The following is a 57,671-nucleotide window of genomic DNA, read 5'->3' as shown; positions in this document are numbered from 1 at the left end:
ACTACCTTCACGCTGCCAAAGGCAATGAATGAACAGACCTTCACGCTCAATGTGCTGAATGACAAAAGTTATCAACTGGTGAGTGACGGGGGTTTTAGCGTTCGGGGGCAAGTCGGCAAGGTGTTGGAACACGATGGCGTGACGATGCTGGTTGAGGCGATTCATGCCAGCCCGGAGAGCCAATTTACCGTCCGTAAATTCTCCACGCTGGGCATGATAAACACCCTGCAAAATAATCTGATGGTGGCGGAAACAGGCAAAGATACCGGTGTATTGAGCCTGACTTTTACCGGTGAAGACCGCGAGCAAATCCGCGAGATCCTCGACAGTATTACCCGTAACTATCTGCAACAAAACGTGGAACGTAAATCCGAAGAGGCCGCCAAAAGTCTGGCGTTTCTGGCCAAGCAGTTGCCCGAAGTGCGTAACCACCTGGATGTTGCTGAAAACAAGCTGAACGCCTTCCGTCAGGATAAAGACTCCGTGGATTTGCCGCTGGAAGCCAAAGCGGTGCTGGATTCGATGGTGAATATCGACGCGCAGCTGAATGAACTGACCTTTAAAGAAGCGGAGATTTCCAAGCTGTTCACCAAAGCGCACCCGGCGTACCGCACGCTGCTGGAAAAACGCCAGGCGCTGGAAGATGAGAAAAGTAAGCTGAACGGGCGTGTAACGGCGATGCCGAAAACACAGCAGGAAATTGTTCGCCTGACGCGTGATGTGGAGTCCGGTCAGCAGGTCTATATGCAGTTGCTAAACAAGCAACAGGAACTGAAGATTACCGAGGCCAGTACGGTCGGTGATGTGCGCATTGTCGATCCCGCGATTGCCCAGCCTGGCGTGCTGAAGCCGAAAACGGCGCTGATTATTCTCGGCAGTATCATTCTCGGTTTAATGCTTTCCGTGGTGGGCGTACTGCTGCGTTCTCTGTTTAATCGCGGTATTGAAAGCCCCCAGGCGCTGGAAGAGCATGGTATCAGCGTGTATGCCAGTATTCCGCTGTCTGAATGGCAAAAAGCGCGTGATAACGTTCAGACCATTAAAGGTTTGAAACGCTACAAGCAAAGCCAACTGCTGGCCGTGGGGAATCCAACGGATCTCGCCATAGAAGCGGTCCGTAGCCTGCGTACCAGCCTGCACTTTGCCATGATGCAGGCGCGTAACAACGTATTGATGCTGACCGGCGTCAGTCCGTCGATTGGGAAAACATTTGTCTGCGCTAACCTGGCGGCAGTTATTAGCCAGACTAACAAACGCGTGCTATTGATCGACTGCGACATGCGCAAAGGCTATACCCACGAACTGCTGGGGACCAATAATGTTAACGGCCTGTCTGAGATCCTCATTGGCAAAGGGGATATTTCATCCAGCGCTAAACCGACATCGATTCCGCATTTTGATCTGATCCCTCGCGGTCAAATTCCTCCCAATCCTTCCGAACTGTTGATGAGCGAGCGCTTCGGCGAACTGATTGCCTGGGCCAGTTCGCACTATGACCTGGTGTTGATTGACACCCCACCAATTCTGGCGGTGACCGATGCGGCTATCGTAGGGCGCCACGTCGGAACCACGCTGATGGTAGCGCGTTATGCGGTCAACACGCTGAAAGAGGTGGAAACCAGCCTGGGCCGCTTCGAGCAAAATGGCATTCAGGTGAAAGGGGTGATCCTCAACTCGATCTTCCGCCGCGCGAGCGGGTATCAGGATTACGGCTACTACGAATACGAATACACGTCGGATTCGAAATAACTAACAGCAACGCATATCGAATATAGGCCTGATAAGCGTAGTGCCATCAGGCAACTTTTTTTGGAAACGAAAATGACCACAGAAAACCCGCTAATTTCAATTTACATGCCAACCTGGAACCGCCAGCAGCTGGCCATTCGGGCGATTAAATCGGTGTTGCGCCAGGACTATCCTCACTGGGAGATGATCATTGTGGATGATTGCTCTTCCTCATATGAGCAGTTGCAGCAGTTTGTTGAGGAACTCAACGATCCGCGCGTGTCGTATACGCATAATTCCGCCAACTCCGGGGCCTGCGCGGTGCGTAATCAGGCCATTATGCAGGCCAACGGACAATACATTACGGGGATTGATGATGATGATGAATGGACGCCGAACCGACTGAGTGTATTTCTCAACTATCGCCATCATTTGGTCACGCGGGCGTTTCTGTATGCCAATGACTATGTCTGTGAGGGCGAAGTGTATTCGCAGCCGACCAGTCTGCCGCTCTATCCTAAGTCCGTTTATTCACGCCGCAGGTTTTATAAGCGCAACATCATTGGTAACCAGGTATTTACCTGGGCATGGCGGTTTAAAGCATGTCTGTTCGATACCACGCTGAAAGCGGCGCAGGATTACGACATCTTCCTGCGCATGGTGGTGGCGTATGGCAAACCGTGGAAGGTCAAAGAGGCGACGCAGATCCTGCATGTAAATCACGGTGAGATGCGCATTACCTCATCGCCGAATAAATTCTCCGGCTACTTTCAGTTTTACCGCAAGCACAAAGGCAAATTTGACCGGGCCAGCAAGAAGTATCAGTTGTTTACCCTCTATCAGATCCGCAACAAACGGATGAACTGGCGCACGCTGCTGACGCTGCTTTCTGTTCGCAACAGTAAGCGTCTGGCCGACGGACTGCGAGGACGCTAATTATGCTGGAAGATTTACGCGTGAACGGCTGGAGTCTGCGCCCCTGCTGCATGGTGGTGGCCTATCGGATTGCCCATTTTTGCTCCGTCTGGCGTAAAAAAAACATCTTAAACAACCTGTGGGCCGCACCGGTACTGGTGATGTACCGCCTTATCACCGAATGCCTGTTTGGCTATGAAATTCAGGCCGCTGCATCAATCGGTCGTCGTTTCACCATCCATCATGGCTATGGGGTGGTTATCAATAAACACGTGGTTGTGGGGGATGATTTTACCCTACGTCACGGCGTCACCATCGGCAATCTTGGCACCAACGATTTGTCCTGCCCGGTAATCGGTAACAGCGTTGAGCTGGGGGCCAATGTCACTCTGCTTGGCGACGTTGCTATTGGCGATAACGTGACGATTGGTGCCGGGAGCGTCGTGGTGGATAGCGTTCCGGACAATGCGCTGGTCGTGGGCGAGAAGGCACGGGTGAAGGTAATAAAATGAAGATATTACAATTTAATGTGCGACTCGCAGAAGGTGGGGCGGCAGGCGTGGCGTTAGATTTGCATCTGAGGTCGCTGGAAAAAGGGCTGTCGTCGCGTTTTGTCTATGGCTATGGCAAAGGCGGTAAAAAAAGCGCCAGCCATGCGAAATACCCGCAGGTTATCAAATATACGCCGCGCCTGACGTCGGCGGCGAACATTGCGCTGTTTCGTTTCGTGAACCGCGACATGTTCGGCAATCTCGACAAGCTATATCGTACGGTTACCCGCACTAACGGCCCGCTGGTACTGCATTTTCATGTGTTGCACAGCTACTGGTTGAACCTGGAAGAGGTAGTCTCCTTTTGCCAAAAAGTGAAAGCGCATAAACCGGATATCACCTTCGTCTGGACGCTGCACGATCACTGGAGTGTGACTGGGCGCTGTGCCTTTACCGATGGCTGCGAAGGCTGGAAAACGGGCTGTCTGCAATGCCCAACGCTGAGCAACTATCCGCCGGTAAAAATCGATAAAGCCCATCAGCAGTTGCCCGTTAAGCGGCAGATGTTTCGTGCGATGCTGGCGCTGGGTTGCCAGTTTATCTCGCCCAGTCAGCATGTGGCCGACGCGTTCAACAGCCTGTATGGCGCGGGACGTTGCCGCATTATCAATAATGGCATTGATGTGGCAACTGAAGCCATTCTTGCCGAACTACCCGCGATGCATGAGAAGAGCGGTCGGCCGAAAATTGCCGTGGTGGCTCATGACCTGCGCTATGACGGCAAAACCAGTCAGCAACTGGTGCGAGCGATTACCGCGCTCGGAGACAAAATTGAGTTGCATACCTTCGGCAAATTTTCGCCATTTGCGGGAGATAACGTCATCAATCACGGTTTTGAGAGCGATAAGCGCACGTTGATGAGTGCGCTTAATCAGATGGATGGACTGGTGTTCAGCTCCCGTGTCGATAACTACCCGCTGATTCTGTGCGAAGCGCTGTCCATCGGCGTACCGGTAATAGCCACGCACAGCGATGCCGCGCAGGAAGTGCTGGCTAAATCAGGCGGAAAAACGTTCAGCGAAGCTGAAGTGTTGCAACTGGTGCAGCTGAAAAAATCAGACATTGCGCAGGCGGTTTTTGACACGTCGCTTGCCGCATTTAGCCAGCGCAGCCGATTGGCATACAGTGGACAACAGATGCTGGAGGAATATGTCTCGTTCTATCAGAATCTGTAGCTATCTGGTGCTACCGCTGCTTTATCTGCTGGTAAACGTCAAACTCGCCCAGCTTGGCGAGAGCTTCCCGATCACTATCGTTACCTTTTTACCCGTTCTGCTGTTGCTGTTTATCGAACGCATCAATATCAAAAAATTAATGATCGCGCTGGGCGTAGGGGGCGGACTGACGGCATTTAACTATCTGTTCGGTCAGTCACTGGATGCCAGCAAGTACGTGACGTCCGCCATGTTGTTTATCTATACCGTGGTGATTATTGGCATGGTATGGAGTATTCGCTTCAAAACCATTTCATCGCATAACTACATTAAAATCTTGTGCTTTTTCTGGCTGGTTGTGGGACTGGTGGTGGGGTTAGCTGCAGCTGAAATGGCGCAGATAATTCTCAGCGGCGGCAGCAGTTTAATGGAAGTTATTTCGAAATATCTTATTTACAGTAACAGCTATGTTCTGAACTTTATTAAGTTTGGTGGAAAACGAACCACGGCGCTCTATTTCGAACCGGCATTCTTCGCTCTGGCATTAATCTCAATTTGGCTCAGTATCAAACAGTTTGGTATCAAAACACCTAAGTCCGATGCTATGATTCTGGTAGGGATAATATTATCGGGATCGTTTTCAGGAGTAATGACGTTTATTTTGTTTTACCTCCTGGAATGGGCGTTTCAGTACCTAAATAAGGATGCGATAAAAAAGAAGCTACCTCTGGCGATAATCTCATTGAGCGTGTTTTTAGTTGGTGTGATATTTGCTTTTCCGTACATCGCAACGCGGCTTGGTGATTTAGGAACTGAAGGTTCGTCATCGTATTATCGTATCGTAGGGCCATTAGTGATGGTCGGTTATTCGTTACTGAACGTTGATGGCGTAGTGAGATTTGGCTCACTTTATGAATACGTCGCGTCATTCGGAATTTTTAACGGTGCAGATGTCGGTAAAACAATAGACAATGGCTTGTATCTGCTGATTATTTATTTTTCATGGTTCGCGGTGATATTAGCCCTATGGTACATGGGGAAGGTCATGAAAATGATGATCAATGCGTTTGGCGATAATCAGAATTATCGGGTGCAGCTTTATCTTTTTACACCATTGTCACTGTTTTTTACAGGTTCAGTATTTAGTCCGGAATACGCATTTTTAATTGTGTGTCCGTTTATTTTGCGCAAGGCGCTGAATATCGCGAGGTAACTTACATGCTGCTCAGTATCATTACCGTCGCCTTTCGCAATCTGGAAGGGATCGTCAAAACTCACGCGTCGCTGGCACATCTGGCGCAAGCGGGTGATATCAGTTTTGAGTGGATTGTTGTTGATGGCGGCTCCTTGGATGGTACGTCGGCGTTTCTTGAAGGACTCAGTGGAGAACACCGGTTACGGTTTGTCAGCGAGCCGGATAACGGCATCTATGATGCGATGAACAAAGGCATCGCCATGGCGCGCGGGCGGTTTGCACTGTTCCTCAACTCCGGGGATATTCTGCATGCGAATGCGGCTTGTTTTATCCGCCAGCTAAAAATGCAGAGTGACCAAACTATGGTCATTGGCGATGCGTTGCTGGATTTCGGCAATGGCAACAAAATTAAGCGTCGGGCAAAACCGGGTTGGTATATTTATCACAGCCTGCCCGCCAGCCATCAGGCAATATTTTTTCCGCTCTCAGGACTGAATGTCTGGCATTATGATTTGCAATATAAAATATCGTCAGATTACGCGTTGGCAGCCAAATTATACAAGTCCGGTTACGCTTTTAAAAAGCTGCGCGGGCTGGTGTCGGAATTTTCTATGGGCGGAGTGTCAACGACGAATAATCTGGAATTGTGCCGGGATGCCAAAAAAGTACAGCGCCAGATATTACACATGCCAGTTTTTTGGACCGGTTTGTCAGAATATTTACGTCTGCGCACAACCGATAAAACAAAAGCCTTATATGGAAAAACGTAAGGGCACAATATGCAAGACTTAAGCGGATTTAAAGTGCCTGGCGGTTTTCGCGGCGGCGGCGCTATTAAAGTGCAATTATGGTGGGCGGTGCAAGCAACATTATTTCGCTGGTCTCCACAGGTTATGTATCGCTGGCGTGCATTTTTATTACGGATGTTTGGCGCAAAAATAGGAAAAAACGTAGTCATTCGGCCTTCAGTAAAAATTACTTATCCGTGGAAACTAACTCTGGGAGATTATGCCTGGGTGGGTGATGACGCGGTTTTATATACGTTAGGTGATATTACGATTGGGGCCCACGCAGTTATTTCGCAAAAAAGTTATTTATGCACCGGGAGTCATGATTATGCCAGCCAACATTTTGATATTAACGCCACACCGATAGTGGTTGGCGATAAATGCTGGCTGGCGACAGATGTCTTTGTCGCGCCTGGCGTGACGATTGGCGATGGCACCGTCGTCGGAGCACGAAGCAGCGTATTTAAATCGCTGCCAGCAAATGTCATTTGTCGGGGAAATCCCGCAGTAGTCACGCGCGAACGCGTCGAGAAAGTTACTCCCTGAGGGGATCACTGAAGAGGTTATAACATGTCAAAAGTCGCTCTCATTACTGGCGTAACCGGGCAGGATGGTTCTTACCTGGCAGAACTCCTGCTGGAAAAAGGGTACGAAGTACACGGTATTAAGCGTCGCGCTTCATCATTCAACACCGAACGTGTGGACCACATCTACCAGGATCCGCATTCAGGCAATCCCAAATTTCATCTGCACTATGGCGATTTGACGGACTCCTCCAATCTGACCCGTATTTTACAGGAAGTCCAACCGGATGAAGTCTATAACCTGGGTGCCATGAGCCACGTTGCGGTGTCGTTTGATTCACCGGAATACACCGCAGACGTTGATGCGATCGGCACCTTGCGCTTGCTGGAGGCGATCCGCTTCCTTGGTCTGGAAAAAAAGACCCGTTTTTATCAGGCGTCCACCTCTGAGCTGTACGGTCTGGTTCAGGAAATCCCGCAGAAAGAGAGCACGCCGTTCTATCCGCGTTCACCGTATGCCGTTGCTAAGCTGTATGCCTACTGGATAACCGTCAACTACCGTGAGTCTTACGGGATGTATGCCTGTAACGGCATTCTGTTTAACCACGAGTCTCCGCGCCGCGGCGAAACCTTTGTCACTCGCAAAATTACCCGGGCGATCGCCAACATCGCTCAGGGGCTGGAGTCTTGCCTGTACCTGGGCAACATGGATTCACTGCGCGACTGGGGGCATGCCAAAGATTACGTCAGGATGCAGTGGATGATGCTGCAGCAGGATAAGCCGGAAGATTTCGTGATTGCCACCGGCGTGCAGTATTCCGTGCGCCAGTTTGTAGAAATGGCGGCAGCTCAACTGGGGATTAAATTGCGCTTTGAAGGTGAGGGCGTGAATGAAAAAGGCATCGTGGTTTCCGTGACCGGACATGATGCGCCGGGCGTGAAGCCAGGCGATGTCATGATTGCCGTTGACCCGCGCTACTTCCGTCCGGCTGAGGTGGAAACGCTGCTGGGCGATCCGGCCAAAGCACATGAAAAACTGGGCTGGAAACCGGAAATCACGCTGCGCCAGATGATCTCGGAAATGGTTGCTAACGATCTTGATGCGGCGAAGAAACATTCCCTGCTCAAGTCGCACGGTTACGAGGTTGCCATCGCGCTGGAGTACTGAGGATGAAGACACAACGTATTTTTGTGGCGGGCCATCGCGGGATGGTGGGGTCCGCCATCGTCAGACAATTGTCGCAGCGAAATAATGTGGAGCTGGTGCTGCGTACCCGCGACCAGCTTAATCTGCTGGACGCCAGTGCGGTGCAGGCGTTTTTTGCCGCTGAACGTATTGACCAGGTTTATCTGGCGGCGGCAAAAGTAGGAGGGATTGTGGCAAACAATACTTATCCTGCTGATTTTATTTATGAAAACATGATGATTGAGAGCAACATTATTCATGCTGCACATCTGCATAACGTGAATAAACTGTTGTTTCTCGGGTCATCCTGTATTTATCCCAAGCAAGCTACCCAGCCAATCGCCGAGAGTGAACTGTTGCAGGGGACACTTGAACCGACCAATGAGCCGTATGCGATTGCCAAAATTGCCGGTATCAAGCTGTGTGAATCGTATAACCGACAGTATGGCCGTGATTATCGCTCGGTGATGCCGACCAATCTGTATGGGCCGCATGACAACTTTCATCCGAGTAATTCGCATGTGATCCCGGCGCTGCTGCGCCGCTTTCATGAAGCTCGCGGGCAAAATGCGCCGGATGTGGTGGTATGGGGCAGCGGGACGCCAATGCGTGAATTTCTGCATGTCGACGATATGGCGGCGGCCAGTATCCACGTGATGGAGTTGGCTCAGAAAGTGTTGCAGGAATATACCCAGCCGATGCTGTCGCATATCAACGTGGGTACCGGCGTGGACTGCACCATCCGTGAACTGGCGCAGACTATTGCGGAGGTCGTGGGTTACAAGGGGCGCGTGGTGTTTGACGCCAGTAAACCGGACGGCACGCCGCGCAAATTGCTTGACGTTACGCGTCTGCATCAGTTGGGCTGGTATCACGAGATATCTCTGCAAGCGGGACTTGCCAGTACATATCAGTGGTTTCTTGAAAACCAGCAGCGTTACCGGGGGTAAGCATGTTTTTACGTCATGAGGATTTTGCCACCGTTGTACGTTCAACTCCGCTGATTTCCATCGATTTGATCGTGGAAAACGCCCACGGTGAATTTCTGCTTGGCAAGCGCCTCAATCGTCCTGCGCAGGGGTACTGGTTTGTGCCCGGCGGTCGGGTGCAAAAAGATGAACCGTTGCACGCGGCCTTTGAGCGGCTTACTGAAGCTGAGCTGGGGTTACGTTTACTGCTGTCCGCTGCGCAGTTTTACGGTGTCTGGCAGCACTTCTATGACGACAACTTTTCCGGGGAAGATTTCTCAACGCATTACATCGTGCTGGGATTTCGTCTGCGGGTGTCGGAAAACGACCTGCAACTGCCTGACCTTCAACATGACGCGTACTGCTGGCTGGCAATTGAAGAGATTCTGGCCACTGACCGCGTGCACGACAACAGCCGGGCTTACTTCTGTGAGAAGAGTCAGGCCGGAGCACCCGGGCTATGAAGATCCTTGTGTATGGCATCAACTATTCGCCGGAGTTGACCGGTATCGGTAAATACACCGGTGAAATGGTGGCGTGGATGGCGCAACAGGGGCATGACGTACGGGTGATCACTGCGCCGCCTTATTATCCGCAGTGGAAAGTCAACGGTCGCTATTCATCCTGGCGCTACCGTCGTGAAGAGGGCGATGCCATCGTCTGGCGTTGCCCGCTGTATGTGCCTGAGCAGCCCTCCACGCTCAAGCGTCTACTGCATTTAGGCAGTTTCGCCCTGAGCAGTTTCTTCCCGCTGCTGGCGCAGCGCCGCTGGAAGCCGGATCGCATCATTGGGGTAGTACCGACGCTGTTTTGTACGCCGGGAATGCGCCTGCTGGCGAAGCTGTCCGGGGCGCGCACGCTGCTGCATATTCAGGATTACGAAGTTGATGCCATGTTGGGACTTGGCATGGCGGGCAAAGGCAAGCGCGGTATGGTGGCAAAACTGGCCAGCGCTTTTGAGCGCAGTGGGCTGTTGAATATGGATCATATTTCGACCATTTCTCGCTCAATGATGAATAAAGCACAGGAAAAGGGCGTTGATGCACAGAAGGTTATTTTCTTTCCGAACTGGTCAGAAGTAGCGCGTTTTCGCGATGTGGACGCCGCCGATGCTCTGGCGTTGCGCCAGCAGCTGGGCTTGCCTGATGGAAAAAAAATCATTCTCTACTCTGGCAATATTGGTGAAAAGCAAGGACTGGAGAGTGTAATCGACGCAGCGGCCCTGTTGAGCGAGCGGCCCTGGCTGTTTGTGATTGTCGGGCAGGGCGGGGGTAAAGCGCGGCTGGAGAACATGACCAGCGAACGCGGCCTGAACAATGTGATGTTCTTTCCGCTGCAATCTTATGACGCGCTGCCTGCACTGCTCAAAATGGCGGACTGTCATCTGGTGGTACAAAAGCGCGGTGCGGCGGATGCCGTACTGCCTTCCAAACTGACCAATATCCTCGCCGTTGGTGGTAACGCGGTGATTACCGCCGAGCCGGAAACCGAGCTGGGGCAGCTCTGTAACATTGTTCCAGGCATCGCAGTATGCGTGGAGCCGGAATCGGTAAACGCGCTGGTTTGCGGTATCCAACAAGCGTTGAGGATGCCAAAAGTCAATACGGTGGCACGTGACTATGCCGAACGCACGCTGGATAAAGATAACGTGCTTAGCCAATTTATTGCTGATATTCGGGGTTAATGATGAGTCAAAGCAAACTCTTTCCGGTGGTGATGGCCGGTGGCTCGGGTAGCCGTTTATGGCCTCTGTCCCGCGTATTGTATCCAAAGCAGTTCCTGTGCCTGAAAGGTGATCTCACCATGCTGCAGACAACGATATGTCGTCTGAACGGCGTGGAGTGTGAAAGCCCGGTGGTTATCTGTAATGAACAACACCGTTTCATCGTCGCGGAACAGCTACGGCAACTGCACAAGCTGACTGAGAACATTATTCTCGAACCCGCCGGACGTAACACGGCACCGGCGATAGCGCTGGCCGCACTGGCGGCAAAACGTCAAAGCCCGGAGGAAGATCCGCTGCTGCTGGTATTGGCGGCCGATCACATGATTGCCGACGAAGAGGCATTTCGCGAGGCGGTTCGCAATGCTATGCCCTATGCCAGTGCGGGTAAGCTGGTGACGTTTGGTATCGTGCCGGACCAGCCGGAAACGGGCTATGGCTATATCCGCCGTGGCGAGGTTTCGCCAACGAATACCGACGCTGTGGCGTTCGAAGTGGCGCAGTTTGTTGAAAAGCCCAATCTGGAAACCGCGCAGGCTTATGTGGCGAACGGCGATTACTACTGGAACAGCGGCATGTTCTTGTTCCGCGCCGGACGTTATCTGGAAGAACTGAAAAAATATCGCCCCGACATTCTTCAGGCCTGTGAGAATTCCATGAGTACGGTTGACCCCGATCTCGATTTTATCCGCGTTGATGAACAGGCGTTTCTCGCCTGTCCGGAAGAGTCTGTGGACTATGCGATAATGGAACGTACGGCCGATGCGGTGGTAATGCCCATGAACGCAGGCTGGAGCGATGTTGGCTCCTGGTCATCGCTGTGGGAAATCAGCGCCCATACCGCCGAAGGCAATGTGCATCATGGCGACGTCATTAGCCACAAAACGGAAAACAGCTACGTGTATGCCGAATCTGGCCTGGTGACGACCGTCGGGGTGAAGGATCTGGTGGTGGTGCAGACCAAAGATGCGGTGCTGATCGCCGATCGCAACGCGGTGCAGGACGTCAAAAAAGTGGTGGAGCAAATTAAAGCTGACGGACGACATGAACACCATATTCACCGTGAAGTTTACCGTCCGTGGGGCAAGTATGACTCCATTGATGCCGGAGACCGTTACCAGGTGAAGCGAATTACCGTTAAACCCGGTGAAGGATTGTCCGTGCAGATGCATCATCACCGGGCTGAACACTGGGTAGTGGTGGCCGGTACCGCGAAAGTGACGATCAATGATGACATCAAACTGCTCGCTGAAAACGAGTCTGTCTATATTCCGCTTGGGGCGACCCATTGTCTGGAGAATCCCGGGAAAATCCCGCTCGATCTGATTGAAGTGCGCTCCGGATCTTACCTCGATGAGGATGATGTGGTGCGGTTTGCGGACAGATACGGGCGCGCCTGATGCAGGATGCGCCGCGCTTATCCGGCCTACAACACCGTAGGCCCGGTAAGCGAAGCGCGCCAGGAAATGCATTTAACACTCATTAAAAGGCTCATTAAGAGTCAGGGCCTCCTGTTGCCTGAAGAAGGGTAAATCATGACGAAATTAACCTGTTTCAAAGCCTACGATATTCGCGGCAGGCTGGGCGAAGAGCTGAATGAAGATATCGCGTGGCGTATTGGCCGCGCTTACGGCGAGTTCCTGAAGCCAAAAACGATTGTCCTCGGCGGTGATGTGCGCCTGACCAGCAAGACGCTAAAGCTGGCGCTGGCGAAAGGACTACAGGATGCGGGGGTGGATGTGCTGGATATTGGCATGTCGGGTACCGAAGAGATTTATTTTGCCACCTTCCACCTGGGTATTGACGGCGGTATTGAAGTGACCGCCAGCCATAATCCGATGGATTACAACGGCATGAAGCTGGTGCGGGAAGGGGCACGGCCCATCAGCGGTGATACCGGTCTGCGCGACGTACAGCGCCTGGCGGAAGCCAACGACTTCCCGGCGGTTGATGAGACAAAACGTGGCCGCTACCAGCGTATTACTATCCGTGATGCCTACATTGACCACCTGCTGGGTTACATCAATCCCGCCAATCTGAAACCGATGAAGCTGGTGCTCAATTCCGGTAACGGCGCGGCAGGCCCTGTAGTGGACGCCATTGAAGCCCGTTTTAAAACATTGGGCGTGCCGGTCGAGTTCATCAAAATCCACAACACGCCGGATGGCAACTTTCCCAACGGTATTCCCAATCCTCTGCTGCCGGAATGTCGGGCTGACACGCGCAACGCGGTGATTGAACACGGCGCAGATATGGGAATTGCCTTCGACGGTGATTTTGACCGCTGCTTCCTGTTCGATGAAAAAGGTCAGTTCATTGAGGGCTACTACATTGTCGGCCTGCTGGCGGAGGCGTTTCTGGAGAAGAATCCGGGGGCGAAGATTATCCACGACCCGCGTCTGTCCTGGAACACCGTGGACGTGGTGACGGCGGCAGGCGGTAAACCGGTGATGTCAAAAACCGGACACGCGTTTATCAAAGAGCGGATGCGCCACGAAGATGCCGTCTACGGCGGTGAAATGAGTGCGCATCACTATTTCCGTGACTTTGCCTACTGTGACAGCGGGATGATCCCGTGGCTGCTGGTCGCGGAGTTGCTGTGTCTGAAAGGGCAGTCGCTGGGCGAACTGGTCCGCGACCGGATGGCGGCCTACCCGGCGAGTGGTGAAATAAACAGCACGCTGGCAGAGCCGGCGGCAGCGATTGCGCGCGTGGAGCAGCATTTTTCCCGTGAGGCGCTGACGGTGGACAGAACGGACGGTATCAGCATGTCGTTTGTCGACTGGCGCTTCAATTTACGCTCTTCCAATACCGAACCGGTGGTGCGCCTGAACGTGGAATCGCGCGGAGATATTCCGTTGATGGAAGCGCGAACGCGCACTCTTCTGGCGTTACTGAATCAGTAATGCTGGTGCTTCCTTTGCCCGATTCTGGGCAAAGGGTGACTAACAGGAACCACGATGACACATCTAAAGAAGCGCGAGCGCGCCAAAACCAATGCGTCGTTAATTTCGATGGTGCAACGCTTTTCAGATATCACCATCATGTTTGGCGGGTTGTGGGTAATCTGCGAATTAAGCGGTTTGCCTTTCCTGTACATGCACCTGCTGGTGGCGCTGATCACTCTGGTCGTTTTTCAGATGCTCGGTGGCATAACGGATTTTTATCGCTCCTGGCGTGGTGTCAAAATTACCACTGAGCTGGTGCTGTTGCTGCAAAACTGGACGCTAAGCCTGATTTTTTGCGCAGGTCTGATCGCCTTTAATAATGATTTTGATAACCGTCTCGCCGTCTGGCTGGCGTGGTATCTGCTATCCAGCGTTGGCCTGGTGTTGAGTCGTTCGTTTATTCGCTACGGCGCGGGATGGCTGCGTAATCGCGGTTACAACACTCGCCGGGTGGCAGTGGCAGGGGACCTGCCTGCCGGACAAATGCTGCTGGACAGCTTTCGCCATGAACCGTGGCTGGGGTTTGAAGTTGCAGGTATCTATCACGACCCTATCCCTGGAAAAAACTCCCGCGACTGGGCCGGTAATCTGCAACAACTGGTGGATGACGCCAAAGCCTCACGCATTCATAACGTTTATATCGCCATGTCGATGAGCGATGGTGCCAGCGTCAAAAAATTAGTGCGCGAGCTGGCCGATACCACCTGTTCAGTGATCCTTATTCCTGATGTCTTTACCTTCAACATTCTGCATTCACGGATTGAAGAGATGAACGGCATTCCGGTGGTGCCGCTGTATGACACGCCACTCTCGGGAATTAATCGTCTGTTGAAGCGCGCGGAAGATATCGTGCTGGCTTCACTGATCCTGCTACTTATTTCCCCGGTGCTGTGTGGCATAGCACTACTGGTAAAACTGACCTCCAAAGGACCGGTGATTTTCCGCCAGACTCGCTATGGCATGGATGGGAAGCCGATCAAAGTCTGGAAGTTTCGCTCAATGAAAGTGATGGAAAACGATGCGGTGGTGACGCAGGCCACGCAAAACGATCCGCGCGTTACTCCTGTGGGGAATTTCCTGCGTCGGACGTCGCTTGATGAACTGCCGCAGTTTATTAACGTGCTCACCGGGGGGATGTCTATCGTCGGACCACGTCCGCATGCGGTGGCGCATAACGAACAGTACCGCCAACTGATTGAGGGATACATGTTACGCCATAAGGTGAAACCGGGTATTACCGGCTGGGCGCAAATCAACGGCTGGCGCGGTGAAACCGATACGCTGGAAAAAATGGAGAAACGTGTGGAGTTTGACCTCGAATACATTCGCGAGTGGAGCGTGTGGTTCGATATCAAAATTGTTTTTCTGACGATATTCAAAGGCTTTGTTAACAAAGCGGCGTATTAACATGAGCTTACGAGAAAAAACGCTTAATGGCGCAAAGTGGTCGGCGATTGCAACGGTGATCATTATTGGGCTCGGACTTATTCAGATGACTGTCCTGGCGCGAATTATTGATAACCACCAGTTCGGGTTGTTAACCGTGTCGCTGGTGATCATAGCGCTGGCCGATACGCTGTCGGATTTCGGTATCGCCAACTCAATTATTCAACGCAAAGAGATTGGTTATCTGGAGCTGACGACGCTGTACTGGCTAAACGTTGGGCTGGGTATCGTGGTATGCGTGGCGATGTTTCTGCTGAGCGAGACGATTGCCCATGTGCTCAATAACCCAGAACTGGCACCGCTCATCAAAACCTTATCACTGGCGTTTGTGGTGATACCGCACGGGCAGCAGTTTCGCGCGCTGATGCAAAAAGAGCTGGCCTTCAACAAAATTGGCATGATTGAAACCAGTTCGGTGCTGGCTGGATTTACCTTTACCGTGGTCAGCGCCCATTTCTGGCCGCTCGCGCTGACGGCCATTCTTGGGTATCTGGTGAATAGTACGCTACGTACGCTGCTGTTCGGCTATTTTGGCCGCCGGATTTACCGACCCGGGCTGCATTTTTCGCTGGCATCCGTTTCGTCGAACCTGCGTTTTGGCGCATGGCTGACGGCAGACAGCATCATCAATTACATCAATACCAACCTTTCCACGCTGGTTTTAGCTCGCACGTTGGGAGCTGGCGTGGCGGGCGGATTCAATCTCGCCTGGAACGTGGCGGTTGTCCCGCCGATCAAACTGAACCCGATTATCACCCGCGTGCTGTTTCCGGCGTTTGCCAAAATCCAGGACGACAGCGAAAAACTACGAGTGAATTTTTACAAGTTGCTGTCAGTGGTTGGGATTATCAACTTCCCAGCGCTACTGGGACTGATGGTGGTGTCGAATAACGTGGTGCCGCTGGTATTCGGCGATAAGTGGAACGGCATTATTCCGGTCCTGCAACTATTGTGCATTGTGGGTTTGCTGCGATCCGTGGGGAATCCAATAGGATCGCTTTTGATGGCGAAAGCCCGGGTCGATATCAGCTTCAAATTCAATGTGTTCAAAACCTTTTTGTTTATTCCTGCCATTTTCATTGGCGGTCATCTGGCGGGGGCGATTGGCGTGACGCTGGGCTTTCTGTTGGTCCAGGTGATTAACACGATCCTCAGCTACTTCGTGATGATCAAACCTGTTCTTGGCTCCAGCTACCGTCAGTACATGCTCAGCCTGTGGCTGCCGTTGTATCTCTCCTTACCAACCCTTGTGGTGAGCTATGCGTTGGGCTTAACCCTGCGCAACCAGGTGCCATTAAGCGCGCTGCTGGGGATCCAGATAGCGGCAGGAGCACTGGTGTTTGCGCTAATGATTGTGCTGTCGCGCCATCCGCTGGTGGTGGAAATAAAACGCCAATTCTGTCGCAGTGAAAAAATGAAAACCTTGCTCCGTGCGGGATAAGAACAACGTTTTAAGAGGTCATAATGAAATTACTAATTTTAGGCAACCATACCTGCGGGAACCGAGGGGATAGCGCGATCCTGCGCGGTTTGCTGGATGCCATTAACGCGTTGCGTCCCGAGACCGAAGTGGATGTGATGAGCCGTTACCCGGTGAGCTCTTCGTGGTTGTTAAACCGCCCGGTGATGGGCGACCCGCTGTATTTGCAGATGAAGCAACATAACAACGCAGCGGGTGTTATGGGGCGCGTGAAGAAAGTGCTGCGTCGTCGCTATCAGCATCAGGTACTGCTCTCGCGTGTTACCGATTCCGGTAATCTGCGCAATATCGCTATCGCCCAGGGCTTTACCGATTTTGTCCGTCTGCTGTCGCGCTATGACGCCATCATCCAGGTCGGCGGATCGTTCTTTGTCGATCTGTATGGCGTGCCGCAGTTTGAACATGCCCTGTGTTCGTTTATGGCGAAAAAACCGCTGTACATGATTGGTCACAGCGTGGGGCCATTCCAGGATGGGCAGTTTAATCAACTGGCGAACTACGTGTTTGGTCACTGTAATGCGTTGATTTTACGTGAATCCGTCAGTCTGGATCTGATGAAGCGCAGCGCAATTACCACGGATAAAGTCGAAACTGGCGTGGATACGGCCTGGCTGGTTGACAACCATCATGAGGATTTTGAGCCAGGTTATGCGGTACAGCACTGGTTAGACATGGCGGCTAAACAGAAGACCGTTGCCATTACATTGCGTGAGCTGGCTCCTTTTGATAAGCGTCTGGGGACAACGCAGCAGGCCTATGAGCAAGCCTTTTCCGGGGTGGTGAACCGCATCCTCGACGAAGGTTACCAGGTGATAGCGCTGTCAACTTGCACCGGTATTGATAGTTACAACAAAGATGACCGCATGGTGGCGTTAAACCTGCGCCAGTATGTTAACGATCCGGCCCGATATCACGTGGTGATGGATGAACTTAACGATCTGGAGATGGGGAAGATTCTGGGCGCCTGCGATCTGACGGTGGGGACTCGCTTGCATTCTGCCATCATCTCGATGAATTTTATGACGCCTGCCATCGCCATTAACTACGAGCACAAATCGGCCGGGATCATGCAACAACTGGGGTTACCGGAGATGGCTGTTGATATTCGTCATCTTCTCGATGGCGGTCTCGAAGGGAAGGTTGCCGATACTCTCGGACAGTTACCTGAGCTGCGCATACGTCTCGGCGACGCGGTTATGCGCGAACGCGAACGTGGGGTACGCATGGTGCAGTCGGTTTTAACGCGTATTGAGGGGGATAAATGAAGATTGGTTTTTTCCTGCTTAAATTTCCGCTCTCCTCCGAGACATTTGTACTCAATCAGATAACCGCATTTATCGATATGGGCTACGACGTGGAGATTGTCGCTTTGCAGAAGGGCGATCTTGAAAATACTCATGCCTCCTTTAATACCTACCGTCTGGGTGAAAAAACTCGCTGGTTGCTGAATGAACCGGAAAGCAAACTGGCGAAACTGAAATATAGGGCAGCGGCGGCTCTGCACGGTATTACCCGCGCAGCGACCTGGAAAGCGCTTAATGTTGCACGCTATGGTGAGGAGGCGCGCAATCTGATTTTGGCAGCTATTTGCGGCGGGAATCCGCGAGCGTTTGAGGCGGATGTTTTTATTGCTCATTTTGGGCCCGCAGGCGTAACGGCCGCCAAGCTGCGTGAGCTTGGGATGATCCGCGGAAAAATCGCCACGGTATTTCATGGGATTGATGTTTCGCACCGGGGCGTTTTGGCCCGCTATACCCCTGAGTATCAGCAGCTGTTTCAACGCGGTGATTTAATGTTGCCCATCAGCAATCTCTGGGCCGGACGGTTAAAAAATATGGGATGTCCGCCGCAAAAAATTGCCGTCTCGCGTATGGGAATCGATATGACACGCTTTACGCCACGCCAGTTGAAATCGCCAACTGCACCGCTGGAAATAATCTCTGTTGCCCGGTTAACCGAGAAAAAAGGACTGCACCTCGCCATCGAAGCTTGTCGTCAGTTAAAAGAGCAGGGCGTTTCATTTCGTTATCGAATTCTGGGTATCGGCCCTTGGGAGCGTCGTTTACGTACGCTGATCGAGCAATATCAACTCGATGGCGTTATTGAGATGCCCGGCTTTAAGCCCAGTCATCAGGTAAAGGAGATGCTTGAACAGGCGGATGTATTTTTGCTGCCTTCGATCACCGGAAGAGACGGCGATATGGAAGGGATCCCGGTGGCACTGATGGAGGCAATGGCGGTGGGTATTCCGGTGATTTCCACCGTTCACAGCGGGATCCCGGAGCTGGTCGAGTCGGGTAAATCAGGCTGGCTGGTACCGGAAAACGACGCGCAGGCACTGGCAGAGCGTTTAGCGGCATTTAGCCTGCTCGACAGTGAGCAGGTACAGTCGATTGTGCAGTGTGCGCGTGAAAAAATTGAAAATGAATTTAATCAGTTAGCTATCAATAAACAGTTAGCCAGTCTGCTGCAAACGATGTAAATCGAGGTTGTATGTCAGAGAACAAACTCTCACGCCGTACTTTTCTGACGGCGGGCTCTGCGCTTGTCGTGCTGCATTCTCCCGTTGTTCGCGCGCTTGAATCATCGGGCAGCGTCAACATTCAGGATTACAACCCACAGGATTGGGTGGCCTCTTTCAGGCAGGCGTTCAAAGAAGGGCAAATGGTCGTCGTACCAAAAGGCCTGGAATGTAAGGATCTCAATACTGCTATTGTTATTCCGCCAGGCAAAACGCTCTTCATACAAGGGCGAATAAGTGGCAATGGCCGTGGGCGCTTTATTCTGCAGGATGGATGCAAAGTGGTGGGCGAGCAGGGCGGGAGCCTGAAGAACGTTACCCTGGATGTACGTGGTTCGGACTGTGTAATAAAAGGGATTGCCATGAGCGGTTTCGGTCCGGTGACGCAAATCTATATCGGCGGTAAAACTTCAAGGCTGATGCGTAATCTGATTATTGATGATATTACTGTCACACGCGCTAACTATGGGATTTTGCGTCAGGGTTTTCATAACCGAATGGATGGCGTAAAGATTACAAACTGCCGTTTTAGCGATCTACAGGGAGATGCCATTGAGTGGAATGTGGCTATCAACGACAGCAACATCCTCATTTCTGACCATGTCATTGAACGTATTAACTGTACCAATGGCAATGTGAACTGGGGCATCGGTATCGGGCTGGCGGGCAGTACCTATGACAATAGCTATCCCGATGAACTGGCGGTAAAAAACTTCGTGGTGGCGAACATCACCGGTACCGACTGTCGGCAGTTAGTTCATGTGGAGAACGGCAAGCATTTTATCATTCGTAATATTACCGCGCGAAATATCACACCGGATTTCAGTAAGAAAGCGGGCATTGATAATGCGACGGTTGCTATTTATGGATGTGATAACTTCGTGATCGATAATATCAATATGGAGAACAGCGCAGGTATGCTCATTGGTTATGGCGTTATCAAAGGTCGATATTTATCCATTCCACAAAACTTTAAGCTAAATAATATCCATCTCGATAACACCAAACGTGAATACAAATTACGCGGAATTCAGATCTCCTCTGGTAATGCAACGTCATTCGTGGCCATCACCAACGTGGAGATGAAGTGTGCCACGCTTGAGTTGCACAACCAACCGCAGCACCTTTTTTTACGTAACGTCAGGGTGATGCAGCAATTGGCCACGGGGCCCGCACTTAAGATGCACTTCGATCTGCGCCAGGACGTACGCGGAAAGTTTATGGCCAGGCAGGACACACTACTCTCACTGGCCAATGTTCATGCGGTAAACGAAGCTGGGCAAAGTTCAGTTGACATCGACCGGGTAAACCATCAGGTGGTGAATGTTGAAGCGGTGAATTTTCGACTACCGGGGCAGGAGAGGTAACTTTGCGACCATTCCTGGCTCAAGTTGTACATACTTGAGCTTAAGATTACTGCATTCTACAGATAAGCGGCGTAACATACGCGGCAACAGTACAATGTAATTCATACTGGCTAAAACAAGCTAAAAAGCTATAATTCAGCAACTAATGAATAGGTGAATGACTTAATGATTAATTTGAAAGCAGTTATTCCGGTAGCAGGTCTGGGGATGCACATGTTGCCAGCCACTAAGGCAATCCCTAAAGAGATGCTGCCGATCGTAGACAAGCCGATGATTCAATACATTGTCGACGAAATTGTAGCTGCAGGTATCAAAGAAATCGTTCTGGTAACTCATGCGTCTAAGAACGCGGTTGAGAACCACTTCGACACCTCTTACGAACTCGAATCGTTGCTTGAGCAGCGTGTTAAGCGCCAGTTATTAGCCGAGGTGCAGTCTATCTGTCCTCCGGGCGTGACTATCATGAACGTCCGTCAGGCTCAGTTACTGGGTCTGGGTCACTCCATTCTTTGTGCTCGCCCTATCATTGGTGATAACCCGTTCGTCGTGGTATTACCTGACGTTATTCAGGATACCGCAAGTGCGGATCCGCTGCGCTACAACCTCGCTGCTATGGTTGCTCGTTTTAATGAAACCGGGCGCAGTCAGGTGCTGGCTAAGCGTATGGAGGGCGATCTGTCTGAATACTCTGTTATTCAAACCAAAGAGGCTTTGGACAACGAAGGTAAAGTCAGCCGTATCGTTGAGTTCATCGAAAAACCGGATCAGCCGCAAACGCTGGATTCCGATCTGATGGCCGTAGGACGCTATGTGCTTTCTGCTGATATCTGGGCAGAGCTGGAAAAAACTGCTCCAGGTGCCTGGGGACGTATTCAGCTGACTGATGCCATTGCAGAGTTGGCTAAAAAACAGTCTGTTGATGCCATGCTGATGACGGGTGACAGCTACGATTGCGGTAAAAAGATGGGCTACATGCAGGCATTCGTTAAGTATGGGCTGCGTAACCTGAAAGAAGGTCCGAAATTCCGTAAGAGCATCGAGAAGCTACTGAGCGAGTAGATATTTACAGGTCTTTGTGACGGTAAGCCAGAAAAAATAGCGGCAGCTAACATCCCAGCTTCTATGCTTTAAGCAATGGAATGTTACTGTCGCTTTTTTATGAAAAATGACCAATAACAACAAGTTAACCTACCAAGTTTAATCATGGCTTTGTCAGTTTTTTTCTTGTTTCTGGTCGCATTTGGTAAGACAATTAGCGTTTGAATTTAACAGAGCTTTGCGATAGCTGGCGGGGCTGGTTACATCTTTGGAATTTAGGTAGTGCTCTGGTAGCTGCAAGGCCAGGGGCGGTAGCATACCTAAAAATGTGCAGGCTTCTGCAGGTTTTCAAAAAATAGAGTTATGAGTCTAATAAAGAATAGTTTTTATAATTTGGCAGGTTTTGCAATTCCAACATTAATTGCTGTACCTGCCTTAGGTTATCTTGCTCGAGTTATAGGCGTCGAAGCTTTTGGTATATTCACATTGGCATTTGCAATTGTGGGTTATGCTAGTATTTTTGATGCAGGGCTCAGTCGTGCTGTCATTCGAGAAATTTCTATTTATCGTGATGACTTGCAAGAACAGTATAAAATTATCGCCACATCAGGTATAGTAGTATTGTTTATGGGCTGTACGGCCGCAATTCTTTTATTACTGAGTGTACCGCATCTTAATTCGTTTTTAAAAGTGTCAGTAGATATGAGAGATGAAGTTCGTCAGTCTTTCATATTACTGGCATTTATTATTCCAATTTATCTATTAAATCAGATATGGTTAGCATGGTTGGAAGGCCATGAGAAATTTATTAACATTAATATACAGCGTTCAATTAGTAATTCAGCAATTGCTGGGCTCCCTGCTTTATGCTGTATTTTCCAGCCTACATTAAAATCCGCGATCATTGGTTTAATATTCGGTAGGTTAATTTCATTTATAATTACATGTTTTATTTGTAGAAAAATAATAATTTCCAGTGGTATAAATTTTAGCAGGAAAACATTTATACGGCTTATAAAATTTGGAGGATGGCTAACGATTAGTAATATAATCAGCCCTATGATGGTCTATTTTGATCGGTTTGTAGTGTCAAATTTATTAGGCGCGGGTAAAGTCGCTTTTTATACTGCCCCCTCAGAAGGCATCGGTCGACTATTAAATATTCCAGCTGCTTTAGCAAGAGCCTTATTTCCTAAGCTTAGTTATGCGCAATCAGCTGAGGAAAGAATAAAGCTTGAAAAGCAAAGTATTCTATTGATGTCTATTATTTGTGTTCCCGTGGTCATCATATGCTTGTTCTTTTCGAAGCAGCTAATGTCCTTATGGATGGGAGAGGAGTTTGGCATTCATTCAGCGCACATCTTACAGGTCCTAATTGTAGGGTTTTATTTTAACGCCTTAGCTCAGATCCCATATTCACTAATACAGGCCGCAGGAAAAGCTAAGTTTACAGCATTTATTCATCTTTCTGAGATAATCCCGTATCTTATCATTCTGTATGTTTTAACTTTACATTATGGATTATTAGGTACAGCTATCGCTTGGACAGGCCGAGTAGCTTTAGATGCGCTGTTGCTAAAGATTGTATCAAATAAATTACGAATTTATAAAAGATAAATTAATATGGACTACAAAATATTTGCAATCATTGTCACCTATAATCCGGATAATTCAGTACTTGATGAGTTTGTCAGAAAAATAACACATCAGGTATCTAAGGTGATTATTGTTGATAATAGTGAGCCTTCACAAGTTAATAGCTACAAGGATGTGGATATTGTTCGACTGAATGACAATGTCGGTATCGCTGAGGCGCAAAATATAGGGTTGCAGAAAGCGATGGATGAAAATTGTGATTTTATTTTTACCTTTGATCAAGACTCGCAGATTTCAGATTCATACTGCAAAAAAATGATTGCTGAGTATAATAAATTTAAAGATCAGTATCCTATTGCTTGCATAGGTCCAACAATTAATCAGCAATCAACAGATCATCAACCAAAAAATTTGGGACTAGCTGAGAAAGATTTTATTATTTCTTCTGGCGCTCTTTTTCCTCTACATGCCTTTCAAACCGTGGGGATGTTTAAAGCCGATTGGTTCATCGATATGATTGATGTTGAGTGGAGCCATCGTGCACGAAAGAAAGGATATCTTTCTTTTGAAACTCCACGTGTAATAATGAACCATAATATTGGTGAAAACGAGTATCCAAAACTCTTTATTTGGGAGGTTAGAATAGGCTCGCCTGTACGACAATATTATCTTGTACGAAATTGGATTTTCTCATTAAAATCAAAGAGTTTTGACATGAGGAGCAAACTTATAATTATTTTTCTTTTGCTAAAAAAAATACCTCTTTTTGCGATTATGACACCCAAAAGGAAACGAATTAAATTTATTTTGCAAGGTATTTGGGATGGAGTTATAGGCAAAGGAGGAAAATACTCATATTAAAATGAGTGTTTAAATAACTATGAATCAGGATATCCATGTTGATGTTATTCTTGCGGCTCATAATGGTGCCAAATTTATTCAGCAGCAAATTTTTTCTATTTTGGAACAATCGCATACGGCGCTAAATTTAATTGTTACAGATGACGGGTCTTCTGATGGTACAGTTGACCTTATTCATAATATTTCGAAGCAAGATCCTAGGGTTAGTTGTCATGTTTGTAATAATGCCGCAGGAGTTGTGAAAAACTTCAATAATGGAATCCAATTCAGTACAGCGGATTATATTCTTTTTTGCGATCAAGACGATGTGTGGGAAAAAGATAAAATAGAACTGATGCTTAATGAGATTCGTGAACAAGAGATAATCAACGGAGAAAAAGTCCCTTGTTTAGGCTTTTCAAACCTTAGAATAGTTGATGAAAATCTTAACTTAATAAATGATGATTTTTACAATTATTCAAAACTTGATCCGAATAATAATTTGGCATTAAATTATTTAACTTGGCGATCGTCGGTTTATGGCTGTACAGTTATTATGAATTCAATACTTCTCAAAATGGCCGGAATGGTGCCTGAGCATATTGCAATGCATGATCACTGGTATGCTTTTCAGGCTGCGAGGAGTGGGAAAATATTTTATCTGGCTCGGCCTCTTGTTAATTATCGCCAACACTCAGCAAACGTTGTAGGTGCCCAACAACGTAGTACCTTCGCTAGAGCTAAAAGAGTGAAAAAGACCTTATCAGGAATTAAGCGCTCAGTCGTATCGGCGCGAATAATGCTTAATCTGTTAGAAAATAATGAATGTAAAAGGAAATTAACTTTTTTACAAAAGATACGTTTCTTGCATAAATATGTTAAACCCTATTATACTGAGAGGTTTGCCTACAGTGTAATTTTCTCAATACTTTGGTTGATTTATGAATAAGCTAATTGTTCTTTCCGGTGTTAATATGGTTGAAGGCGGTATTTTGACCGTATTCAGGACGATGATCACTACATTTAGCAAAGTCTCTGGGGTGAGGTTAATTTGCTTGGTTCACGATGTCAATCTATTTGAACAATTTAAGTCACAAGAAAATATTGAATTTTATGAGTATAAAAATATTAAAACAGGCTGGCTTAAAAGACTCAAGTTTGAATATATAACTAGCTTTACATTGAGTAAAGAACTAAATCCAGATGCTTGGATATGTCTGCACGATATGTCTGCACGGGTAGCTACGGCCAACCAATTTGTGTATTGCCATAACCCATCTCCATTTTATCAGGCAAGTCATCTCGATCTTAAGTATGATCGAACTTTTTTCTTGTTTACCAAACTTTACAAATATTTATATCGCGTTAATATCAAATCTAATAAGCTAGTCATTGTGCAACAGCAATGGATTGCAAAGTATTTTAAGGAAAACTATAGTATTAATAATTTGTTGGTTGCCCGCCCTGAGGCAGAAAATATAAGAAACCGTGAAACCGCTCAATGCAACTCAGTGTCTACTGGAGTAAAAAGATTGCTGTACCCAGCATTTCCAAGAACTTTTAAAAATTTCAATATACTTCTTGATGCGATGGCAATCTTAAAAAAACAACAAATACATATCTATAATAAATTAAACATAATATTGACCTTTAATAAAGGAATGACGAAATTTGGAGATTTTATTATTTTTGAGTGTGAAAGGCGTGGGTTGCAAAATATACATTTCATTGGTCTGAAAAGTAAAGAAAAATTAGATGATATATATCGCAATGAAACCGATGCTCTAATTTTCCCTTCTAAGCTTGAAACATGGGGTCTTCCTCTTTCTGAAGCAAAAGAGTTTAAATTACCAATTCTTTCTGCCGATCTACCCTATGCTCATGAGACAATAGGAAATTATGAAAGAGTGCACTTTTTCAAACCTGATGATGCTGTTTTGTTGGCCGAAAAATTAGCTGCCTTTTCCCAAGGTGAAGATATTTTCGGGCCGACTACATTTACTGATGATCCTGCATATTTGGTTAGTCACAGTTGGGCTGAGTTAGCGAAACAGATTATTGATTCTTTGGAAATGAAATAATGAGCTCTACTTTAAAAATTGGTATTGCGGTAGTGACTTATAATGGTGGGGAAATTTGGGAGAAAGCGGCGCAAGCTATTCATCTAAATTGTCAACCCGGTACTGATGTCGTGGTTGTGGACTCACAAAGTAAGGACAACACCCAAGCAGTTGCCCAACAGTATGGATTTATTGTCCATGAGATCCAGCAGCATGATTTTAATCATGGTGGTACTCGTAATCTAGCTATGGATATTTTTCATGATAAGGATTATGTTATTTTTCTGACTCAGGATGCTATTCTTGAAACTAGAAATAGTGTGGCTACATTAATCAATTTTATGGTCGAAAATGATCTATGCGCTGCATATGGTAAGCAACTTCCTCATATTGATGCTAATCCAATAGCTGCCCATGCACGTGAATTTAATTATGGATGCGAGTCGTTGATAAATCAGCTAGATTGTATCCCTATTCGTGGCATCAAAACTGCTTTCATGTCTAATTCATTTTCCGCTTATAAAGTAGATGATTTTCAGCGTATTGGTGGTTTCCCAACTGACACTATCCTTTGTGAAGATATGTTTTTTGCGGCGAAAGCTATTCAACATAATCTAAAAACAGGCTATTGCTCTGAGGCTGCAGTCCGTCATTCACATAATTACTCAATTATCGAAGAATATAAGCGTTATTTCGATATTGGTGTTTTCCATCAAGATGAACCGTGGATTCAGAAAAAGTTTAATGCAGTATCGTCAGAAGGTAATAGATTTATTAAATCAGAGGTGATTTATCTAATGAGACATAATCCATTGTTAATTATTAAAGCATTTATGAATAATGTGGCAAAATTAATTGGATACAAAATTGGATTAAGATATAAAAATCTCCCGCTTAGTGTCATAAAAAAAATGAGTATGCACAGGAATTACTGGAAGAATTCTTATAATAGGTGAGTCAAGTTAAAGAATAAGTTTAAGCATAATGTACCGAAATATGTTTTCGCAAGTGTTGATTTTTTTGTCTATATATCCTCTCTTTTTGTAGCAATGATGCTTACCAAGCATTTTTTTGGCGGTGACTTATCACCTTTTCTGCCTGGGGAAGATTATAATTACCGAGTACTCTCTCACTTCATTCTTGGATTCGTCGCTGTAGCGTGGTTTGGAATTCGCTTACGCCATTATACATACAGGAAACCATTCTGGAATGAGCTAAAAGAAATACTACGAACAGTCATCATTTTCGCTGTAATAGATTTGGCGATCGTCGCGTTTTCAAAATGGCATTTTTCTCGCTATCTTTGGGCTTTTACTTGGTGTGGGATTTTTATATTTATACCGGTCGGCCGAAATTTAGTTAAGCGATTCCTAAAAAAGATAGGTATGTGGAAAAAGAAAACTATTATTCTAGGTGGCGGTGTTAACGCTTATGATGCATATCAAGCATTAATGAGTGAAAAGAACTTAGGCTATGATATTCAATATTTATATACTGTCAATGGCAAAGTTGAACCTATTAGTGAAGATATTAAGCTTCTTACAGAAGAGGAAGATATCTACAAAATTGAAGATTTTAGAAACATCCAATTTATCCTTGCATTTGATGATGGTGACTATCAACAATTAGATCGATGGCTTAAAAATCTCACAAAGAAAAAATGTCGTTCGATTTCAGTAATACCTACAATTCGTGGTGTGCCATTGTATGGAACAGATATGGCATTCATCTTTAGCCATGAAGTCTTATTACTTAGAGTAAATAACAATCTAGCTAAACGTAGTTCTCGTTTTGTTAAACGAACTTTTGATATTATAGTCTCTAGCTTTCTTTTAATTTTACTTTCCCCACTACTTATTTATCTGAGCCTTAAAGTAAAGAAAGACGGTGGGTATGCTATTTATGGGCATGAAAGGGTCGGTCGAAAAGGAAACTTATTTAAATGTCTTAAATTTCGCTCAATGGTGATGAATTCGCAGGAGGTGCTACAAAACCTGCTTGAAAGTGATTCTCAAGCCAGAGATGAATGGGAAAAAGACTTTAAGTTACGAGATGACCCTCGAATTACTCCAATAGGAAAATTTATTCGACGTACCAGCTTGGACGAACTTCCGCAACTCTTTAATGTTTTGAAAGGTGAGATGAGCTTAGTAGGTCCGCGACCAGTTATCGCTGAGGAACTACTACGCTATAACGATGAAGCTGATTACTACCTCATGGCAAAACCAGGTATGACAGGTTTATGGCAGGTAAGTGGACGAAATGATGTCGATTATGAAAAACGTGTATATTTTGATTCATGGTACGTTAAAAACTGGTCTCTATGGAATGATATCGTTATTTTATTTAAAACAATTAGTGTCGTTTTAAAACGCGACGGTGCTTATTAATCCTATTAAAGGTGCGATGATGAAAGTTATTGATACTAAGATCAATGGTGTTAAGATCATAGAACCCAAAGTATTTGAAGATGTACGTGGTTTCTTTTTGGAAACATTTAACGCCCAGCGTTATAAGAAAATGTTAGATATTGAACATGATTTTATCCAGGATAACCATTCACGTTCAGTCAAAAATGTTTTACGCGGCTTACATCTCCAGACCAATAATCCACAAGGCAAGTTAGTTCGTGTGGTCCATGGAGAAGTACTTGATGTGGCCGTTGATATCCGTAAAAATTCACCAACTTTTGGTCTTTGGGAGTCAGTAATTCTTAGCGAAAGCAATAAAAAACAATTTTGGATCGCGCCAGGACTTGCTCATGGTTTTGTTGTTCTCTCTGATGTCGCTGATTTTGAATATAAGTGTACAAATTATTACGATCCTGCAAGTGAAAAATGTATTTTATGGAATGATGCTGATCTGAATATTGAATGGCTGGTATCCGATCCTATTCTTTCTGATAAGGATATGAAAGGATTAACTTTTAAAGAATATGCTTCTCAACTTTAATTTATAGGTCTATTTGATGAAAATTCTGGTAACAGGCGGTGCGGGCTTTATTGGTTCTGCAGTGGTTCGATATATTATAAATAATACCGCTGACTATGTTGTCAATGTTGATAAATTGACCTACGCAGGTAATCTAGAATCGTTAAAAAGCATTGCTGATAATGAGCGTTATTCTTTCGAGAAAGCAGATATTTGCGATAAAGCTGACATTGAACGCATTTTCGAACGTCATCAACCTGATTTAATTATGCATTTGGCTGCAGAAAGCCATGTAGATCGCTCAATTTCTGGTCCGGCAGATTTTATTGAAACGAATATTGTAGGTACATACACATTGTTAGAGGTGTGTAGAGCTTACTGGAATAACTTAGAAAGTTCACGTAAAGAAGCGTTCCGATTTCATCATATTTCAACTGATGAGGTTTACGGTGACTTACCGCACCCGGATCAATGGGAAGGCGATAATGATTCATTACCGTTGTTCACCGAGGAAACAGCTTATGCACCAAGCAGCCCATATTCAGCTTCAAAAGCATCCAGTGATCATTTGGTGCGTGCGTGGAAGCGGACTTACGGTTTACCGACAATTGTTACTAATTGCTCTAATAACTATGGTCCATATCACTTTCCAGAAAAACTTATACCTCTGGTGATACTGAATGCCCTTGAAGGAAAACAATTGCCAATCTATGGCAAGGGTGATCAAATTCGAGACTGGCTATATGTAGAGGATCATGCACGTGCGCTCTATTGCGTATTGACTAAAGGCACGCCAGGAGAAACCTATAACATAGGCGGGCATAATGAGAAAAAAAATATTGAAGTGGTTCATGCAATTTGTGATTTACTTGATGAACTCGTTCCATCTTCAACTTCATACCGTGAACTAATTAGCTGGGTTGCAGATCGACCGGGCCATGACCGTCGTTATGCTATAGATGCGGATAAAATCAAAAATGAACTTAATTGGTCCCCTCAGGAAAGCTTTGAGTCCGGGATTCGCAAGACTGTCCAGTGGTATCTCGACAATACAGAGTGGATAAATAATGTGAGAAGCGGGGAGTATGCTAACTGGATTAAGCATAACTATAAGGATCGAGTGTAATGAATATACTATTATTTGGTAAGGGCGGGCAGGTAGGTTGGGAGCTACAGCGGGCATTGGCCCCTTTGGGTAAATTGACTGCACTAGATTTTAATTCTAGTGAGTATTGTGGTGATTTTGCCAATCCCGAAGGGATTGCCGAAACTATACGCCGAATCAAACCTGATGTTATTGTTAATGCTGCTGCATATACCGCAGTTGACAAAGCAGAGTCCGAATCTGAGTTGGCGTATATAGTGAATGCCGAGAGTGTTGGGGCTATTGCATCGGAAGCCAAAAAGATCGATGCTTGGGTTATCCACTACTCCACTGATTACGTTTTCCCTGGTGATGGTGACATTGCAAAGAAAGAAACTGACCCGACGAATCCGCTCAATGTTTATGGTGAAACCAAACTAGCTGGTGAGCAATTATTGCAGCAACATTGTGAAAAATATCTTATATTTCGTACTAGCTGGGTCTATGCTGGTAAAGGGAATAATTTTGCAAAGACTATGCTAAGATTGGCAAAAAAAAATGTGACTTTGTCGGTTATCTGTGACCAATTTGGTGCACCGACTGGTGCTGAGTTGCTTGCTGATTGCACTGCTCACGCCATTATCACCGCACAAGCTAGGCCAGAAGTCGCTGGCTTATATCATTTGGTTGCATCTGGGGTTACAACTTGGGCTGATTACGCTGAATTGGTTTTTGCTCAAGCACGTAAAGCAGGGATTGAATTAGCTGTTAAGGATGTCAGAAAAATATCAACGAGTGAATATCTGACACCAGCTTGCCGTCCTGGAAACTCCCGTCTTTCAACGGAAAAATTTCAGACGACTTTCAATCTGCAGTTACCACAATGGCAGGTTGGTGTGAAGCGGATGTTGGCTGAACTATTTACCGCATCGTCACTTTGATCCCTACTCTTTGGCATAAACACTATTTGAGATAAAAAATGACAACTCGTAAAGGTATTATTTTAGCAGGTGGTTCAGGAACACGACTTTACCCAGTTACAATGGCGGTGAGTAAGCAATTATTACCGATCTATGATAAACCGATGATTTACTATCCACTGACCACGTTAATGCTGGCAGGGATTCGAGATATACTTATTATCAGTACACCCCAGGATACGCCTCGATTTGAACAACTGCTAGGTGATGGGAGTCAGTGGGGACTGAACTTAAAGTATAAAATACAGGATAGTCCTGATGGTCTGGCTCAGGCTTTCATTATTGGTGAAGAGTTCATAGGTGATGATAGTTGTGCGCTAGTGTTAGGTGATAATATTTTCTACGGTCATGATTTACCAAAATTACTTTCAAACGCAGTGAAAAAAGAATCAGGTGCGACTGTTTTTGCTTATCATGTCAATGATCCAGAGCGATATGGCGTAGCCGAGTTTGATGAGACAGGCAAGGCTATCTCCTTAGAAGAGAAGCCCGCAAAACCTAAAAGTAACTATGCAGTGACTGGACTTTATTTCTATGATAATAGTGCAGTTTCCCTAGCTAAGACCCTGAAGCCTTCGGCGCGCGGTGAGCTAGAAATCACAGATATTAATCAACTTTATCTGGAGCAAGGAAATCTCTCCGTTGAGATGATGGGACGTGGTTATGCGTGGCTTGATACTGGTACTCACCAGAGTCTCATCGAAGCTAGTAATTTTATTGCAACTATTGAAGAACGTCAGGGGTTAAAAGTTGCTTGCCCGGAGGAGATTGCATTCCGTAAAGGATTTATCACTGCTGACCAGGTTCTCAAACTTGCTGAACCGATGGCAAAGAATAACTATGGAAAATATCTTGCTAAATTGATTAAATAGTTATTGTGAACTCATAATATACACACTTGAGTTTTTAGATGAATTGTATTCCTGAGCGACTAATGTTGCTTTTAAAGGAAGATATGTATCACTTAATTTTCATCAGGTGGTACATAATCAAATTTCAATTGTTTTTATAGTTCGTGTTTTATATTGAACCTAACTTCAATTCTATTATTATTTTGTGATTAATTCAGTGATTTTGACTGTTTGATTTTTGCTATTTTGTGAAATTAAAGGCTATTCAAAATTGCTATTATCGAGTTAATATCTAGACCACATCTCAAGCCGCGTTTACGTCGCGCGGTGACCACACCTGACAGGAGTATGTAATGTCCAAGCAACAGATCGGCGTCGTCGGTATGGCAGTGATGGGGCGCAACCTGGCGCTCAACATCGAAAGCCGTGGTTATACCGTCTCCATCTTCAACCGCTCCCGCGAGAAAACTGAAGAAGTTGTTGCCGAGAACCCGGGTAAGAAACTGGTTCCTTATTACACGGTGAAAGAGTTCGTCGAGTCTCTTGAAACCCCACGTCGTATCCTGTTAATGGTGAAAGCGGGTGCTGGCACCGATGCTGCTATTGATTCCCTGAAGCCGTATCTGGATAAAGGCGACATCATCATTGATGGTGGTAACACCTTCTTCCAGGACACCATTCGTCGTAATCGTGAACTGTCAGCTGAAGGCTTCAACTTCATCGGTACCGGCGTGTCCGGCGGTGAGGAGGGGGCCTTGAAAGGTCCGTCTATTATGCCTGGCGGCCAGAAAGAAGCGTACGAACTGGTTGCGCCGATTCTGACTAAAATCGCCGCTGTTGCTGAAGATGGCGAACCGTGCGTGACCTATATCGGTGCCGATGGCGCAGGTCACTATGTGAAGATGGTGCACAACGGGATCGAATATGGCGATATGCAGCTGATTGCGGAAGCCTATTCTCTGCTGAAAGGCGGTTTGAACCTGTCTAACGAAGAGCTGGCAACTACTTTCACCGAGTGGAATGAAGGCGAGCTGAGCAGCTATCTGATCGACATCACCAAAGATATCTTCACCAAGAAAGACGAAGAGGGTAAATACCTTGTTGATGTGATCCTGGACGAAGCGGCGAACAAAGGCACCGGTAAATGGACCAGCCAGAGCTCTCTGGATCTGGGCGAACCGCTGTCGCTGATCACCGAATCCGTATTCGCTCGCTACATCTCTTCTCTGAAAGACCAGCGCGTTGCGGCATCTAAAGTGCTGTCTGGCCCGCTGGCTAAACTGGCTGGTGATAAAGCAGAGTTTGTTGAGAAGGTCCGTCGCGCGCTGTATTTGGGCAAAATCGTCTCTTATGCTCAGGGCTTCTCTCAACTGCGTGCCGCATCTGACGAATACAACTGGGATCTGAACTACGGCGAAATTGCGAAGATCTTCCGCGCGGGCTGCATCATTCGTGCGCAATTCCTGCAGAAAATCACCGACGCCTATGCTGAAAACAAAGGCATCGCGAACCTGCTGCTGGCTCCGTATTTCAAAAATATCGCTGACGAATATCAGCAAGCGCTACGTGATGTAGTGGCTTATGCTGTGCAGAACGGTATTCCGGTACCGACCTTCTCTGCAGCGATAGCCTACTACGACAGCTACCGCTCTGCGGTACTGCCGGCTAACCTGATCCAGGCCCAGCGCGACTACTTTGGTGCACATACGTATAAACGCACCGATAAAGAAGGCGTGTTCCACACCGAATGGCTGGATTAATCTGATTTAGTCTAACTGTGAATCCAGGCCCGGAGCGCTCCTCCGGGCTTTTTTATTGCCAAAAAATGGGATTCAGTCAGGTCCGATATCCGGTGTTGTAGCAAATCACGATATACTGGCGCAATGCAGAGCCGATGCGCCACGTTGTTGGCAGCGTGTTCACCCTCAAATGTTCAACCGGAAGAAGTTACACAGCGAATGAAGATAACTATCTCAGGAACAGGTTATGTAGGTTTGTCGAACGGTATTCTGATTGCCCAGCACCACGAAGTGGTCGCTCTGGATATCGTTCCGACGAAGGTCGAGATGCTGAATCAGAAAAAATCGCCGATCGTTGATAAGGAGATCGAAGAATATCTGGCGACAAAACAGCTGAATTTCCGTGCAACGACCGATAAGTATGATGCTTACCGCGACGCGGACTACGTTATCATCGCGACACCGACTGATTACGATCCGACAACTAACTACTTTAACACTTCTAGCGTCGAGTCAGTGATCCGCGATGTGGTCGAAATCAACCCAAATGCGGTGATGGTAATTAAATCAACGATTCCGGTTGGCTTTACGAACTCCATTAAAGAACAGTTGGGTATCGACAATATTTTCTTTTCGCCAGAATTCCTGCGTGAAGGTCGTGCGCTATACGACAACTTGCATCCGTCCCGTATCGTTATTGGTGAACGTTCCGAACGAGCCGAGCGTTTTGCCGCGTTGCTGCAGGAAGGTGCGGTTAAAAAAGACATTCCGACGCTGTTTACCGACTCTACTGAAGCCGAAGCCATCAAGTTGTTCGCTAACACCTATCTGGCGTTACGTGTTGCCTACTTTAACGAGCTGGATAGCTATGCAGAAAGTCTTGGCTTGAACTCACGGCAGATTATTGAAGGTGTGTGCCTGGATCCGCGTATCGGTAATCACTACAACAATCCGTCATTCGGCTATGGTGGTTACTGCCTGCCGAAAGATACTAAGCAGTTGCTGGCTAACTACGCGTCTGTACCGAATAACATTATTGGTGCGATTGTTGATGCGAACCGTACGCGTAAGGACTTCATTGCAGATTCTATTCTTGCGCGTAAGCCTAAGGTGGTCGGCGTGTACCGTTTGATCATGAAAAGTGGTTCCGATAATTTCCGGGCATCATCGATTCAGGGCATCATGAAGCGCATTAAAGCCAAGGGCGTACCCGTTATTATCTATGAACCGGTCATGGAAGAGGATGAATTTTTCCATTCCCGAGTTGTGCGTGATCTTAATGCGTTCAAAAATGAAGCGGATATTATTATTTCTAACCGCATGACGTCAGAATTAGCTGATGTTGCCGATAAAGTGTATACCCGCGATTTGTTTGGTAGTGATTAATCTCGTCTCCATAAAAAAGGCCTTATAAAAGGCCTTTTTATTTTAATCAGGTCAGTAATTAAACTTTGTAGAAATTACGATACCAGTCAACAAAGTTCTTCACCCCATCTTTTACCGTGGTTTCAGGTTTAAAACCAATTACCTCATACAGTGCTTTAGTGTCTGCGCTGGTTTCCAGTACATCACCTGGCTGTAGTGGTAGCATGTTTTTCTTCGCTTCAATACCCAGAGCATCTTCCAAAGCCTGGATATAGTCCATTAGCTCAACCGGTGAACTATTGCCGATATTGTAGACGCGATAGGGCGCAATGCTGGCTGCTGGCGTGCCTGTTTCAACGGTCCATTGTGTGTCTGCGTGTGGAATGACATCCTGCAGGCGAATGATCGCTTCTGCGATATCATCGATATAGGTAAAGTCACGCTTCATTTTGCCGTAGTTATAGACGTCAATACTTTTCCCTTCCAGCATCGCTTTGGTGAACTTGAACAGCGCCATATCCGGTCGACCCCATGGACCGTACACGGTGAAAAAACGCAACCCGGTGGTGGGCAATCCGTACAGGTGGGAATAAGTATGAGCCATCAGCTCGTTGGCTTTTTTGGTTGCTGCATACAACGACACGGGATGATCGACGGAATCATCCGTAGAGAAAGGCATTTTGCGATTCAGGCCGTAAACTGAACTGGATGAGGCATAGAGTAAATGCTGAATTTTATTATGGCGACACCCTTCCAGTATGTTCAGAAATCCTGTGAGATTTGAGTCTGCATAGGCATGCGGGTTTTCGAGTGAATAACGTACGCCAGCCTGTGCGGCAAGATGAATGACACGTTCAAAATGCCCGGATGCGAAGAGTTCAGTCATGCCTTCGCGGTCGGCTAAATCAATTTTATTAAACTGGAAACCAGGCTGCGCAAGTAATTCCAGACGAGCTTGTTTAAGACTGACGTCGTAGTAATCGTTCAGATTATCAATACCGACTACTTGATGGCCAGCCTCAAGGAGGCGTTTGCTAACGTGGAAGCCGATGAAACCAGCGGCACCCGTAACCAGGTATTTCATGTTTATTCCTCTTTTTGGCTAAATAATAGCCAGGCACCAACAGGCGCTACTAAAAAGTGGAATGATACCGTTAGATGGTAAAAAAGTTAATTGTTATATTTTTTACGCTTACCATCTTTACTGGTTAGATGGTAAGTATTCACGACATGAATTAATTAAAATGAATTGTAAAGTGCAACGATTGGCGGGCATGAAATCTGGTTATTGCTGTTTTTTTGCTCATGAAAGTGTTCTTTGAGTATTTACACTTTTGTTTAATCGTATTGATTTTCAGTAGTGATTGAAATACCAATCAAAATCCCTCAAACAATTTGATTTTTTTATCATTAATCCTATGGCATTGCCTCAATTTATAGCTAAACTAATCCCAGTTTAAGTCTTTCCTTATCTAGGATCTAGGGTTTCTATGTCTGTAAGTGATAACAACATGTCCGGGAGCAGTCATGATCCGGAACAGATTGATCTGATTGATTTACTAGTACAGTTGTGGCGCGGGAAAGTAACAATCGTTATTGCGATTGTTATTGCCATAGTGCTTGCTGTGGGCTATCTGGCAGTTGCTAAGGAGAAATGGACCTCTACAGCAATTATCACTCAACCGGATGTTGGACAGATTGCCACCTATAACAACGCACTTAACGTGTTGTATGGTGCCAGTGCCCCTAAGGTTACTGAGTTACAGGCAAACGTGATTGGCCGTTTTAGTACGTCATTCTCTGCGTTGGCGGAAACGCTGGATAATCAGGAAAAGCCTGAAAAACTGTCGATTGAGCAGTCTGTAAAAGGGCAACCATTGCCGTTGGCGGTCGCTTATGTAGCTGGTTCTCCAGAAGAAGCTCAGCGTCAATTGGCTGAATATATTCAACAAACAGATGAAAAGGTTGCCAAAGAGCTGGAGCTTGATCTGGTTGATAACATCAAATTGCAAACAACTACGCTTCAGGACTCCTTGAAAACTCAGGAAGTGGTCGCGCAGGAGCAAAAAGATCTGCGAATTAAGCAAATTCAGGAAGCGCTGCGTTATGCAGAACAAGCTGGTGTGATTAAGCCGCAAATTCAGCAGACGCAGGATGTGACGCAGGATAGCATGTTCCTGTTGGGTAGCGATGCCCTGAAATCCATGATTGAGCACGAATCCACACGCCCTTTGATATTGTCTGATAACTACTTCCAGACCAAACAAAAGCTGTTGGATATCGAAAGTCTTAAGCTTGAAGGGGCGGAGTTACACGCCTACCGCTACGTGATGAAACCAACGTTACCGGTTCGTCGTGACAGTCCGAAAAAAGCGATTACCCTGGTGCTGGCGGTTCTGCTCGGCGGGATGATTGGGGCTGGCGTGGTGCTGGGGCGAAATGCGTTGCGCAGCTATAAAGGCAAAACAGAGTAAGCGCTCATCTCAATAAAAAAACCGGGCTTGCCCGGTTTTTTTACATGTGCAACTTACTGATGACGCTTACGTAAATTCTCAATCACCGTCGTCAGGTCGAGTTTCTGATCCTGCAGCAGCACCAGCAGGTGATACATCAGATCAGAGGCTTCGTTTGTCAGCTCAAAGCGGTCGTTCACCGTCGCAGCCAGCGCGGTTTCTACGCCTTCTTCACCCACTTTCTGTGCGATGCGTTTGGTGCCGCTGGCATACAGTTTCGCGGTGTAGGAACTGGCTGGGTCAGCGGTTTTACGTTCGGCCAGCAGTTGCTCAAGCTGATACAAGAACAGCCACTGGTGGCTGGCGTCGCCAAAGCAGCTTGAAGTCCCTTTATGGCAGGTCGGGCCAATCGGGTTAACCAGCACTAGCAGAGTGTCGTTGTCGCAGTCAGGCGCAATGCTCACCACATTCAGGAAGTGACCGGATGTTTCTCCTTTGGTCCACAGGCGCTGCTTAGTCCGCGAGAAAAAGGTCACTTTGCCGCTTTCGAGCGTTTTATCCAGCGCTTCCGGGTTCATATAACCCAGCATCAGCACCTCACCGGAAACCGCATGCTGCACGACGACTGGCATCAGCCCGTCGGTTTTTTCCCAGTCCAGCTCGCGGCATTGTTGCTTCGTTAACATATCCTGATCTCCACGCCCTGTGTTGCCAGGTACGCTTTTAATTCGCCAATATTGATAATTTGTTTGTGGAAGACGGAGGCGGCAAGCGCGCCGTCAACGTCGGCATCCCGGAAGGCTTCGAGAAAGTGTTCCATGGTGCCCGCGCCGCCGGAGGCAATCAGCGGGACGTGGCAAACGTCACGTACTTTTTTCAACTGTTCCAGGTCATAACCGTTACGTACGCCGTCCTGATTCATCATGTTCAGGACGATTTCGCCCGCGCCGCGTTTTTGGACTTCCTGCACCCAGTCCAGTGTTTCCCACTGCGTGACGCGGGTACGGCTTTCATCCCCGGTATACTGATTAACGTGATATTTGCCGGTTTCGACGTCATACCACGTATCAATGCCCACCACGATGCACTGCACGCCAAAGCGATCCGCCAGACGGGTGATAAGTTCCGGTTCGGCCAGCGCCGGGGAGTTGATGGAGATTTTGTCCGCCCCGAAAGAGAGGATACGTGCCGCATCGTCGATGGATTTAATGCCACCGGCAACACAGAACGGAATATCGATCACTTCCGCCACGCGTGATACCCAGCTTTTATCCACTACGCGGCCATCGCTGGAGGCGGTGATATCGTAAAACACCAGTTCATCTGCGCCTTCATCGGCATAGCGTTTTGCCAGTGGGACAATGTCGCCAATAATCTCGTGATTGCGGAACTGAACGCCTTTTACTACCTGCCCATCGCGGACGTCCAGACAAGGAATTATGCGTTTTGCCAGCATTGTATGGCCTCCTCAACGGTGAACTTTCCTTCCAGCAAGGCTCGTCCGACGATAACACCACGAACACCGGTCCCGCGCAGGGCCGCTACGTCCTCGATTCCACCAATACCACCAGATGACTGAAACGCCACCTGCGGATATTTGGCGCACACTTCTTCATAAAGCGCGACGTTTGAGCCTGCCAGCGTGCCGTCGCGGGAGATATCGGTGCACAGCACGTGCTTCAGGCCGACGGGTAAATAGGTCTCAACCAGTTCTTCCAGTGAAACCCCGGAGTCTTCCTGCCAGCCACTAACCGCTACCTGTTTGTTCCCACGCTCGTCAATACGAACGTCCAGTGCCAGCACCAGCGCGTCGGCACCAAAACGAGCAAACCAGCTCTTGACTTCCTCGGGGGATTTTACCGCCGTCGACCCCACCACCACGCGCGCCACGCCAGCGTCAAGCAACGCCGCCACGTCTGCTTCCGTACGCACGCCGCCGCCAACCTGTACCGGAACATTGACGCCAGCGACCAGCGTTTTAATCAGCGGGATCTGGCGCTGCGCCGGGTCTTTCGCGCCGGTTAAATCAACCAGGTGCAGTACTTCGGCCCCCTGAGCGGCGTAATCTTGCAAACGGGGGAGCGGATCGTTGCCGTAATCACGTTGCGTTGCGTAATCGCCCTGATGAAGACGCACTACCGTGCCGTCGATTAAATCTAATGCCGGAATAATCATTACATCTCCAGAAAGTTTTTCAGCAACTGCGCCCCAGCCGCGCCCGAACGTTCAGGGTGGAACTGCACGCCAAAGAAATTGTCCTTTTGTACTGCCGCGGTAAACGGTTCGCCGTAATGACACTGGGCGATGGTCCACGGGTTTACCGGCATAGCATAGCTGTGAACAAAGTAGAAATACGCGCCATCTTCAATGCCCTGGAACAGACGATTTCCCGCCTGCGGATAGACGCGATTCCAGCCCATGTGCGGCAGCGGCAGACCGAAATCGGTCATATTCGGGACATCCTGCTCAATAATGCCCAGCAGGGATACGCCGTTACTCTCTTCGCTGCGACGACCAAGCAGTTGCATGCCTAAGCAGATCCCCAGCACTGGTTGCGTACAGGCTTTGATCAGCTCAATCAGTTCACGCTCGTGCAACTGGTCCATCGCCGCCTGGGCGGTACCGACGCCCGGCAGAAACAGCTTATCGGCGCGCAGCACTACATCCGGGTCGCGGCTGACAACAGGATCGTATCCATGGCGTGCGACGGCGGATTTTACCGAGTGCAGGTTGGCGCAGCCGGTGTCCAGAATCACCACGTCCATTACAGCACTCCTTTTGAAGAGGGCAGCGTGTCGCCTTCGACGCGAATCGCCTGACGCAGCGTACGGCCAAAGGCTTTAAACAGGCTCTCCACACGGTGGTGGTCATTTTTGCCTTTGGTTTTCAGGTGCAGGGTGACGCCCATGGTGTAAGAGAGTGAGCGGAAGAAGTGTTCAATCATCTCTGTGCTCAGATCGCCAACGCGCTGGTAGGTAAACTCCGCGCGGTACTCCAGGTGCGGGCGGCCGGAGATATCCAGTGCGCAACGCGCCAGGCACTCGTCCATCGGCAGCACAAAACCAAAACGATTGATGCCGCGTTTATCGCCTAATGCCAGCTTTAAAGCTTCACCCAGCGCCAGACCGGTATCTTCAACGGTATGGTGATCGTCTATATATAGATCGCCCTTGACGGCTATCTCCATGCGAAAACCGCCATGGGTGGCGATTTGATCCAGCATGTGGTCAAAGAAGCCAACGCCGGTATTGATTTTGCTTTGGCCTTCACGGTCCAGCCAGACTTTGACGTCAATCTGCGTTTCTTTAGTATTACGCTCTACGTGTGCGTAGCGGTCACGTTTGGTCAGCTGCTCGCCGATCATCGCCCAGTTCAGGGTGTCGCGATGGTAACGCAATCCGCTAATGCCCATGTTTTCAGCGAGCTGAATATCGGTCACCCGGTCGCCAATGACGTAGCTGTTCGCCATATCCATGGCCTGTTCAACCAGATACTGTTCAACCAGCTTCACTTTTGGCTTACGGCAATTGCACTCGTCCGCTGGCAGGTGCGGGCAAATCAGTACCTCATCAAACGTCACGCCCTGAGAGGTGAAAATTTGCATCATCAGGTTATGCGGACCGTCAAAATCAGCCTGTGGGAAACTCTGCGTGCCAAGCCCATCCTGGTTAGTGATCATAACCAGCTTAAAACCTGCTTTTTGCAGTTTCAGCAAAACGGGAACAACTTCCGGCTCGAAGGCGAGTTTGTCAAAGCGATCGACCTGAAAGTCACTCGGCGGTTCGGAAATCAGGGTTCCATCACGGTCAATAAAAAGATACTTCTGGCTCATACTTGCTCCGCACGTAAGGCGTCAATGACGCGCTGGCTCTCTTCACGGGTTCCGACAGTAATTCGCAGGCAGCCGCTTAACGAAGGTTGTTTATTCTGATCTCGTAAGATAATGCCCTGATCCCACAAAGATTTAAATACGCTACTTGATGCGGTGAAGCGCACCAGAACATAGTTGGTTTCAGAGTCGAAAACCTGTTCTACACAGCGAATTGTTTTCAGGTTATCTACCAGATACTGACGTTCTTCCAGGATCTGCTCTACGCGTTTACGCATGGCGGAAATCCCTTGCGGCGTCAGAGCCTGGGCGGCGATATCTGCTACCGGCGTAGAGAGTGGGTAAGGGGCAATCACCTTTAACAGCAGATTGATAACCTCTGCATTCGCCAGCGTAAACCCGCAGCGTAAACCGGCGAGAGCAAACGCTTTTGACAACGTGCGTAATATCACCAGATGCGGATACTCAGACAGCCAGCCTGCGAGCGTGGCTTGCGGGCAAAACTCAATATAGGCCTCATCAGCGACCACAATAGCTTTACCCTGCGTCATTTCGAGCAGTGAACGCAGATCCTGCGGGTTAATCAACTGGCCGGTTGGGTTATTAGGGCTGCAAACGTAGACCACCTTCACGCCATCAATCTTGTCCGCGATGCCTTGCAAATCCAGCTGCCAGTTATCAAGGGTCGGAACGGTGCGGCATTCGACGCCAATCGTTTCGGCGCTGACGCTGTACATGCCGTAAGTCGGCGGGCAGTAGAGAATGGCATCTTTACCGGGTTCGCAAAACGCGCGCACCAGCAGCTCGATTCCTTCATCTGCGCCGCGGCTAACCAGCACCTGCTCCGGTTTGACGCCAGCATACTGCGCGTAATTCTCAATCACCGCTTTCGGCTGACACTCCGGGTAGCGGTTCAGCGTTTGTTGACTGAGCTGGAACTCCACGGCGGTGGGATATTCATTCGCGTTGAGCCAGACATCGCCGTTACCGCCGAGACGACGGGCAGACTGATAGGGCGTTAATTCGCGAACATTCTTACGGGCTAAATCAGTGACGCTGAGAAAGTTGTCAGTGCTCATGCTTGCTCCTTCAGGGCGTTAACGCGCAGGGTAACGGCATTTTGGTGGGCAGTCAGTCGTTCAGCAGCGGCCAGTATTTCAATGGTTGAGGCCAGGCCAGAGAAACCTTGTGGGGTTAATTCCTGTACAGTCATCCGTTTCTGGAAGTCAGCCAGCCCAAGACTTGAGCACGTCGCGGTATAGCCGTAGGTCGGAAGAACGTGGTTGGTGCCAGAAGCATAGTCGCCTGCGGATTCCGGCGACCAGTCGCCGAGGAACACCGAACCGGCGCTGGTGATCTCATCAACCAGTTCACGTGCGTTGCGGGTCTGAATAATCAGGTGTTCCGGACCGTAGGCGTTAGAAATGGCCACGCACTGTTCAAGATCTTTGGCGATAATCAGTCGGCTGGCGGCGAGCGCCTGGCGGGCGGTGTCGGCGCGGGAAAGCTCAGCGAGCTGGCGTTCAACGGCTTTGGCAACGCCTTCGGCAAGCGTAGCGTCTGGCGTCAGTAGGATTACCTGCGAGTCGGGGCCGTGTTCTGCCTGAGAAAGCAGGTCAGAGGCAACAAAGTCCGGCGTCGCGCCGCTGTCGGCGATAACCAGCACTTCGGACGGACCAGCAGGCATGTCGATGGCCGCGCCGTCAAGACGCTGGCTGACCTGACGTTTGGCTTCGGTCACATACGCATTGCCCGGCCCGAAGATTTTATCGACCTTAGGAATAGATTCGGTGCCCAGCGCCAGCGCGGCAATAGCCTGAGCGCCGCCCACATTAAACACCTCTTTTACACCACACAGTTGCGCGGCGTAGAGAATTTCATCGGCAATCGGCGGCGGTGAGCACAGCACCACTTTTTTGCAGCCGGCGATACGCGCCGGGGTCGCCAGCATTAATACGGTAGAGAACAGCGGCGCTGAACCTCCTGGAATATACAGGCCCACGGAAGCGATAGGGCGGGTAACCTGCTGGCAGCGCACACCTGGCTGAGTTTCAATATCCACCGGCGGCAGGATCTGCGCGGTGTGGAAAGTATCAATATTACGCACCGCTGCCTGCATAGCTTGTTTCAGTTCGTCGCTCAGGCGACTACTGGCTTGCTGGATTTCTTCCTCGGTGACGCGCAGCGCGCCGACCTCGGTTTTATCAAACTTCGCGCTGTATTCACGCAGCGCCCGGTCGCCGTTATTTTTGACGTTCTCAAGGATCTCGGCCACCGTACGGCTGATGCTTTCCGAGGCGGAAATAGCCGGGCGCATCAGCAGTTCGCGTTGCTGTTCGGGGCTACAGCTATTCCAGTCAATCAGGGTATTGAAGCTCATGGCTATCACTCCATCATCTTCTCAATTGGCAGCACCAGAATTGAGCTGGCACCGAGCGCTTTCAGTTTTTCCATTGTTTCCCAGAACAGGGTTTCGCTGCTGACCATGTGCATGGCAACACGCTGCTGGTCGCCGGCCAGCGGCAGAATGGTCGGACGCTCAGCGCCAGGCAGCAGGGCGATAACTTCGTCCAGACGCTCGCTCGGCGCGTGCATCATAATGTATTTGGATTCACGAGCCTGAATAACGCCCTGAATACGGGTCAGCAATTTGTCGATCAGTTGTTGCTTGGCGTCGGCCATTTCGCCGTCGCGCTGAATCAGGCAGGCTTTTGAGCGGTAGATCACTTCCACTTCACGCAGACCGTTGGCTTCAAGCGTTGCGCCGGTGGACACCAGATCGCAAATCGCATCTGCCAGGCCTGCACGAGGTGCGACTTCTACAGAGCCATTCAACAGACAGGATTTAAACGACACCCCTTTCTGATCGAGATAGCGTTTGAGCAGGTGTGGGTAAGAGGTAGCGATACGCTTACCGTTCAGCGCTGCCGGGCCATCCCAGGCTTCATCAACCGGGGTAGCCAGCGAGAGACGGCAGCCGCCGAAGTCCAGACGGCGCAGGGTAAAATAGCGAGGGTCTTCACCCTGTGCGCGGCGGTTGAGCAGTTCCTCTTCGAGAACGTTTTCCCCGATGATGCCGAGGTCAACAACGCCATCCATCACCAGACCCGGGATATCGTCATCACGTACGCGCAGAATATCGATAGGCATATTCTCTGCCATTGCAATCAGGCGCTGGGTGTGAAGATTAATTTTAATGCCGCAACGGGCCAGCAATTCGCGTGAATCATCGCTTAAACGGCCAGATTTCTGCATAGCTATGCGTAAACGGGTGTTGTCTAACATTCTTTATTCCTCGTTATCCTGTCTGAATCAGTTTGGGTCACGCACAAAAAAAAGCCCCCGGAAGAAATCTTCCGGGGGCTTTCTCATACGCTCATGCACCGCTGGAAGATTTAAATGTCTCCCAGCACACATCGCCTGAAAGACTAGTCAGGATGATGGTGATGATGGTGTTTGAATTGAGCGCGTGTCATAAATTTTCTCGATGAATGTTTATTCATTTGATGTCTTTTAACCTAAACCACTTTAGCTACGGAAAGCAAGGGCTTTTTTTGATCATTAATTCATTTCATATTGATACTATGAATTGTCAGCCACCGTGGGCTGGCGTAGCCTTGCGTTATAGGCCAAAAGTCAGGAGAGAAGGCATGAAAAAGGTCGCAATTGTCGGATTAGGTTGGTTAGGCATGCCGTTAGCCATGTCGCTGGCGGCGAGAGGCTGGCAGGTTACCGGCAGCAAAACCACATTGGATGGGGTGGAAGCGGCCCGCATGAGCGGTATCGAGAGTTACTCGCTGCGCCTGGAACCTGAACTGGTCTGTGAGGCTGACGATCTCGACGCACTGATGGACGCCGATGCGTTGGTTATTACGCTGCCTGCACGCCGTAGCGGTCCTGGGGAAGCATTTTACCTGCAGGCAATGCAGGAACTGGTCGACAGCGCGCTGGCGTATCGGATCCCGCGGATTATTTTTACCAGTTCGACGTCAGTCTATGGTGACGTTCAAGGAACAGTGAAAGAGGGGACGCCGCGTAATCCGGTCACGGCAAGTGGTCGTGTTCTGAAAGAACTTGAAGACTGGTTGCACAATTTACCTGGCACGTCGGTGGATATTTTGCGTCTGGCCGGGTTAGTTGGTCCGGGAAGACACCCTGGTCGCTTTTTTGCCGGCAAGACGGCGCCAGACGGACATCATGGCGTCAATCTGGTGCATCTGGACGATGTGGTTTCTGCTATCACGTTACTGCTGCAAGCGCCTAAAGGGGGACACATCTATAATATATGTGCGCCTATGCATCCGGCGCGTAACGTGTTCTATCCGCAGATGGCCCGCCAGTTGGGGATGGAGCCGCCGGAATTTCGCGACGGTACGGATAACGGTAAAGGTAAAGTCATTGATGGCAACCGTATTTGTAATGAGCTTGGGTTTGAGTACCAGTATCCTGATCCGCTGGTGATGCCGATGGAGTGACAAGCCAGCAGAGTGCCGCTGTATACCGCCAGGGGGCGAGTATGAAACCACTGCTGGACGTTCTTATCATCCTCGATGCCTTAGAAAAAGAGGGCAGTTTCGCGGCGGCGTCGGCAAAATTGTTTAAGACGCCGTCTGCGCTTAGCTACACCGTCCATAAGCTGGAAAGCGATCTTAATATTCAGATACTCGATCGCAGCGGGCACCGGGCTAAGTTCACCCGCACCGGACAGATGCTGCTGGAAAAGGGGCGGGAGGTGCTGCATACCGTCCGTGAACTCGAAAAGCAGGCCATTAAACTACACGAAGGCTGGGAGAATGAACTGGTTATTGGCGTAGATGATACCTTTCCCTTTTCATTGCTGGCCCCACTCATCGAGTCTTTCTATCAACACCACAGCGTGACGCGTCTGAAATTTATCAATGGCGTGCTGGGCGGCTCATGGGATGCCCTAATTCAGGGCCGGGCGGATATTATTGTCGGTGCCATGCATGAACCCCCTGCAGCGAGCGAATTTGGCTTTGCACGGCTGGGGGTTCTGGAACAGGTGTTTGTGGTTGCGCCGCATCACCCGCTGGCGCAGGAACAGGAACCGTTAAATCGTCGCACTATTCGCCGTTTTCGCGCCATTGTAGTGGGCGACAATGCGCAGCATGCCAATGTCTCAGGTTCTCAGGTGCTTGACGATCAGGAAGCCATTACCGTTTTTGACTTCAAAACCAAGCTGGAACTACAAATTAGCGGCCTGGGATGTGGCTATATTCCGCGCTATCTGGCGCAGCGATTTCTGGAGAGCGGCGCACTGATTGAGAAAAAAGTGGTCGCGCAAATTGTCCTTGAACCCGTGTGGATAGGCTGGAATGAACAGACCGCCGGGTTGGCCAGTGCCTGGTGGCGAGATGAAATTTTAGCAAATAGTGCTATTGCGGGGGTGTATGTTAAAACGGCTGCTGACAAATCAATCAGTTAAGAAAAAATATTCTTTTGTAGCCACTTCAATCTCTTGTTATTTCTCCCCAATTTAGTGCAAAATACGCCGCTTGCAAAAAATGACATTAACCGACGTTTTAATACGCGTCGGTTATTTTTTTGCATCAAACCAATCATTCATAAAAGAGGCCGGGCTTCGTACCGGATAGATACTTACTTAAAAATCGACAGTTGTTGTCGCTGAGGATTAACAAAAAATGGGGCAATTTTTTGCTTACGCGACGGTTTTCGCCGTAATGGGGGATAACCATGTCGCATAACGCTACTCCAAACACCTCTCGCGTGGAATTACGTAAAACGCTTACGCTGGTTCCGGTTGTCATGATGGGCCTTGCCTATATGCAGCCGATGACGCTGTTCGATACATTCGGTATCGTATCAGGAATGACCGATGGTCACGTCCCGACAGCTTACGCCTTTGCACTGATCGCCATCCTTTTTACCGCACTGAGCTACGGTAAACTGGTACGCCGCTATCCGTCTGCAGGCTCTGCCTACACTTACGCCCAGAAATCCATTAGCCCGACAGTTGGCTTTATGGTGGGTTGGTCATCACTGCTGGACTACCTGTTCGCCCCGATGATCAACATTCTGTTGGCGAAAATTTATTTTGAAGCGCTGGTGCCCTCGATTCCATCGTGGATGTTCGTGGTGGCGCTGGTGGCCTTTATGACCGCCTTCAACCTTCGCAGCCTCAAATCCGTTGCTAATTTCAACACCGTCATCGTGTTGTTGCAGGTGGTGCTGATTGCGGTGATCCTCGGCATGGTCATTTATGGCGTGTTCGAAGGTGAAGGTGCTGGTACGCTGGCGAGCAGCCGTCCATTCTGGTCCGGTGATGCGCACGTGATCCCGATGATCACCGGTGCGACCATCCTGTGCTTCTCGTTCACCGGTTTTGACGGTATCAGCAACCTGTCAGAAGAAACCAAAGACGCTGAGCGCGTGATCCCGCGTGCGATTTTCCTGACCGCGCTGATTGGTGGCCTGATCTTTATCGTCTCCACCTATCTGTTGCAGTTGTACTTCCCGGATATTTCGCGCTTTAAGGATCCAGATGCTTCGCAGCCGGAAATCATGCTGTATGTTGCCGGTAAGTTCTTCCAGGTCGGCGCGCTGATTTTCTCTACCATTACCGTACTGGCGTCCGGTATGGCGGCGCATGCAGGCGTTGCGCGTCTGATGTACGTGATGGGTCGTGACGGCGTATTCCCGAAAAGCTTCTTCGGTTATGTACACCCGAAATGGCGTACTCCGTCCATGAACATCATTCTGGTTGGGGCGATTGCTCTGTTGGCAATCAACTTCGACCTGGTGATGGCGACGGCGCTGATTAACTTTGGTGCGCTGGTGGCATTTACCTTCGTTAACCTGTCGGTAATCTCCCAGTTCTGGATCCGTGAGAAGCGTAACAAGACGCTGAAAGATCACTTCCAGTACCTGTTCCTGCCAATGTGCGGTGCGCTGACCGTTGGCGCGCTGTGGGTGAACCTGGAAGAAAGCTCAATGGTTCTGGGCTTAATCTGGGCGGGTATCGGTCTGATCTACCTGGCTTGCGTGACCAAAAGCTTCCGCAACCCGGTCCCACAGTACGACGAAGATATCGCGTAATAACTGCATTTAGCTGAAAAAAAACGGAGACATGTTCTCCGTTTTTTTATACGTGGGATTTATACAATCTCTTCGGCATACTGCCAGAGTGATTTCAGCAGCATCAACTTTTCTTTGTTATCCGCATATTGCTGGCTCAATAGCTGCAATTCATTGGCGTAATTTTGCAAAAACTCCGGTGTGAATATCTGGCGACGATGGTCCAGCCAGCGCTGCTGTTCAGCTTCGTCCAGCGTTCCCGGGAAGTTACGTGCACGGTAATTAAACAACAGTTTTTCAATGCGCTTATCGACAAAGGAGATATCCAGCGCCGGTAAATTGCGTGGTTCGGTTTCCAGAACGATTTTCATCGCCGCACGGTCAGCATCGCTGAAAAAGCCGTTGTACAGTTGGGCATCCACGTTATCTGATGGAGTAAAGGGTTCCGCATCGGCAAAGATCGCGACCACTTTGTCGCGTATCTGCGGGTTTTCGCGCAGAACTTTGAGATTATCCAGACAATGCTGGCGGTTAATGCCAAGACGGTCGGCATCTTCCGGACGCAGGGTATTCGCCTGTGCCAGTACCGGGCATTTGTTGATGTGCACCAATTTAACCGGTACGGCCGGGTTATCACCCAGATCCGCTTTAGACGTGTAGAGCCGCTCGCGCAGGGCGTCGCTGTCGAGTTCGAGCAGCGGCGAAATATCACCAGCTAAGTCGACCATAATAACCGCGTTACGATTCTCCGGATGCCACGCCAATGGCGCCACCCAACTGGTGTTACCGCGCCATGCGCCGAACATACCAGAGACATGGACCAGAGGTTTCATTTGCGGGACATCAACCAACGCGGCCAGCTTGTGCTTATTACGATGGCTGTAGAGATAATCAAACAGACGCGGCTGACGTGACTTCACTAATTGCGCCATTGCGATCGTGGCGTATACGTCCGCCATCGCATCGTGAGCATTGGCATGCTCAATACCATTAGCTTTGGTCAAATGCTCCAGGCGGAAGCTGGGTAAGCCGTCGTCGTTTTCCGGCCAGTTAATGCCTTCAGGGCGCAGGGCATAGCAGGCGCGCATCACATCCAGCAGATCCCAGCGCGAATTATCGTTCTGCCAACTCCAGGCATAGGGATCGTAGAAATTGCGATACAGGATGTTGCGCGTCACCTCATCATCGAAGCGCACGTTGTTATAGCCCAGGATACAGGTTTTCGGCACGGTGAACAGGGCGTGGATGCGCGCAGCAAAAGCGGCTTCATTCTCTCCCTTTTCACGTGCTTCCTGCGGTGTGATACCCGTAATCAACACCGCCTCAGGCTTCGGCAGATAATCGTCCGCGGGTTTGCAATAAAAGACTTCTGGTTCACCGATGATGTTGAAATCATTATCTGTGCGGATAGCCGCAAATTGCGCGGGTCTGTCCAGCGCCGGATGGGTACCAAAGGTCTCGTAATCGTGGAAGAGAAAACCAGGACAGTTGGAGGTATCTGACATTTCTTTATTACACCTGTATTGGAATTTATTGCCAACATGAAAACCATGTCCTACGGGCTTGGCCATCTGCTGGTTTTGGCTCTGCCTTATTGCCTTGGGATTAAAATCTTACTGGACTGACAGATATTTCTTTTTAAGGGTTTTGGTACGCCGCTTTTGGAGTGTACCAATGCGCCTTCTATGAAGGCGGGTTTTTAATAATAGAACTCAATATACTAGTGTTTTATCCTAGTGCTATCTACTTTTTCCTAAGATAAAACGAATGTAGTCCAATTAGTTGGTGTTACATATAGGATGAAAAACCAGTTTTGTTACGTCTGTAAGTTTCTCTTAGTCTTCGATACAGTCGAATCAAATTTTACTTCCAGTTTGTTAAGACTGCCGAGGTCTGAGGTTTTCTGTTAGTTTACTGAATGATCTATGACTCCCGAACTGTAATGGCTTATATTTTAAACAAAAATGTAACAACACTTTATGCGCAAATACAAAATTAAGTGAGCTCTGTTTTTTTATTTGTGTTGATAAACATGAGTGAGATAAATAGGATTGTTACTGGTATTTCAGCTCTGGCCATCACAGCTTCAGTAACTCCATAGCACATGAGTGAAAATAAAATCGTTAATGCAAATTTATTTTTATTATTAATTACAGCTTTGATTAGGAGGGCTGTTAGGATTAGTATATATGATATACCAAATGCAGAGAGTAGTATGAGATATGAACTATCTAGTGCATAATCTGGAAGCTGAGTTCCGAAAATATAATCCCATGAATTAAGTTCACGTAAAAAATCATGGTAATAAGTTAAGCGCCCGCTCAAAATAAAGTCGATGTTGCTACCGCTTTTTGAAGATAAATAAATAGTGGAAACCAATGCAGCTAAAGGAATAAATGGGATTAACCTAATGGCAATTTGTTTGAATGTATTTATATAGCAAAGCATAAAGAAAAAAATAGCCATTACCATTGCATATCCAGGCGTCCTGGAGTCAGCTATCCATGGAATTACAAAACAAAATGCCATAACTATGTATGAAACAATGCGATATTTATTTTTTATATTTTTTTTAAGAAAGCCAAGGGTTGCGAATAGTGTCATAAAACAGGAAAATGATATGAATCCCGGATAGTTTGCTGACCAGAAACCTAAATTATTCCTGTACCTTCCTGACTCAGCTATATAAACAATGTCAGGATGAATTAATCCATTAATGACAAAGGCACAAAAAACAAGCGAAAACATTAGAGTTGAGTAGAAAATGCATTTAACCAGGTTTTTATCTCCAAGTTTCTTCATTAAAAATATAAGCCACACAGTAAATAATATATTTATACATGTAAAGTTATGGCTTGTGATGAAGAAAATCACTATAAAGATAGATGATAAAAGTAAATAAATGCTGCATTTAAAATCTTTGAAATATAAAGCAAAAATAAGAACGCCGACCGCCGTTCTGACATACAGTGCAATTGTTTCCGGTATCAATAGCAATCCTGTAGCCAGAAGAGATGTAATTTGCATAAGAAACAGAATGGCTGTGATTTTTTTCATTACAGACCTTGTTTTATTGTATTATTTTAAACACAAAACCAATTGTAAGTATGGCTACATATCTTATAAAAGGTGATTCTTTTTTTGTCTTTCTTGATGAATACTGATAATATCCATAAAAAAACAAAGTCCCTATATAGGATGAGTCGTCCAATTGATGATATGGTGATTTCATTGAACATTTTCTCTCCGGTTATGAAAGATTCTTTAGAATATATCGTAATTGCTGCGTGTAGTCAATATCATAAGTAGTGTTGATCTTTATGAATACGATCACGACTAAAAAATAGTGTAATTTAGATAAATTTAAAGACTCAATCTTATGATGATCTTGACTCTGCCAATCTTATCACTCGTTTGATTGTGTCATGATAACTTTGTTAAAGAGTACTGAGGCGATTACCTATTGTTCTTATAGAAATACATCTTATCATTTTTAACTTCTCATTATTCTGGCTTTTATTTGAATTGTCTGATTGTGTTTTATATTAAGATAAGCTGTATGTTATGTTTTTTAGTAAAATAATATCAGTCCTTGTCTATGTTGAAAATAGCATAAGGAATGCTGTCAGTTGATGTGTTCATTGATAAATATTAACGGGGGTAAATTATCATTAGAACTGATTTATCATTTTTAATGAATGACAAAGATTAAGATAGAAGCAGTGATGCAATTATCGATTCTGATGCAATAGATATTTAATTGATTGAGAATTATTATTATTGTTGTTGCTACTTTGCGCCCGATTCGTGGTGTTCTGGAAACTTTAAAAGTCTTTTATAAACAAAGAGTTTTTATTTGTGTCAATTCGCTGTCATGCATTGTAATGAAATGTGATTGATGTAAAAAATAAATATTCTAAACGCCATATAATCATTGGATATATCTAATAACAGGAGGTTATATGAGCATTAGTCGGCGTAATTTTTTGCGAGGAGTGGGTATAGGCTGTTCAGCCTGTGCGATAGGCAGTTTTCCGCCAGGCGCACTGGCACGAAATTCTCCTGAGAGTATCAAAGGGAAGACATCCCTGACGCCAAGTTTGTGTGAAATGTGTTCTTATCGTTGCCCGATACAGGCGCAGGTAATTAATAACAAAACGGTTTTTATTCAAGGGAACCCTAATGCGCCTCAACAAGGCACGCGTGTCTGCGCTCGTGGCGGCAGCGGCGTTAGCCTGGTCAACGACCCTCATCGCATTGTTAAACCCATGAAACGCACAGGACCTCGCGGGAGCGGAGAATGGCAGGTTATTAGCTGGGAACAAGCGTATAAAGAAATTGCCGAAAAAATGACGGCAATTAAAACGCAGCATGGTCCTCAGGGCGTCGTCTTTTCTTCTAAATCCGGTTCGCTTTCAGGGCATTTATTTCAACTGGCGACGGCTTTCGGATCGCCAAACACCTTTACGCACGCGTCGACATGCCCGGCCGGAAAATCGATTGCCGCCAAAGTGATGATGGGCGGCGATTTGGCCATGGATATCGCCAATACCCGTTATATGGTCTCTTTTGGTCACAACCTTTATGAAGGAATTGAGGTTGCCGAAACGCATGAACTGATGATGGCGCAGGAAAAGGGCGCAAAAATGGTCAGCTTCGACCCTCGTCTGTCCGTCTTCTCCAGCAAGGCGGATGAATGGCATGCGCTCAAACCGGGCGGCGACTTGCCGGTGTTGATGGCCATGTGTCACGTCATGATCAATGAAAAATTGTATGACGCGGACTTCGTTGCGCGCTACACCACAGGGTTTGACCAACTGGCAGAAGCAGTACAAGAGACCACGCCGGAATGGGCGCAAAAGCAAGCTGATGTGCCTGCTGATGTCATTGTTCGGGTCACCCGAGAAATGGCCGCCTGCGCGCCTCATGCTATCGTCAGCCCGGGCCATCGTGCGACGTTCTCGCAAGAAGAAATTGATATGCGGCGCATGATTTTTACCCTCAATGTGCTGCTTGGTAATATTGAGCGTGAAGGCGGTTTATACCAGAAAAAAGCGGCGGCAACTTATAATAAGCTGGCCGGAGAGAAGGTCGCTCCGGTGCTGGCAAAACCCGATGTCAAATTACCCAAGCCAACGGCGCAGCGTATCGATCTGGTAGCCCCGCAGTTTAAGTACATCGCGGCGGGCGGTGGTGTGGTGCAAAGCATCATTGATGCTGTGTTAAACCAGACGCCTTATCCGGTGAAGGGATGGATTATGTCCCGACACAACCCTTTCCAAACCGTTACATGTCGACCGGATCTGGTCAAAACCGTTGAACAGCTCGACCTTGTGGTCAGTTGTGATGTCTATCTTAGCGAAAGCGCGGCGTATGCCGACTACCTTTTGCCTGAATGTACTTACCTTGAGCGCGATGAAGAAGTTTCAGACATGTCGGGTCTGAATCCAGCCTATGCCCTGCGCCAGCAGGTAGTAGAACCTATTGGTGATGCGCGTCCAAGCTGGCAAATCTGGAAAGAGCTGGCCGTGCAGTTAGGCCTTGGGCAATTCTACCCATGGCAGGATATGCAAACGCGTCAGTTATACCAGCTTAATGGCGATCATGCGCTGTCTGCTGAACTGCGTGAGAAAGGGTATCGGGAGTGGGGTGTTCCGTTACTGCTGCGTGAACCTGAAGCGGTGCGTCAGTTTGTGGAACGCTATCCGGGCGCGGTGGCGGTTGACAGCGACGGTACCTATGGCGAGCAACTGCGCTTTAAATCCCCTTCAGGAAAAATAGAGCTTTATTCTGAAGAGCTGGAGACGCTCCTGCCTGGCTACGGTATTCCGCGCGCGCGCAATTTTGCGCTCAAAGGCGATAGTGAGCTCTATTTTATCCAGGGAAAAGTGGCGGTTCATACCAACGGTGCGACGCAATACGTGCCACTGCTTAGCGAGTTGATGTGGGACAACGCGGTGTGGATCCACCCGCAAACGGCCCGTGAAAAAGGCATCAAAAGCGGCGATGACATCTGGCTGGAAAACGCGACCGGCAAGGAAAAAGGCAAAGCGCTGGTCACCGCCGGAATTCGGCCCGATACGCTGTTTGTTTATATGGGGTTTGGCGCCAAGGCGGGAGCCAAAACCGCAGCGACAACGCACGGTATCCATTGCGGTAATTTGCTTCCGCATGTTACCAGTCCGGTTTCCGGTACAGTGGTGCACACCGCTGGCGTTACGCTTCGTCGGGCATGAGAAAGGAGAACATCATGAATCAAGCAACAAACCCTTATGTCATGCTGCATGACGAGAAACGCTGTATCGGCTGTCAGGCATGTACGGTTGCCTGCAAAGTTTTGAATGACGTGCCAGAGGGATTTAGCCGTCTACAGGTGCAGATCCGTTCACCCGAACATGAACCCGAGGTGCTATCCCACTTCCAGTTTGTTCGCGTTTCCTGTCAGCATTGTGAAGATGCGCCGTGTGTCAGCGTTTGTCCGACCGGTGCGTCATTTCGCGACGAAAATGGCATTGTGCAAGTGGATAAGTCTCGCTGTATTGGCTGTGACTATTGCGTTGCCGCTTGTCCGTTCCACGTCCGTTATCTCAATCCGCAAACGGGAATTGCCGACAAATGTAACTTTTGCGCAGATACCCGGCTGGAGACTGGACAATCGCCCGCCTGCGTTTCCGTTTGCCCGACGGATGCGCTGAAATTTGGTCGTCGTGACGACCCGGAAATTCAGCACTGGATAAATCAAAAAGAGGTTTATCGCCAGCAGGATACGCGTAGCGGCCCGGTGAGTGTTTATCGGCGTAAAGAGATCCATCAGGAGGGTAAAGCATGAATTCTATCTGGGGAGCAGAGCTTAACTATGCGCCGGACTACTGGCCGCTGTGGCTCATTTATGCAGGCGTTGTTATTGTGCTGATGATTGCGGGCCTGGTTATACACGCGCTGTTACGTCGGATGCTGTCACCCAAAACAGCTACTGGAGAAGAACATCGGGATTACCTCTATTCGCTGGCAGTTCGCCGCTGGCACTGGGGTAATGCGCTGCTTTTTATCCTGCTTCTGCTGAGTGGCCTGTTTGGGCACTTCTCTGTCGGACCGGTGGCATTGATGGTGCAGGTACATACCTGGTGCGGTTTCGCCCTGTTGGCCTTCTGGGTTGGTTTTGTGCTAATCAACGCAACCAGCGGCAACGGTTGTCATTATCGGGTGAAGCTTAACGGGTTGATATCACGCTGCTTGTTGCAAACGCGCTTTTATCTGTATGGCATCATGAAAGGTGAGCCGCACCCGTTTGCAGCAACGGCAGAGAGTAAATTTAACCCGCTACAACAGTTGGCTTATCTGGCCATCATGTATGCGCTGGTTCCGCTGTTGATCATTACCGGGTTGTTATGTCTCTACCCGCAGGTAATAGGGGCAGGGCCTGTGATGCTGGTGCTGCATATGGTGTTGGCGATTGTCGGCTTACTGTTCATCTGTGCACATATTTACCTGTGCACGCTGGGTGACACACCGGGGCAAATTTTCCGCAGCATGATAGATGGCTATCATCGTCATCGCAGCCATCACGCAGAGACAGCACCGCGCAAAGGCTAATGCCCGCCGCGGTTGATATCTGAAAACCTTTCCTTACAGCAAGAAAATGTGCCTTATGTCACATTTTCTTGCAATTTATCCATGTTTGTTCGCCAGAACTTCCGTAAAAAGAACGGCTATTTTTCCATTTCCTGAGGACATGCTGTTGAAACGCCGTTTGTTTATTGCCGCTTCACTCTTTGCGATGAGTTTTTCGCCCGCGTACGCGACCGAGGTCGTAAGCTTTTCCCCACAGCCACCTGCGATTAATGCCGGAGCGTGGGTATTAATGGATTACACCACGGGCCAAATCCTGACAGCCGGAAATGAACACCAGCAGCGCAACCCTGCCAGCCTGACCAAGCTGATGACTGGTTATGTTGTCGATCGCGCAATCGACAGCAAGCGTATTAGTCCGACAGATATTGTCACCGTTGGGCGCGACGCCTGGGCGAAAGATAATCCGGTATTCGTCGGTTCATCCTTAATGTTCCTGAAAGAAGGGGATCGCGTTTCTGTGCGCGACCTGAGTCGCGGGTTAATTGTTGATTCCGGTAATGATGCCTGTGTGGCGCTGGCGGATTACATCGCCGGAGGGCAGCCACAGTTTGTCGCGATGATGAACAACTATGTGCAAAAGCTGAACCTGCGTGACACGCATTTTGAAACGGTACATGGTCTGGATGCGCCAGGTCAGCATAGCTCAGCTTACGATCTGGCCGTGCTGTCGCGAGCTATCATCCATGGAGAGCCGGATTTCTACCATATGTACAGTGAAAAAAGCCTTACCTGGAACGGAATCACGCAGCAAAACCGTAACGGTTTGTTGTGGGATAAAACCATGAACGTCGACGGTCTGAAGACTGGGCATACCTCCGGCGCTGGATTCAACCTGATTGCTTCTGCTGTTGATGGGCAGCGCCGCCTGATTGCGGTTGTGATGGGGGCGGAGAGTGCGAAAGGACGTGAAGACCAGGCGAGAAAATTGCTGCAATGGGGACAAAAGAACTTCGATACCGTGCAGGTTTTACGTAGCGGTAAGCAGGTCGGTATTGAACGGATCTGGTATGGCGATAAAGAAAAAATTAGCCTTGGCACAGAGCAGGATTTCTGGATGGCCCTGCCTAAAGCCGAAGTCGCGAATATCAAGGCAAAATATGTTCTTGATAAGAAAGAACTGGTCGCCCCCATCGCTGCCCATCAACGTGTGGGGGAAATTGAACTCTACGATCGGGATAAACTGGTGGCGCACTGGCCTCTGGTTACGCTGGAGTCTGTCAACGAAGGTGGCGTCTTCTCGCGTCTGAGCGATTACTTCCGCCATAAGGCGTAGTTTTTCCTGATGTGCCTGACTGGCAAGAGTGCGAATCTGCTCACATAATAATCACTGATTCCTTGTGGCCGTCATACCTAAAAATTAAACTGTATATAAATACAGTGTAATAACGGAGGTTATATGGAGTACGAGATAAAGCAGGTCGAGAAACGCATAATTGCCGGTTTCCATATGGTTGGACCGTGGGAACAAACGGTAAAGCAAGGTTTCGAACAGTTAATGATGTGGGTCGACGGTAAGCAGATCGTACCGCTGGAATGGATAGCCGTTTATTACGACAATCCTGACGTTGTTCCGGCGGAAAAACTGCGTTGTGATACCGTGGTGTCTGTGCCTGAAGGTTTTGAGATCCCGGAAAACAGTGAAGGGGTGATCCAGACCGAGCTGGCAGGTGGCGACTATGCTATAGCCGTTGCGCGCGTTGAAAATCATGACTTCGCGACGCCG

At 48.2% G+C, this 57,671-nt stretch carries 52 protein-coding genes, 1 pseudogene and 1 other annotated feature (2 of these 54 cut by a window edge); of the genes and pseudogenes, 41 read left to right on the top strand and 12 right to left on the bottom strand.

From position 1 onward, the window contains the following. The 31 genes from wzc to ugd form a co-directional block, all read left to right on the top strand. Nucleotides 1-1,749: the 3' portion of a tyrosine-protein kinase Wzc gene (gene wzc, locus C2U41_RS12760; protein ID WP_103848829.1), read on the top strand. The gene continues 414 nt to the left of window position 1, outside the view; only the last 1,749 of its 2,163 coding nucleotides appear in the window; the start codon falls outside the window, past its left edge; it ends in the stop codon at nt 1,747-1,749. 72 nt (nt 1,750-1,821) lie between these two features. Beyond that, nucleotides 1,822-2,664 (top strand): colanic acid biosynthesis glycosyltransferase WcaA, encoded by an 843-nt coding sequence (wcaA, locus tag C2U41_RS12755; protein ID WP_044711337.1) that lies wholly within the window; start codon nt 1,822-1,824, stop codon nt 2,662-2,664. A gap of 2 nt (nt 2,665-2,666) precedes the next feature. After that, nucleotides 2,667-3,155 (top strand): colanic acid biosynthesis acetyltransferase WcaB, encoded by a 489-nt coding sequence (wcaB, locus tag C2U41_RS12750; RefSeq protein ID WP_003844327.1) that lies wholly within the window; start codon nt 2,667-2,669, stop codon nt 3,153-3,155. After that, the gene (wcaC, locus tag C2U41_RS12745) at nt 3,152-4,369 is read left to right on the top strand and encodes a colanic acid biosynthesis glycosyltransferase WcaC (RefSeq protein ID WP_046670046.1); all 1,218 of its coding nucleotides are present in this window, start codon (nt 3,152-3,154) and stop codon (nt 4,367-4,369) included. The genes wcaB and wcaC overlap by 4 nt, the downstream gene beginning before the upstream one ends. Next, nucleotides 4,344-5,561 carry a colanic acid polymerase WcaD gene (gene wcaD / locus C2U41_RS12740; protein ID WP_103848828.1) on the top strand — a complete coding sequence of 406 codons (1,218 nt, stop codon included), beginning with the start codon at nt 4,344-4,346 and terminating at the stop codon, nt 5,559-5,561. The genes wcaC and wcaD overlap by 26 nt, the downstream gene beginning before the upstream one ends. A gap of 5 nt (nt 5,562-5,566) precedes the next feature. Then, complete coding sequence (wcaE, locus tag C2U41_RS12735; protein WP_103848827.1) at nt 5,567-6,313, top strand: colanic acid biosynthesis glycosyltransferase WcaE; 747 nt, start codon at nt 5,567-5,569, stop codon at nt 6,311-6,313. Nucleotides 6,314-6,322: 9 nt separating this feature from the next. Continuing rightward, nucleotides 6,323-6,877 (top strand): colanic acid biosynthesis acetyltransferase WcaF, encoded by a 555-nt coding sequence (gene wcaF / locus C2U41_RS12730; RefSeq protein WP_003036750.1) that lies wholly within the window; start codon nt 6,323-6,325, stop codon nt 6,875-6,877. 24 nt (nt 6,878-6,901) lie between these two features. After that, nucleotides 6,902-8,023, top strand: a complete 1,122-nt coding sequence (gmd, locus tag C2U41_RS12725) for a GDP-mannose 4,6-dehydratase (RefSeq protein WP_003036748.1) — start codon at nt 6,902-6,904, stop codon at nt 8,021-8,023. Nucleotides 8,024-8,025: 2 nt separating this feature from the next. Continuing rightward, nucleotides 8,026-8,991 carry a GDP-L-fucose synthase gene (gene fcl, locus C2U41_RS12720; protein WP_103848826.1) on the top strand — a complete coding sequence of 322 codons (966 nt, stop codon included), beginning with the start codon at nt 8,026-8,028 and terminating at the stop codon, nt 8,989-8,991. Between the two features lie 2 nt (nt 8,992-8,993). Beyond that, nucleotides 8,994-9,473: a GDP-mannose mannosyl hydrolase gene (locus C2U41_RS12715; protein ID WP_103848825.1), complete on the top strand. Its 480-nt coding sequence runs from the start codon at nt 8,994-8,996 to the stop codon at nt 9,471-9,473. Next, the gene (wcaI, locus tag C2U41_RS12710; protein ID WP_003844321.1) at nt 9,470-10,693 is read left to right on the top strand and encodes a colanic acid biosynthesis fucosyltransferase WcaI; all 1,224 of its coding nucleotides are present in this window, start codon (nt 9,470-9,472) and stop codon (nt 10,691-10,693) included. Before C2U41_RS12715 ends, wcaI begins: the two co-directional genes overlap by 4 nt. A gap of 2 nt (nt 10,694-10,695) precedes the next feature. Next, nucleotides 10,696-12,132: a mannose-1-phosphate guanyltransferase gene (gene cpsB / locus C2U41_RS12705; protein WP_048217345.1), complete on the top strand. Its 1,437-nt coding sequence runs from the start codon at nt 10,696-10,698 to the stop codon at nt 12,130-12,132. A gap of 135 nt (nt 12,133-12,267) precedes the next feature. Then, nucleotides 12,268-13,638: a colanic acid biosynthesis phosphomannomutase CpsG gene (gene cpsG, locus C2U41_RS12700; RefSeq protein WP_046670039.1), complete on the top strand. Its 1,371-nt coding sequence runs from the start codon at nt 12,268-12,270 to the stop codon at nt 13,636-13,638. Nucleotides 13,639-13,692: 54 nt separating this feature from the next. Further along, the gene (gene wcaJ, locus C2U41_RS12695; protein ID WP_003844315.1) at nt 13,693-15,087 is read left to right on the top strand and encodes an undecaprenyl-phosphate glucose phosphotransferase; all 1,395 of its coding nucleotides are present in this window, start codon (nt 13,693-13,695) and stop codon (nt 15,085-15,087) included. Between the two features lies 1 nt (nt 15,088). Continuing rightward, on the top strand, nt 15,089-16,567 hold the full coding sequence (gene wzxC, locus C2U41_RS12690; protein ID WP_003844314.1) for a colanic acid undecaprenyl disphosphate flippase WzxC: 1,479 nt from the start codon (nt 15,089-15,091) through the stop codon (nt 16,565-16,567). Between the two features lie 23 nt (nt 16,568-16,590). Next, a complete protein-coding gene (gene wcaK / locus C2U41_RS12685; protein ID WP_003844313.1) occupies nt 16,591-17,871 on the top strand; it encodes a colanic acid biosynthesis pyruvyl transferase WcaK in 1,281 nt (426 codons plus the stop codon). Continuing rightward, on the top strand, nt 17,868-19,088 hold the full coding sequence (gene wcaL, locus C2U41_RS12680) for a colanic acid biosynthesis glycosyltransferase WcaL (RefSeq protein WP_003844312.1): 1,221 nt from the start codon (nt 17,868-17,870) through the stop codon (nt 19,086-19,088). Before wcaK ends, wcaL begins: the two co-directional genes overlap by 4 nt. Before the next feature lie 11 nt (nt 19,089-19,099). Continuing rightward, the gene (gene wcaM / locus C2U41_RS12675) at nt 19,100-20,494 is read left to right on the top strand and encodes a colanic acid biosynthesis protein WcaM (protein ID WP_048217346.1); all 1,395 of its coding nucleotides are present in this window, start codon (nt 19,100-19,102) and stop codon (nt 20,492-20,494) included. A gap of 165 nt (nt 20,495-20,659) precedes the next feature. Beyond that, the gene (gene galF, locus C2U41_RS12665) at nt 20,660-21,553 is read left to right on the top strand and encodes a GalU regulator GalF (RefSeq protein ID WP_103848824.1); all 894 of its coding nucleotides are present in this window, start codon (nt 20,660-20,662) and stop codon (nt 21,551-21,553) included. Between the two features lie 342 nt (nt 21,554-21,895). Further along, nucleotides 21,896-23,149: a flippase gene (locus C2U41_RS12660; RefSeq protein WP_003844308.1), complete on the top strand. Its 1,254-nt coding sequence runs from the start codon at nt 21,896-21,898 to the stop codon at nt 23,147-23,149. A gap of 6 nt (nt 23,150-23,155) precedes the next feature. After that, complete coding sequence (locus C2U41_RS12655) at nt 23,156-23,989, top strand: glycosyltransferase family 2 protein (protein WP_016150596.1); 834 nt, start codon at nt 23,156-23,158, stop codon at nt 23,987-23,989. A 19-nt stretch (nt 23,990-24,008) separates the two neighbouring features. Further along, nucleotides 24,009-24,917 (top strand): glycosyltransferase family 2 protein, encoded by a 909-nt coding sequence (locus tag C2U41_RS12650; RefSeq protein ID WP_044701925.1) that lies wholly within the window; start codon nt 24,009-24,011, stop codon nt 24,915-24,917. Continuing rightward, on the top strand, nt 24,910-26,049 hold the full coding sequence (locus C2U41_RS12645; protein WP_103848823.1) for a glycosyltransferase: 1,140 nt from the start codon (nt 24,910-24,912) through the stop codon (nt 26,047-26,049). The genes C2U41_RS12650 and C2U41_RS12645 overlap by 8 nt, the downstream gene beginning before the upstream one ends. After that, nucleotides 26,049-26,984, top strand: a complete 936-nt coding sequence (locus C2U41_RS12640; RefSeq protein ID WP_044701927.1) for a glycosyltransferase family 2 protein — start codon at nt 26,049-26,051, stop codon at nt 26,982-26,984. Before C2U41_RS12645 ends, C2U41_RS12640 begins: the two co-directional genes overlap by 1 nt. Before the next feature lie 93 nt (nt 26,985-27,077). After that, nucleotides 27,078-28,418, top strand: a complete 1,341-nt coding sequence (gene wbaP / locus C2U41_RS12635; protein WP_233901298.1) for an undecaprenyl-phosphate galactose phosphotransferase WbaP — start codon at nt 27,078-27,080, stop codon at nt 28,416-28,418. 19 nt (nt 28,419-28,437) lie between these two features. Continuing rightward, complete coding sequence (gene rfbC, locus C2U41_RS12630) at nt 28,438-28,980, top strand: dTDP-4-dehydrorhamnose 3,5-epimerase (RefSeq protein ID WP_003844299.1); 543 nt, start codon at nt 28,438-28,440, stop codon at nt 28,978-28,980. Nucleotides 28,981-28,996: 16 nt separating this feature from the next. Then, a complete protein-coding gene (rfbB, locus tag C2U41_RS12625) occupies nt 28,997-30,085 on the top strand; it encodes a dTDP-glucose 4,6-dehydratase (RefSeq protein WP_003844298.1) in 1,089 nt (362 codons plus the stop codon). Continuing rightward, nucleotides 30,085-30,984, top strand: coding sequence for a dTDP-4-dehydrorhamnose reductase (rfbD, locus tag C2U41_RS12620; RefSeq protein ID WP_044701929.1), 900 nt, complete (start codon nt 30,085-30,087; stop codon nt 30,982-30,984). Before rfbB ends, rfbD begins: the two co-directional genes overlap by 1 nt. 38 nt (nt 30,985-31,022) lie before the next feature. After that, complete coding sequence (rfbA, locus tag C2U41_RS12615; RefSeq protein WP_044701931.1) at nt 31,023-31,895, top strand: glucose-1-phosphate thymidylyltransferase RfbA; 873 nt, start codon at nt 31,023-31,025, stop codon at nt 31,893-31,895. A 332-nt stretch (nt 31,896-32,227) separates the two neighbouring features. Further along, entirely contained in the window at nt 32,228-33,634 is a 1,407-nt protein-coding gene (gene gndA, locus C2U41_RS12610; protein WP_048217349.1) for an NADP-dependent phosphogluconate dehydrogenase, read from the top strand. Between the two features lie 198 nt (nt 33,635-33,832). Then, nucleotides 33,833-34,999: a UDP-glucose 6-dehydrogenase gene (ugd, locus tag C2U41_RS12605; protein ID WP_044701934.1), complete on the top strand. Its 1,167-nt coding sequence runs from the start codon at nt 33,833-33,835 to the stop codon at nt 34,997-34,999. A gap of 58 nt (nt 35,000-35,057) precedes the next feature. Here ugd and C2U41_RS12600 read toward each other — a convergent pair whose 3' ends face one another. Continuing rightward, entirely contained in the window at nt 35,058-36,062 is a 1,005-nt protein-coding gene (locus C2U41_RS12600) for an NAD-dependent epimerase (RefSeq protein ID WP_048217350.1), read from the bottom strand. 406 nt (nt 36,063-36,468) lie between these two features. Here C2U41_RS12600 and wzzB point away from each other — a divergent pair, with 406 nt between their 5' ends. After that, a complete protein-coding gene (gene wzzB, locus C2U41_RS12590; protein ID WP_044701938.1) occupies nt 36,469-37,452 on the top strand; it encodes an LPS O-antigen chain length determinant protein WzzB in 984 nt (327 codons plus the stop codon). Nucleotides 37,453-37,505: 53 nt separating this feature from the next. Here wzzB and hisIE read toward each other — a convergent pair whose 3' ends face one another. The 9 genes from hisIE to hisL all read right to left on the bottom strand — a co-directional run bounded on the left by hisIE (nt 37,506) and on the right by hisL (nt 44,736). After that, on the bottom strand, nt 37,506-38,117 hold the full coding sequence (hisIE, locus tag C2U41_RS12585) for a bifunctional phosphoribosyl-AMP cyclohydrolase/phosphoribosyl-ATP diphosphatase HisIE (RefSeq protein ID WP_048217352.1): 612 nt from the start codon (nt 38,115-38,117) through the stop codon (nt 37,506-37,508). Then, nucleotides 38,111-38,887, bottom strand: coding sequence for an imidazole glycerol phosphate synthase subunit HisF (gene hisF, locus C2U41_RS12580; protein ID WP_003838956.1), 777 nt, complete (start codon nt 38,885-38,887; stop codon nt 38,111-38,113). The genes hisIE and hisF overlap by 7 nt, the downstream gene beginning before the upstream one ends. Next, complete coding sequence (gene hisA, locus C2U41_RS12575; RefSeq protein WP_003844283.1) at nt 38,869-39,606, bottom strand: 1-(5-phosphoribosyl)-5-[(5-phosphoribosylamino)methylideneamino]imidazole-4-carboxamide isomerase; 738 nt, start codon at nt 39,604-39,606, stop codon at nt 38,869-38,871. The genes hisF and hisA overlap by 19 nt, the downstream gene beginning before the upstream one ends. Further along, the gene (gene hisH, locus C2U41_RS12570; RefSeq protein ID WP_103848407.1) at nt 39,606-40,196 is read right to left on the bottom strand and encodes an imidazole glycerol phosphate synthase subunit HisH; all 591 of its coding nucleotides are present in this window, start codon (nt 40,194-40,196) and stop codon (nt 39,606-39,608) included. Before hisH ends, hisA begins: the two co-directional genes overlap by 1 nt. Then, nucleotides 40,196-41,263, bottom strand: a complete 1,068-nt coding sequence (gene hisB, locus C2U41_RS12565; RefSeq protein WP_046670017.1) for a bifunctional histidinol-phosphatase/imidazoleglycerol-phosphate dehydratase HisB — start codon at nt 41,261-41,263, stop codon at nt 40,196-40,198. The genes hisH and hisB overlap by 1 nt, the downstream gene beginning before the upstream one ends. Next, entirely contained in the window at nt 41,260-42,339 is a 1,080-nt protein-coding gene (gene hisC / locus C2U41_RS12560) for a histidinol-phosphate transaminase (RefSeq protein ID WP_103848408.1), read from the bottom strand. The genes hisB and hisC overlap by 4 nt, the downstream gene beginning before the upstream one ends. After that, nucleotides 42,336-43,640 (bottom strand): histidinol dehydrogenase, encoded by a 1,305-nt coding sequence (gene hisD, locus C2U41_RS12555; RefSeq protein ID WP_054528538.1) that lies wholly within the window; start codon nt 43,638-43,640, stop codon nt 42,336-42,338. Before hisD ends, hisC begins: the two co-directional genes overlap by 4 nt. Nucleotides 43,641-43,645: 5 nt before the next feature. Next, nucleotides 43,646-44,545, bottom strand: a complete 900-nt coding sequence (gene hisG, locus C2U41_RS12550; protein ID WP_003030161.1) for an ATP phosphoribosyltransferase — start codon at nt 44,543-44,545, stop codon at nt 43,646-43,648. 45 nt (nt 44,546-44,590) lie between these two features. Further along, nucleotides 44,591-44,713: a sequence feature (His leader region), on the bottom strand. Next, nucleotides 44,689-44,736 (bottom strand): his operon leader peptide, encoded by a 48-nt coding sequence (gene hisL / locus C2U41_RS12545; protein WP_100250077.1) that lies wholly within the window; start codon nt 44,734-44,736, stop codon nt 44,689-44,691. It overlaps the preceding feature by 25 nt. 174 nt (nt 44,737-44,910) lie before the next feature. On the opposite strand from hisL, the gene C2U41_RS12540 reads away from it, so the two are divergent. The 4 genes and pseudogenes from C2U41_RS12540 (at nt 44,911) to plaP (ending at nt 48,337) form a co-directional block, all read left to right on the top strand. After that, nucleotides 44,911-45,735 (top strand): SDR family oxidoreductase, encoded by an 825-nt coding sequence (locus tag C2U41_RS12540; RefSeq protein ID WP_003030163.1) that lies wholly within the window; start codon nt 44,911-44,913, stop codon nt 45,733-45,735. A gap of 41 nt (nt 45,736-45,776) precedes the next feature. Beyond that, a pseudogene (locus C2U41_RS12535) lies at nt 45,777-46,761 on the top strand (LysR family transcriptional regulator). A gap of 162 nt (nt 46,762-46,923) precedes the next feature. After that, nucleotides 46,924-46,986, top strand: a complete 63-nt coding sequence (gene yoeI / locus C2U41_RS30140; RefSeq protein ID WP_099045591.1) for a membrane protein YoeI — start codon at nt 46,924-46,926, stop codon at nt 46,984-46,986. Next, nucleotides 46,976-48,337 (top strand): putrescine/proton symporter PlaP, encoded by a 1,362-nt coding sequence (gene plaP, locus C2U41_RS12525; RefSeq protein ID WP_003844275.1) that lies wholly within the window; start codon nt 46,976-46,978, stop codon nt 48,335-48,337. Before yoeI ends, plaP begins: the two co-directional genes overlap by 11 nt. A 59-nt stretch (nt 48,338-48,396) precedes the next feature. Here plaP and sbcB read toward each other — a convergent pair whose 3' ends face one another. Together sbcB and C2U41_RS12515 are read right to left on the bottom strand one after the other, a co-directional pair. After that, nucleotides 48,397-49,821 carry an exodeoxyribonuclease I gene (gene sbcB, locus C2U41_RS12520; RefSeq protein WP_103848409.1) on the bottom strand — a complete coding sequence of 475 codons (1,425 nt, stop codon included), beginning with the start codon at nt 49,819-49,821 and terminating at the stop codon, nt 48,397-48,399. A gap of 490 nt (nt 49,822-50,311) precedes the next feature. Next, a complete protein-coding gene (locus C2U41_RS12515; RefSeq protein WP_044701556.1) occupies nt 50,312-51,373 on the bottom strand; it encodes a hypothetical protein in 1,062 nt (353 codons plus the stop codon). A gap of 905 nt (nt 51,374-52,278) precedes the next feature. Here C2U41_RS12515 and phsA point away from each other — a divergent pair. From phsA to sbmC, 5 genes are all read left to right on the top strand, one after another. Next, on the top strand, nt 52,279-54,552 hold the full coding sequence (gene phsA / locus C2U41_RS12510; protein WP_003838975.1) for a thiosulfate reductase PhsA: 2,274 nt from the start codon (nt 52,279-52,281) through the stop codon (nt 54,550-54,552). 14 nt (nt 54,553-54,566) lie between these two features. After that, nucleotides 54,567-55,145 carry a thiosulfate reductase electron transport protein PhsB gene (gene phsB / locus C2U41_RS12505; RefSeq protein WP_003838976.1) on the top strand — a complete coding sequence of 193 codons (579 nt, stop codon included), beginning with the start codon at nt 54,567-54,569 and terminating at the stop codon, nt 55,143-55,145. Further along, nucleotides 55,142-55,909, top strand: coding sequence for a thiosulfate reductase cytochrome B subunit (gene phsC / locus C2U41_RS12500; protein WP_032936754.1), 768 nt, complete (start codon nt 55,142-55,144; stop codon nt 55,907-55,909). Before phsB ends, phsC begins: the two co-directional genes overlap by 4 nt. 139 nt (nt 55,910-56,048) lie before the next feature. Continuing rightward, nucleotides 56,049-57,221 (top strand): serine-type D-Ala-D-Ala carboxypeptidase DacD, encoded by a 1,173-nt coding sequence (gene dacD / locus C2U41_RS12495; protein WP_032936755.1) that lies wholly within the window; start codon nt 56,049-56,051, stop codon nt 57,219-57,221. A 123-nt stretch (nt 57,222-57,344) separates the two neighbouring features. Next, nucleotides 57,345-57,671 carry the 5' portion of a DNA gyrase inhibitor SbmC gene (gene sbmC / locus C2U41_RS12490; RefSeq protein WP_003838984.1) on the top strand. Its footprint extends 141 nt past the window's final position, so only the first 327 of its 468 coding nucleotides appear in the window; it begins with the start codon at nt 57,345-57,347; the stop codon falls past the right edge of the window.

It is taken from the genome of Citrobacter freundii complex sp. CFNIH4 (genome assembly GCF_002934505.1).
Classification (GTDB): domain Bacteria; phylum Pseudomonadota; class Gammaproteobacteria; order Enterobacterales; family Enterobacteriaceae; genus Citrobacter; species Citrobacter freundii.
Note: the sequence above shows the minus strand (reverse complement) of the source record. Positions and strands in the feature narration are given on the sequence as shown.

Bases quoted from the DNA above. Each gene is read 5' to 3' on its own strand.
- rfbA (WP_044701931.1), top strand. From the start codon at position 31,023: ATGACAACTCGTAAAGGTATTATTTTAGCAGGTGGTTCAGGAACACGA.
- C2U41_RS12645 (WP_103848823.1), top strand. From the start codon at position 24,910: ATGAATAAGCTAATTGTTCTTTCCGGTGTTAATATGGTTGAAGGCGGT.
- wbaP (WP_233901298.1), top strand. From the start codon at position 27,078: ATGATGCTTACCAAGCATTTTTTTGGCGGTGACTTATCACCTTTTCTG.
- phsA (WP_003838975.1), top strand. From the start codon at position 52,279: ATGAGCATTAGTCGGCGTAATTTTTTGCGAGGAGTGGGTATAGGCTGT.
- hisG (WP_003030161.1), bottom strand. From the start codon at position 44,545: ATGTTAGACAACACCCGTTTACGCATAGCTATGCAGAAATCTGGCCGT.
- phsC (WP_032936754.1), top strand. From the start codon at position 55,142: ATGAATTCTATCTGGGGAGCAGAGCTTAACTATGCGCCGGACTACTGG.
- hisA (WP_003844283.1), bottom strand. From the start codon at position 39,606: ATGATTATTCCGGCATTAGATTTAATCGACGGCACGGTAGTGCGTCTT.
- dacD (WP_032936755.1), top strand. From the start codon at position 56,049: ATGCTGTTGAAACGCCGTTTGTTTATTGCCGCTTCACTCTTTGCGATG.
- sbcB (WP_103848409.1), bottom strand. From the start codon at position 49,821: ATGTCAGATACCTCCAACTGTCCTGGTTTTCTCTTCCACGATTACGAG.
- wcaE (WP_103848827.1), top strand. From the start codon at position 5,567: ATGCTGCTCAGTATCATTACCGTCGCCTTTCGCAATCTGGAAGGGATC.
- hisH (WP_103848407.1), bottom strand. From the start codon at position 40,196: ATGGACGTGGTGATTCTGGACACCGGCTGCGCCAACCTGCACTCGGTA.
- C2U41_RS12660 (WP_003844308.1), top strand. From the start codon at position 21,896: ATGAGTCTAATAAAGAATAGTTTTTATAATTTGGCAGGTTTTGCAATT.
- rfbB (WP_003844298.1), top strand. From the start codon at position 28,997: ATGAAAATTCTGGTAACAGGCGGTGCGGGCTTTATTGGTTCTGCAGTG.
- rfbC (WP_003844299.1), top strand. From the start codon at position 28,438: ATGAAAGTTATTGATACTAAGATCAATGGTGTTAAGATCATAGAACCC.
- wcaL (WP_003844312.1), top strand. From the start codon at position 17,868: ATGAAGATTGGTTTTTTCCTGCTTAAATTTCCGCTCTCCTCCGAGACA.
- hisF (WP_003838956.1), bottom strand. From the start codon at position 38,887: ATGCTGGCAAAACGCATAATTCCTTGTCTGGACGTCCGCGATGGGCAG.
- plaP (WP_003844275.1), top strand. From the start codon at position 46,976: ATGTCGCATAACGCTACTCCAAACACCTCTCGCGTGGAATTACGTAAA.
- wcaM (WP_048217346.1), top strand. From the start codon at position 19,100: ATGTCAGAGAACAAACTCTCACGCCGTACTTTTCTGACGGCGGGCTCT.
- wzzB (WP_044701938.1), top strand. From the start codon at position 36,469: ATGTCTGTAAGTGATAACAACATGTCCGGGAGCAGTCATGATCCGGAA.
- rfbD (WP_044701929.1), top strand. From the start codon at position 30,085: ATGAATATACTATTATTTGGTAAGGGCGGGCAGGTAGGTTGGGAGCTA.
- galF (WP_103848824.1), top strand. From the start codon at position 20,660: ATGATTAATTTGAAAGCAGTTATTCCGGTAGCAGGTCTGGGGATGCAC.
- phsB (WP_003838976.1), top strand. From the start codon at position 54,567: ATGAATCAAGCAACAAACCCTTATGTCATGCTGCATGACGAGAAACGC.
- wcaJ (WP_003844315.1), top strand. From the start codon at position 13,693: ATGACACATCTAAAGAAGCGCGAGCGCGCCAAAACCAATGCGTCGTTA.
- cpsG (WP_046670039.1), top strand. From the start codon at position 12,268: ATGACGAAATTAACCTGTTTCAAAGCCTACGATATTCGCGGCAGGCTG.
- C2U41_RS12715 (WP_103848825.1), top strand. From the start codon at position 8,994: ATGTTTTTACGTCATGAGGATTTTGCCACCGTTGTACGTTCAACTCCG.
- C2U41_RS12640 (WP_044701927.1), top strand. From the start codon at position 26,049: ATGAGCTCTACTTTAAAAATTGGTATTGCGGTAGTGACTTATAATGGT.
- wzxC (WP_003844314.1), top strand. From the start codon at position 15,089: ATGAGCTTACGAGAAAAAACGCTTAATGGCGCAAAGTGGTCGGCGATT.
- wcaD (WP_103848828.1), top strand. From the start codon at position 4,344: ATGTCTCGTTCTATCAGAATCTGTAGCTATCTGGTGCTACCGCTGCTT.
- C2U41_RS12655 (WP_016150596.1), top strand. From the start codon at position 23,156: ATGGACTACAAAATATTTGCAATCATTGTCACCTATAATCCGGATAAT.
- wcaK (WP_003844313.1), top strand. From the start codon at position 16,591: ATGAAATTACTAATTTTAGGCAACCATACCTGCGGGAACCGAGGGGAT.
- C2U41_RS12515 (WP_044701556.1), bottom strand. From the start codon at position 51,373: ATGAAAAAAATCACAGCCATTCTGTTTCTTATGCAAATTACATCTCTT.
- fcl (WP_103848826.1), top strand. From the start codon at position 8,026: ATGAAGACACAACGTATTTTTGTGGCGGGCCATCGCGGGATGGTGGGG.
- hisC (WP_103848408.1), bottom strand. From the start codon at position 42,339: ATGAGCACTGACAACTTTCTCAGCGTCACTGATTTAGCCCGTAAGAAT.
- wcaF (WP_003036750.1), top strand. From the start codon at position 6,323: ATGCAAGACTTAAGCGGATTTAAAGTGCCTGGCGGTTTTCGCGGCGGC.
- wcaC (WP_046670046.1), top strand. From the start codon at position 3,152: ATGAAGATATTACAATTTAATGTGCGACTCGCAGAAGGTGGGGCGGCA.
- gndA (WP_048217349.1), top strand. From the start codon at position 32,228: ATGTCCAAGCAACAGATCGGCGTCGTCGGTATGGCAGTGATGGGGCGC.
- hisD (WP_054528538.1), bottom strand. From the start codon at position 43,640: ATGAGCTTCAATACCCTGATTGACTGGAATAGCTGTAGCCCCGAACAG.
- C2U41_RS12600 (WP_048217350.1), bottom strand. From the start codon at position 36,062: ATGAAATACCTGGTTACGGGTGCCGCTGGTTTCATCGGCTTCCACGTT.
- hisIE (WP_048217352.1), bottom strand. From the start codon at position 38,117: ATGTTAACGAAGCAACAATGCCGCGAGCTGGACTGGGAAAAAACCGAC.
- gmd (WP_003036748.1), top strand. From the start codon at position 6,902: ATGTCAAAAGTCGCTCTCATTACTGGCGTAACCGGGCAGGATGGTTCT.
- ugd (WP_044701934.1), top strand. From the start codon at position 33,833: ATGAAGATAACTATCTCAGGAACAGGTTATGTAGGTTTGTCGAACGGT.
- C2U41_RS12540 (WP_003030163.1), top strand. From the start codon at position 44,911: ATGAAAAAGGTCGCAATTGTCGGATTAGGTTGGTTAGGCATGCCGTTA.
- C2U41_RS12650 (WP_044701925.1), top strand. From the start codon at position 24,009: ATGAATCAGGATATCCATGTTGATGTTATTCTTGCGGCTCATAATGGT.
- wcaA (WP_044711337.1), top strand. From the start codon at position 1,822: ATGACCACAGAAAACCCGCTAATTTCAATTTACATGCCAACCTGGAAC.
- wcaI (WP_003844321.1), top strand. From the start codon at position 9,470: ATGAAGATCCTTGTGTATGGCATCAACTATTCGCCGGAGTTGACCGGT.
- hisB (WP_046670017.1), bottom strand. From the start codon at position 41,263: ATGAGCCAGAAGTATCTTTTTATTGACCGTGATGGAACCCTGATTTCC.
- cpsB (WP_048217345.1), top strand. From the start codon at position 10,696: ATGAGTCAAAGCAAACTCTTTCCGGTGGTGATGGCCGGTGGCTCGGGT.
- wcaB (WP_003844327.1), top strand. From the start codon at position 2,667: ATGCTGGAAGATTTACGCGTGAACGGCTGGAGTCTGCGCCCCTGCTGC.